This window comes from Streptomyces sp. NPDC049040 (genome assembly GCF_043197715.1).
In the GTDB taxonomy this organism is placed as follows: Bacteria; Actinomycetota; Actinomycetes; order Streptomycetales; family Streptomycetaceae; genus Actinacidiphila.
Genome location: NZ_JBICTO010000005.1, coordinates 164975 through 214372, shown reverse-complemented (window position 1 = coordinate 214372; position 49398 = coordinate 164975). Strand labels below are relative to the sequence as shown.

Annotated in this window: 45 protein-coding genes (1 of these 45 running past the window's edge); 23 read left to right on the top strand and 22 right to left on the bottom strand. The window is 72.5% G+C overall.

Annotated features, from left to right (window positions below):
- Positions 1-117 precede the first annotated feature (117 nt).
- Positions 118-1944 carry a thiamine pyrophosphate-requiring protein gene (locus ACGFMP_RS16525; protein WP_393673335.1) on the bottom strand — a complete coding sequence of 609 codons (1827 nt, stop codon included), beginning with the start codon at positions 1942-1944 and terminating at the stop codon, positions 118-120.
- A gap of 129 nt (positions 1945-2073) precedes the next feature.
- Positions 2074-2334, bottom strand: a complete 261-nt coding sequence (locus ACGFMP_RS16520; protein WP_393673063.1) for a hypothetical protein — start codon at positions 2332-2334, stop codon at positions 2074-2076.
- Between the two features lie 178 nt (positions 2335-2512).
- Between ACGFMP_RS16520 and ACGFMP_RS16515 the strand changes: the two genes are divergently transcribed.
- The 4 genes from ACGFMP_RS16515 to ligD (ACGFMP_RS16500) all read left to right on the top strand — a co-directional run bounded on the left by ACGFMP_RS16515 (position 2513) and on the right by ligD (ACGFMP_RS16500) (position 5267).
- Entirely contained in the window at positions 2513-2758 is a 246-nt protein-coding gene (locus ACGFMP_RS16515) for a DUF6479 family protein (RefSeq protein WP_393673062.1), read from the top strand.
- 74 nt (positions 2759-2832) lie between these two features.
- A complete protein-coding gene (locus tag ACGFMP_RS16510) occupies positions 2833-3399 on the top strand; it encodes a DJ-1/PfpI/YhbO family deglycase/protease (RefSeq protein ID WP_393673060.1) in 567 nt (188 codons plus the stop codon).
- Positions 3400-3551: 152 nt separating this feature from the next.
- Complete coding sequence (locus ACGFMP_RS16505) at positions 3552-4208, top strand: endonuclease (protein WP_393673059.1); 657 nt, start codon at positions 3552-3554, stop codon at positions 4206-4208.
- 138 nt (positions 4209-4346) lie between these two features.
- Positions 4347-5267, top strand: a complete 921-nt coding sequence (gene ligD / locus ACGFMP_RS16500) for a non-homologous end-joining DNA ligase (RefSeq protein WP_393673057.1) — start codon at positions 4347-4349, stop codon at positions 5265-5267.
- An 87-nt stretch (positions 5268-5354) separates the two neighbouring features.
- Here the strand turns inward: ligD (ACGFMP_RS16500) and ACGFMP_RS16495 are convergent, their stop codons facing one another.
- From ACGFMP_RS16495 to ACGFMP_RS16485, 3 genes are all read right to left on the bottom strand, one after another.
- Positions 5355-5927, bottom strand: coding sequence for a hemerythrin domain-containing protein (locus ACGFMP_RS16495; RefSeq protein ID WP_393673055.1), 573 nt, complete (start codon positions 5925-5927; stop codon positions 5355-5357).
- 206 nt (positions 5928-6133) lie between these two features.
- On the bottom strand, positions 6134-6778 hold the full coding sequence (locus ACGFMP_RS16490) for a dihydrofolate reductase family protein (RefSeq protein ID WP_393673054.1): 645 nt from the start codon (positions 6776-6778) through the stop codon (positions 6134-6136).
- A 182-nt stretch (positions 6779-6960) separates the two neighbouring features.
- Positions 6961-8487, bottom strand: coding sequence for a glutamate synthase subunit beta (locus ACGFMP_RS16485; RefSeq protein WP_393673052.1), 1527 nt, complete (start codon positions 8485-8487; stop codon positions 6961-6963).
- A 403-nt stretch (positions 8488-8890) separates the two neighbouring features.
- On the opposite strand from ACGFMP_RS16485, the gene ACGFMP_RS16480 reads away from it, so the two are divergent.
- The 4 genes from ACGFMP_RS16480 to ACGFMP_RS16465 all read left to right on the top strand — a co-directional run bounded on the left by ACGFMP_RS16480 (position 8891) and on the right by ACGFMP_RS16465 (position 12951).
- Positions 8891-9700, top strand: a complete 810-nt coding sequence (locus ACGFMP_RS16480) for an alpha/beta fold hydrolase (RefSeq protein ID WP_393673050.1) — start codon at positions 8891-8893, stop codon at positions 9698-9700.
- Positions 9697-10962: a PP2C family protein-serine/threonine phosphatase gene (locus ACGFMP_RS16475; RefSeq protein ID WP_393673048.1), complete on the top strand. Its 1266-nt coding sequence runs from the start codon at positions 9697-9699 to the stop codon at positions 10960-10962. The genes ACGFMP_RS16480 and ACGFMP_RS16475 overlap by 4 nt, the downstream gene beginning before the upstream one ends.
- A 145-nt stretch (positions 10963-11107) precedes the next feature.
- Complete coding sequence (locus ACGFMP_RS16470) at positions 11108-12262, top strand: glutathione-independent formaldehyde dehydrogenase (protein WP_393673047.1); 1155 nt, start codon at positions 11108-11110, stop codon at positions 12260-12262.
- Between the two features lie 125 nt (positions 12263-12387).
- Positions 12388-12951, top strand: coding sequence for a dihydrofolate reductase family protein (locus tag ACGFMP_RS16465; RefSeq protein WP_393673045.1), 564 nt, complete (start codon positions 12388-12390; stop codon positions 12949-12951).
- Positions 12952-12978: 27 nt separating this feature from the next.
- Here the strand turns inward: ACGFMP_RS16465 and ACGFMP_RS16460 are convergent, their stop codons facing one another.
- From ACGFMP_RS16460 to ACGFMP_RS16430, 7 genes are all read right to left on the bottom strand, one after another.
- Positions 12979-13755 carry a DUF427 domain-containing protein gene (locus tag ACGFMP_RS16460; RefSeq protein WP_393673044.1) on the bottom strand — a complete coding sequence of 259 codons (777 nt, stop codon included), beginning with the start codon at positions 13753-13755 and terminating at the stop codon, positions 12979-12981.
- A 191-nt stretch (positions 13756-13946) separates the two neighbouring features.
- Positions 13947-14318 carry a VOC family protein gene (locus ACGFMP_RS16455; protein ID WP_393673043.1) on the bottom strand — a complete coding sequence of 124 codons (372 nt, stop codon included), beginning with the start codon at positions 14316-14318 and terminating at the stop codon, positions 13947-13949.
- A 77-nt stretch (positions 14319-14395) separates the two neighbouring features.
- Positions 14396-15628, bottom strand: a complete 1233-nt coding sequence (locus ACGFMP_RS16450; protein ID WP_393673042.1) for an MFS transporter — start codon at positions 15626-15628, stop codon at positions 14396-14398.
- Between the two features lie 243 nt (positions 15629-15871).
- Complete coding sequence (locus ACGFMP_RS16445; RefSeq protein WP_393673041.1) at positions 15872-17434, bottom strand: hypothetical protein; 1563 nt, start codon at positions 17432-17434, stop codon at positions 15872-15874.
- Between the two features lie 191 nt (positions 17435-17625).
- Positions 17626-19914, bottom strand: coding sequence for an FtsX-like permease family protein (locus ACGFMP_RS16440; RefSeq protein ID WP_393673040.1), 2289 nt, complete (start codon positions 19912-19914; stop codon positions 17626-17628).
- On the bottom strand, positions 19911-20609 hold the full coding sequence (locus ACGFMP_RS16435) for an ABC transporter ATP-binding protein (protein WP_393673039.1): 699 nt from the start codon (positions 20607-20609) through the stop codon (positions 19911-19913). The genes ACGFMP_RS16440 and ACGFMP_RS16435 overlap by 4 nt, the downstream gene beginning before the upstream one ends.
- On the bottom strand, positions 20606-21130 hold the full coding sequence (locus tag ACGFMP_RS16430; RefSeq protein WP_393673038.1) for a PadR family transcriptional regulator: 525 nt from the start codon (positions 21128-21130) through the stop codon (positions 20606-20608). Before ACGFMP_RS16430 ends, ACGFMP_RS16435 begins: the two co-directional genes overlap by 4 nt.
- 245 nt (positions 21131-21375) lie before the next feature.
- Here ACGFMP_RS16430 and ACGFMP_RS16425 point away from each other — a divergent pair, with 245 nt between their 5' ends.
- The 4 genes from ACGFMP_RS16425 (at position 21376) to ACGFMP_RS16410 (ending at position 25209) form a co-directional block, all read left to right on the top strand.
- Positions 21376-23028, top strand: a complete 1653-nt coding sequence (locus ACGFMP_RS16425; RefSeq protein ID WP_393673334.1) for a molybdopterin-dependent oxidoreductase — start codon at positions 21376-21378, stop codon at positions 23026-23028.
- A gap of 117 nt (positions 23029-23145) precedes the next feature.
- The gene (locus ACGFMP_RS16420) at positions 23146-23802 is read left to right on the top strand and encodes a fasciclin domain-containing protein (RefSeq protein ID WP_393673037.1); all 657 of its coding nucleotides are present in this window, start codon (positions 23146-23148) and stop codon (positions 23800-23802) included.
- Positions 23803-23878: 76 nt separating this feature from the next.
- Entirely contained in the window at positions 23879-24466 is a 588-nt protein-coding gene (locus ACGFMP_RS16415; protein WP_393673036.1) for a sigma-70 family RNA polymerase sigma factor, read from the top strand.
- Positions 24463-25209: an anti-sigma factor domain-containing protein gene (locus ACGFMP_RS16410; RefSeq protein WP_393673035.1), complete on the top strand. Its 747-nt coding sequence runs from the start codon at positions 24463-24465 to the stop codon at positions 25207-25209. Before ACGFMP_RS16415 ends, ACGFMP_RS16410 begins: the two co-directional genes overlap by 4 nt.
- A 10-nt stretch (positions 25210-25219) precedes the next feature.
- Here ACGFMP_RS16410 and ACGFMP_RS16405 read toward each other — a convergent pair whose 3' ends face one another.
- On the bottom strand, positions 25220-26269 hold the full coding sequence (locus ACGFMP_RS16405) for a sodium:calcium antiporter (protein ID WP_393673034.1): 1050 nt from the start codon (positions 26267-26269) through the stop codon (positions 25220-25222).
- Between the two features lie 32 nt (positions 26270-26301).
- On the bottom strand, positions 26302-27378 hold the full coding sequence (gene corA, locus ACGFMP_RS16400) for a magnesium/cobalt transporter CorA (RefSeq protein ID WP_393673032.1): 1077 nt from the start codon (positions 27376-27378) through the stop codon (positions 26302-26304).
- Positions 27379-27626: 248 nt separating this feature from the next.
- On the opposite strand from corA, the gene ctaD reads away from it, so the two are divergent.
- The 4 genes from ctaD (at position 27627) to ACGFMP_RS16380 (ending at position 31998) form a co-directional block, all read left to right on the top strand.
- The gene (ctaD, locus tag ACGFMP_RS16395; protein WP_393673031.1) at positions 27627-29357 is read left to right on the top strand and encodes a cytochrome c oxidase subunit I; all 1731 of its coding nucleotides are present in this window, start codon (positions 27627-27629) and stop codon (positions 29355-29357) included.
- A 26-nt stretch (positions 29358-29383) separates the two neighbouring features.
- On the top strand, positions 29384-29725 hold the full coding sequence (locus ACGFMP_RS16390; protein WP_393673030.1) for a hypothetical protein: 342 nt from the start codon (positions 29384-29386) through the stop codon (positions 29723-29725).
- Positions 29726-29830: 105 nt separating this feature from the next.
- The gene (locus ACGFMP_RS16385) at positions 29831-30286 is read left to right on the top strand and encodes a DUF2795 domain-containing protein (RefSeq protein ID WP_393673029.1); all 456 of its coding nucleotides are present in this window, start codon (positions 29831-29833) and stop codon (positions 30284-30286) included.
- Positions 30287-30735: 449 nt separating this feature from the next.
- Complete coding sequence (locus tag ACGFMP_RS16380; RefSeq protein ID WP_393673028.1) at positions 30736-31998, top strand: PP2C family protein-serine/threonine phosphatase; 1263 nt, start codon at positions 30736-30738, stop codon at positions 31996-31998.
- Between the two features lie 342 nt (positions 31999-32340).
- Here ACGFMP_RS16380 and ACGFMP_RS16375 read toward each other — a convergent pair whose 3' ends face one another.
- Positions 32341-32709, bottom strand: coding sequence for a DUF3040 domain-containing protein (locus ACGFMP_RS16375; protein ID WP_393673026.1), 369 nt, complete (start codon positions 32707-32709; stop codon positions 32341-32343).
- A 377-nt stretch (positions 32710-33086) separates the two neighbouring features.
- Here ACGFMP_RS16375 and ACGFMP_RS16370 point away from each other — a divergent pair, with 377 nt between their 5' ends.
- Both ACGFMP_RS16370 and ligD (ACGFMP_RS16365) read left to right on the top strand, forming a co-directional pair.
- Positions 33087-33764 (top strand): DNA polymerase ligase N-terminal domain-containing protein, encoded by a 678-nt coding sequence (locus ACGFMP_RS16370; RefSeq protein WP_393673024.1) that lies wholly within the window; start codon positions 33087-33089, stop codon positions 33762-33764.
- A complete protein-coding gene (gene ligD / locus ACGFMP_RS16365) occupies positions 33761-34768 on the top strand; it encodes a non-homologous end-joining DNA ligase (RefSeq protein ID WP_393673022.1) in 1008 nt (335 codons plus the stop codon). The genes ACGFMP_RS16370 and ligD (ACGFMP_RS16365) overlap by 4 nt, the downstream gene beginning before the upstream one ends.
- 165 nt (positions 34769-34933) lie before the next feature.
- On the opposite strand, the gene ACGFMP_RS16360 is transcribed toward ligD (ACGFMP_RS16365), so the two are convergent.
- The 3 genes from ACGFMP_RS16360 to ACGFMP_RS16350 form a co-directional block, all read right to left on the bottom strand.
- On the bottom strand, positions 34934-36919 hold the full coding sequence (locus ACGFMP_RS16360; protein ID WP_393673021.1) for a TerD family protein: 1986 nt from the start codon (positions 36917-36919) through the stop codon (positions 34934-34936).
- A 101-nt stretch (positions 36920-37020) separates the two neighbouring features.
- Positions 37021-37842 (bottom strand): hypothetical protein, encoded by an 822-nt coding sequence (locus ACGFMP_RS16355; protein WP_393673020.1) that lies wholly within the window; start codon positions 37840-37842, stop codon positions 37021-37023.
- A 146-nt stretch (positions 37843-37988) separates the two neighbouring features.
- The gene (locus tag ACGFMP_RS16350; RefSeq protein ID WP_393673019.1) at positions 37989-38384 is read right to left on the bottom strand and encodes an Imm7 family immunity protein; all 396 of its coding nucleotides are present in this window, start codon (positions 38382-38384) and stop codon (positions 37989-37991) included.
- Positions 38385-38461: 77 nt separating this feature from the next.
- Here ACGFMP_RS16350 and ACGFMP_RS16345 point away from each other — a divergent pair, with 77 nt between their 5' ends.
- Positions 38462-38989, top strand: a complete 528-nt coding sequence (locus ACGFMP_RS16345; RefSeq protein ID WP_393673018.1) for a hypothetical protein — start codon at positions 38462-38464, stop codon at positions 38987-38989.
- A 17-nt stretch (positions 38990-39006) separates the two neighbouring features.
- Here the strand turns inward: ACGFMP_RS16345 and ACGFMP_RS16340 are convergent, their stop codons facing one another.
- Complete coding sequence (locus tag ACGFMP_RS16340; protein ID WP_393673017.1) at positions 39007-39330, bottom strand: hypothetical protein; 324 nt, start codon at positions 39328-39330, stop codon at positions 39007-39009.
- A 287-nt stretch (positions 39331-39617) separates the two neighbouring features.
- On the opposite strand from ACGFMP_RS16340, the gene ACGFMP_RS16335 reads away from it, so the two are divergent.
- Positions 39618-41780 carry a SpoIIE family protein phosphatase gene (locus tag ACGFMP_RS16335; RefSeq protein ID WP_393673016.1) on the top strand — a complete coding sequence of 721 codons (2163 nt, stop codon included), beginning with the start codon at positions 39618-39620 and terminating at the stop codon, positions 41778-41780.
- Positions 41781-41886: 106 nt separating this feature from the next.
- Entirely contained in the window at positions 41887-43092 is a 1206-nt protein-coding gene (locus tag ACGFMP_RS16330) for an ROK family protein (RefSeq protein ID WP_393673015.1), read from the top strand.
- A 93-nt stretch (positions 43093-43185) separates the two neighbouring features.
- Here ACGFMP_RS16330 and ACGFMP_RS16325 read toward each other — a convergent pair whose 3' ends face one another.
- Entirely contained in the window at positions 43186-45768 is a 2583-nt protein-coding gene (locus tag ACGFMP_RS16325) for a glycoside hydrolase family 3 C-terminal domain-containing protein (protein WP_393673014.1), read from the bottom strand.
- A gap of 446 nt (positions 45769-46214) precedes the next feature.
- Here ACGFMP_RS16325 and ACGFMP_RS16320 point away from each other — a divergent pair, with 446 nt between their 5' ends.
- Complete coding sequence (locus ACGFMP_RS16320; protein WP_393673013.1) at positions 46215-47177, top strand: nitronate monooxygenase; 963 nt, start codon at positions 46215-46217, stop codon at positions 47175-47177.
- A gap of 104 nt (positions 47178-47281) precedes the next feature.
- Here the strand turns inward: ACGFMP_RS16320 and ACGFMP_RS16315 are convergent, their stop codons facing one another.
- Positions 47282-48442, bottom strand: coding sequence for an SPFH domain-containing protein (locus ACGFMP_RS16315; protein WP_393673012.1), 1161 nt, complete (start codon positions 48440-48442; stop codon positions 47282-47284).
- Between the two features lie 27 nt (positions 48443-48469).
- On the bottom strand, positions 48470-48703 hold the full coding sequence (locus tag ACGFMP_RS16310) for a hypothetical protein (RefSeq protein ID WP_393673011.1): 234 nt from the start codon (positions 48701-48703) through the stop codon (positions 48470-48472).
- 326 nt (positions 48704-49029) lie between these two features.
- Here ACGFMP_RS16310 and nhaA point away from each other — a divergent pair, with 326 nt between their 5' ends.
- A protein-coding gene (gene nhaA, locus ACGFMP_RS16305) for a Na+/H+ antiporter NhaA (RefSeq protein ID WP_393673010.1) crosses the window boundary here: on the top strand, positions 49030-49398 show its beginning. Its footprint extends 1539 nt past the window's final position; 369 of the gene's 1908 nt are visible here — the first part of the coding sequence; the start codon lies at positions 49030-49032; its stop codon lies off the right edge, out of view.

Here is a 49398-nt window from a genome sequence, read left to right as displayed (position 1 = left end):
TCCAGGGCCGCCGGGGCCAGTCCCAAGCCCCCGGTCACCCCCCCGCGGGGCCGCGGGGGGCCCCCCGCCGGGGGGCCGGGGGGGGGGGGGGCGGCGGGGGCCCCCCCCCCCACCCGGTCACCGTCCGCCGTCGGGGTCCCCGGCGCCGGGGCGGTCGTCGCGGTGACGGTGGCCGGGGAGCATCTCCTGGACCTTGGCCTTGAACCCCTGGCGGATCATGCCGGCGCGGTCGCTGTCGCCCTTGACGATCGCGGACGCGGCGGCCTCGATCTGGTCCAGGTCGGCGTGCGGGGGGATCGGGGGGACGGCCGGGTCGGTGCGGAAGTCGATGACGAAGGGCCGGTCGGCGGCCAGCGCGCGCTGCCACGCGCTCTCGACGTCCGCCGGCTTCTCCACCCGCACGCCGTCGAGCCCGACACTGCGTGCGAAGTCGGCGTACGCCACGTCGGGGAGCGACTGCGAGGGAAGGAACTGCGGGGCGCCGGTCATCGCGCGCATCTCCCAGGTGACCTGGTTCAGGTCCAGATTGTTCAGCACCGCGACGATCAGCCGCGGGTCCTCCCACTGGTGGCGGTATTTCGCGGCGGTGACCAGCTCCGCCATGCCGTTCATCTGCATGGCGCCGTCGCCGACCAGGGCGATCGCCGGGCGGTCGGGGTGGGCGAACTTCGCGCCGATGGCGTACGGCACGCCGGGTCCCATGCTGGCCAGCGTCCCGGACAGCGAGCCGCGCATCGAGCCGCGCAGCCGCAGGTGCCGGGCGTACCAGTTGGCGGAGGAGCCGGAGTCGGCCGCGAGGATCGCGTTGTCGGGCAGCAGCGCGTCGAGCGCGTGGACGACGTACTCCGGGTTGATCGGGTCGGCGTCGACGGCCGCACGCCGCTGCATGACCTCCCACCAGCGGGCGGTGTCCTTCTCGATCTTCTCGCGCCAGGCGCCGTGCTTCTTCGCCGTCAGCCGGGGCATCAGCGCCCTGAGGGTCTGCCGGGCGTCCCCGACCAGGTTGACCTCGAAGGGGTAGCGCAGGCCCACCATGAAGGGGTCGATGTCGATCTGGACGGCGCGCGCCTGGTCGAGCTTCGGCAGGAACTGCGTGTAGGGGAAGCTGGACCCGATCACCAGCAGGGTGTCGCAGTCCTGCATCAGCTCGTAGGAGGGACGCGTGCCCAGCAGCCCGATGGAACCGGTGACGTAGGGCAGTTCGTCGGACAGGACGTCCTTGCCGAGCAGTGCCTTGGCCACGCCGGCACCGAGGAGGTCGGCGATCTGCTCGACCTCCTCGCGGGCGCCGCGGGCACCCTGGCCGACCAGGATCGCGACCTTCTCCCCCGCCTCGAGCACCGCTGCCGCGCGGGCGACCGCCTCGGGGGACGGGAGCGGGGCGTAGTCGGCGACGCCGAGGCTGGAGGGCACCATCTTGAAGGCGTGGCCGGGCGGCGTGTAGTCCAGTTCCTGCACATCGGCGGGGATGATGACGGCGGTCACCGTGCGCTTGGCGTAGGCGGTGCGGATCGCCCGGTCGATGACGTTCGGCAGCTGCTCGGGGACGGTGACCATCTCGCAGTAGTCGCCCGCGACGTCCTTGTAGAGGCTGAGCAGGTCCACTTCCTGCTGGTAGGAGCCGCCCATGGCACTGCGGTTGGTCTGCCCGACGATGGCGACGACGGGGACGTGGTCGAGCTTGGCGTCGTAGAGCCCGTTGAGCAGGTGGATCGCACCGGGTCCCGAAGTGGCCGCGCACACGCCGACCTTGCCGGAGAACTTCGCGTATCCGACGGCCTGGAACGCCGACATCTCCTCGTGCCGGGACTGGACGAACTGCGGTGTGTCGTCGGCCCGTCCCCACGCGGCGAGCAGGCCGTTGATGCCGTCGCCGGGGTAGGCGAAGACGTGCTCGACGCCCCATTCGCGCAGGCGTTGCAGGATGAAGTCGGAGACCTTGATCGACACGGAGTGTGTCCTTCCTCGGTGGGTGGGTGAGCGGGCCGGTCCGCCGCCTCGGGCCGTCGGCGCCGGAGCGCCGGGAAGACGCCGCCGCAGCACCCCCCTCGCCCGGCTGCGCCGCGGGAGTCGCTAGGAGACGGGGGTGCCGTAACCGCCGTCCGGATGCGGGTCGCGGCGGTCCTCTCGCAGGCCGCGCAGCCGCGCGGTGAACAGCCGGATGACCGGAGTCCGGTCGCGGTGTTCGCGCTCGTAGCGGAGCAGCAGGTCCAGTTGCTCGGCGCCCAGGCCCTCGGTCCGGCCCTCGATGCCAAGCTTCGGCAGATGTTTGTATCCGGGTATCGGCAGTTCCTGCGTCGAGGGATCCGGCAGCTTGCCCTCTGGGAATTCCATCGGGATCCTCCTCGGTTCTCCGATCGGCTTCCCGGGGCCCAGCAGGCGAAACGCGGCCCGAGATCCGTTAGGCACCGTGTGTTGCGGGTACGCGCCTGGTCAGCCGCCGCCGATCATCGGCGGCGGCGGTGCTTGACCGCACTCGTCCTCCACGGAAGTCCTCAACGGGAGGTGGACCATGTTCGAAGCAGCCCCGCACCCCACGTACCTGGCAAGTGCCGTCGGCACCGGCTGGGCGACGTTCATCGGAGTGGTCGTGGTGGCCCTGATCATCGCGGCCTTCTGGTGGGGTGCGCGCCGTGCCAGGCGCAGGCCCGTGCCGCCGCAGAGCCCGCAGGCGGGCGCCGACTCGTGGCACGAGCCCTCCCCCAGCGAGACCCATCACTCCGCGCACTCGGCCGACGCCGACGACAAGCGGGCGTGACCGCGGCCGCCACGCATGGCGGCACCGCTTCCGGGCATCCGCAAGGGCGACGGCACCTTGGAAAGGAGCAGGTCATGGGCAGGAACGATCTCCAGGGGCGCAGGATACTCACGGTGGTGAGCAACTACGGGGTGGAGCAGGACGAACTGGTCGTGCCCGTCGAGCACCTGCGGAAGAACGGCGCCGAGGTCGATGTGGCGGCGGTTTCCGACGAGGCGGTCAAGACGCTGGTCGGCGACAAGGAGCCCGGCAGGACGGTCTCCCCGACGTTCACGCTGGCGGAGGCCGACCCGGCCGGCTACGACCTGCTGCTGGTGCCGGGCGGCGCCCTGAACGCCGACAGCCTCCGGGTCGAGGAGAAGGCGGTCGAGACGATCCGCACCTTCGTCTCCTCGGGCCGTCCGGTGGCCGCGATCTGCCACGCACCGTGGACGCTGGTCGAGGCCGGGGCGGTGCAGGGGAAGACGCTGACGTCATACCCGTCGCTGCGCACGGACATCGGCAACGCCGGCGGCACCTGGGTCGACCGCTCGGTGGTCAGCGACGACACCGGCGGCTGGACGCTGGTCACCTCCCGCACGCCCGCGGACCTGGATGACTTCCTGCGCGAGGTCGAGAGGGCCCTGGTCACCTCGCCCTGACGCCGTCGGTGGGCGGTGGCGGTGCGGGACCGTGAGCGGTCCCCGTGAAGTGACCTCCGCGAAGTGGTCCCCGCACAGTGGCCTTCGGGACGATTGGGCGGAAAAGGTGCGGGTAGCCGCCGGTCGACGGACCCCACAGGAGGTGATGCCGGATGGCTGCCACCACCCGGCGGGACGTGATGCACGCGCTGCTCGACGGCTACGGCCGCACGTACGCGCAAGAGGCCGGCATCCGCCTGAGGAACGCCCCGCAGCCGCTCTACCGGCTGCTCGTACTGGCCGACCTGCTCAGTGCCCGGATCAGGACCGAGGCTGCGATCGGTGCGGCCAGGGAGCTGGCGGGCGCCGGGATGCGCGACCCGCGCCGGATGGCCGCGGCCACCTGGCAGCAGCGGGTCGACGCGCTCGGCCGCGGCGGCTACCGGCGCTACGACGAGCGCACCGCGGCCCAGCTCGGTGAGGGCGCGGAGCTGGTCACCGAACGCTACGGGGGCGACCTGCGGAAGATGCGGGACGAGGCCGGCGGGGACACCGACGCGATCCGGCAGTCGCTGCAGGAGTTCCCCGGCATCGGGCCCGCCGGGGCCGACATCTTCCTGCGCGAGGCCCAGGCCGTATGGCCGGAGGCGGCCCCCTACATCGACGGCAAGGCCCGCCAGGGCGCCGACGCCCTCGGCCTGCCGACGGCTCCCGCCGCGCTCGTGCGGCTTGCGGACGGGGCGGAACCGGCCGTGCTGGCCGCGGCACTGGTCCGCGTCGCCCTCGACAAGAAGGCCCCCGAGGCGGTCAGGGAGAACGCCCGCGCCTGACCTGAGGCGCGTACCCGCCCGCCGTGGCAGCGCCGCACGGCGGATACGGGACGGCGCATGATCCCGTGGCGAGCGGGCAGCCGTCGGGAATCGCGCGACACCGGGCGGTGAGCCGCCCACAACCCGTCGGGAGGTCTCATGCCGGCGTCCTCGAAGACGGTCCGGGCCGGCGGGCACCGCGTGCGCATCACCCACCCGGACAAGGTCCTGTTTCCCGCGGACGGCCTGACGAAGGCCGGCCTCGTGGCGTACTACCGCGGCGTCGCCCGCAGGATGCTCCCCCACCTGCGCGGACGGCCGCTGATGCTGGAGCGGCACCCCGGCGGCATCGACGCGCCGGGTTTCATGCAGAAGGACGTGCCCGACTCCTTCCCCGACTGGATACGGCGGGTGGAGCTGCCCAAGCAGGGCGGCAGCGTGACGTACGCGGTCTGCGACGACACCGCGACGCTCGCCTATCTGGTCGGCCAGAACTGCACCACCTTCCACCGCTTCCTGTCCACGGCCGACGACCCGGACCACCCGGACCGGCTGGTGTTCGACCTCGATCCGCCGGGCGACGACTTCGGCGCGGTCAGGCAGGCAGCGGTACGACTGCGCGAGGTGCTGCGGGAGATCGAGCTGCCCTCGACGCTCATGACCACGGGCTCACGCGGTATGCACGTCGCGATCCCGCTCGACGCCGGTGCGGGCGCCGACTTCGACCAGACACGCGCGTTCGCCCGTGATGTCGCGGAACTGCTCGCCGCCCGCCACCCCGACACCCTCACCGTCGAGGCCCGCAAGGCCGCGCGGGGCGACCGGCTCTATCTGGACATCCAGCGGAACGCCTACGCGCAGACCGTGGTCGCGCCCTACTGCGTGCGTCCGATTCCCGGCGCGCCGGTCGCCGCGCCGGTCTCCTGGGACGCAATCGACGACCCCCGGCTGACCGCGCGCCGCTGGACCGTGGCGACCGCCGCCGGGCTCCTCGCCGGCAACCCGTGGCGCGGGGCCCCGCGGGGCCGCTCCCTCGGGCCCGCGCGCCGCCGGCTGGACAGGCTGCGGCAGCGGGCCTGAACGGGATCGACGGGCGTCCGGGACCCGAGCGGCCCGCCCGTACCGCGAGGCACGGGCGGGCCGCCGGAGGATCGCCGACCGCGGTGTTCAGCGGCCGATCGCGTCCCGCGCCCTGTCCATCATGGCGGTGAACGGCCCCGTCATCACCAGCGCGGCACGCGAGCCGGCCGCGGTGGGGTGCGCGTGAGTGGGCGCCAGGTGCTCCGCCCGGCGCAGCCGCTTGCCCATGCTGTGGCGCTGCTCCTCGGAGCACTGCGCCACGATCGCGGGGAACTCCTCCCGCTCCTCGTGGTCGGCGTGGTCCCCGACCGCCTGCTCGAACCGCGCGAGCGCCTCGTCGAACCCGGGGCTCGAGACGTCCATGCCCTCCAGCGTCTTCAGGACGCGGTTGGCCTCCTTCTCCTCGGCGTTGCGCGCCCTGGCCTCGCCCTCGCCCGCGGTCTTCTCGGCCACCGGCCGTAGGATCAGTTCCTCGGCGGCCTCGTGCACCGCGAGCAGGCCGCGCAGTTCGTCGAAGGCCCGCTGCCTGTCCTGTCCGGTGGCGGCAGCGACCTCGGCGAACAGCTCCCTGATCCGGGCGTGCTGTCGCAGCAGGATCGCCACCACGTCGCCGTTCGGCAGGCGCGCCGCAGCATGCCTCTCGTCATCGGGCCTGTGCATCACCGACTCCTTCCTCCTCGGCACCTGTTCGCCTCCCGCCTCACCCGGGATCCCCGGCGGAAACCCCACACGCCCTGGATGGCCCACATGCCTCCACCGTCACCAGCGCCACTTGGTGCGCTTCCGGCACTTCCGGCCGCGGGGCACGGCGCCGGGCGTCCGCCCCTGCCGGTCGCCGTCGGTGTCCCCGGCGGCGCCGCGCCGCTTCAGCCGCCGTGCCCGAGGCCGCGGTCGGGCGCGCTCATGTCCCCCGTCCCCGGCGTGCCGTCGGCGAGTGCGTACCTGAGGTAGACGGTGCCGTTCCCACCGGCCGCGGGCGGCTCCAGGAGCGTGAGGTTCGTGGGCACCTCACCGCCGTCGAAGACCTTCTTCCCGACGCCGAGCACGATCGGGTGCACCCAGAGGTCGAGGCGGTCGAAGAGCTGCTCGCGCAGGAGGGTCTGCACCAGGTCCAGGCTGCCGACGACCTTCACGTGCTCGTGCCGGTCGCGGATCTCGCGCACCGCGGCGGCCAGGTCGGGGCCGAGCTGCCGGGACCCGGCCCACGAGAGGTCGGGCCTGCCGCGGGACGCGACGTACTTCGGGACGGCGTTGAAGAGCGTGGCGATCCCGCTGTCCTGGCCGCCCTCCTGGTGCGGCCAGTAGGAGGCGAAGATGTCGTAGGTCCGCCTGCCGAGCAGGAGGGCGTCCGTGCCCTCGTACGCGGCATTGATCTGCACCCCTGTGGTCTCGGTCAGCAACGGCGCCTGCCAGCCGCCGAACGGGAATCCCGCCGGGTCCTCGTCGGGGCCGCCGGGCGACTGCCCGACGAGGTCGAGGGTTGCGAACAGTTCGATGTGGATGAGGCCCATGTCGTACTCCCGGCGGATTGTGCTGTCTCGGTCGGAAGGCAGACCGCGGGAAGCACGCAGACTCATCGCTGCGGCGGCACCCGGCCTCGACCGTTGGTGCCGGCCCCAAGGTTTCGCCGGGCACAACACCGGTGCGACCTCGGGACGGCCGGTGCGGCCGTCGGGTGGCCGGACGGGCGGGGTCAGACGGTGAAGGGGCGGTCGGTCGGGGTGACGGGGGCGTGGAGGGCCGTGGAGCCCGTCAGGTAGCGGTCGGCGGCCGCCGCCGCGGAGCGCCCCTCCGCGATGGCCCACACCACGAGGGACTGGCCGCGCCCGGCGTCGCCGGCCACGAAGATCCCGCCTCCCCGGTCGGTCCTGTCCGTTCTGTCCGTCCCGTCAGGGACCTTCCGATGGGGGGTCAGCGCCGCGAAACGCGTGTCGCGGGCGAAATTCCCGCGGGCGTCCAGCGTCAGGCCCAGCTGGTCCACCAGGCCGGTGCCCCGTTCCGGGCCGGAGAACCCCAGGGCGATCAGCACCAGTTCCGCCGGGATCACCCGCTCGGTACCCGGCCGGGGGCTCCTCTCCCCCGCTTCCACCTCCATCAGGTGCAGGGCGCGCACCCACCCCGACCCGCTCCCCTCGAAGCGGAGCGTGGCGGCGGAGAAGACCCTCGGATCCGTGCCGCCCCGGCCTCTGGCCTCCTCGTGGGCGTGCGAGATCCGGTAGACCTTGGGATACGTCGGCCACGGCTCGGCCTCCGAGCGGACCTCGGCCGGCTCCGGGTTGATGTCCAGCTGCACCACCGAGGCCGCGCCCTGGCGCAGCGCCGTGCCCAGGCAGTCGGAACCTGTGTCCCCTCCCCCGACGATCACCACGTGCTTGCCCCTGGCGGTGACCGGTGACGTGGGGTAGTCGCCTTCCACGACCCGGTTGGCGTGGATCAGGTAGTCCATCGCCTGGTGGATGCCGGCCAGGTCGCGGCCGGGGACCGGCAGTTCCCGCTGCTCACCGGCGCCGACCGCCAGGACGACCGCGTCGTGCCGCGTCGCGAGCTCGGCGGCGTCGAGATCGCCGCCGATGTCAGCGCCGGTGCGGAAAGTGGTGCCCTCCGCCTCCATCTGCTCGATCCGGCGGTCCAGCTGCCACTTGGCCATCTTGAAGGCGGGGATGCCGTAGCGGAGCAGCCCTCCGACGCGGTCGGCGCGCTCGTACACGGCGACCGTGTGGCCGCTGCGGGTGAGTTGCTGCGCCGCGGCCAGACCCGCGGGCCCGGAGCCGATGACGCCGACGCTCTTCTCGCTGAGCCGGTCGGGAGGCTGCGGTTCCGCGTACCCCCGCTCCCACAGCTCGTCGGCGATCGCCTGCTCGACGTTCTTGATGGTCACCGGTTCGGAGTTGATGGACAGCACGCAGGCGTCCTCGCAGGGCGCCGGGCACAGCCGCCCGGTGAACTCGGGGAAGTTGTTCGTCGCGTGCAGCCGCTCGGCGGCGGCCCGCCAGTCACCGTGGGCGGCGTACACGTTCCACTCCGGGATGAGGTTCCCCAGCGGGCAGCCGTTGTGGCAGAACGGTATGCCGCAGTCCATGCAGCGCGCGGCCTGCTCGGAGACAAGCGGCAGCAGCGCCTGCCCCGTGTACACCTCGTTCCAGTCCTCCAGCCGTTCCTCGACCGGACGCGGGGGAACGGGCTGGCGCGGGTACTTCATGAAGCCGTAAATGTCGGTCATACGCCCGCCTCCATCGCGGAGCGGTACGGCGTTCCCACCAGCCTACGACTGTTTTGTGCCGATATATCACCGCCCGGATGAGGGGTGGGCCAGGGCCCGGTCCTGCGGGGGCGGCGACCCCGGGGCGGGTGGAGCCGACGTCGACATCGCAGGCGAGGGCTACCCTGGGGGTACAGACGGGAACGGTGACCGGCGGGGACTCGCCCGGCATCGCCGGCCCGGCAAGCGGCACGGGCGTCGGGACCGGGAACGCACCCGCACCCCGTGTCCGGCGGCTGGCCGGGACGGACGGCCGCACCGGCGGCCCATGGTCGTGCGACGTTCTTCGCCGGGCGCGCCCACCTCTTCATCTGTCTCTCAGAGGCGCCCCGCGCCGGACGATCATTCTGCGAGGATGTGCCCCATGGACGTGCGCAGCAGGAATCACGTGACGGTGACCGGCCGGGACGGCGGCCCCGTGGTCATGCTGGCGCACGGGTTCGGGTGCGACCAGAACATGTGGCGGCTGGTGGTCCCGATCCTGGAACGGGACTTCACCGTGGTGCTCTTCGACCACGTGGGGGCGGGCCGCTCCGACCTGTCCGCCTGGAGCAGCGAGCGCTACTCCACGATGGACGGCTACGTCGACGACGTGCTTGAGGTGTGCCACGAGGTGGCACTCGGCCCGGTGACCTTCGTGGGGCACTCGGTGAGCGCGACTATGGGCGCCCTGGCCGCCGCGCGGGAGCCGGAGGCCTTCTCCGGCCTGGTCATGCTGGCCCCGTCGCCGTGCTTCGTCGACCACCCGGAGACCGGCTACCGGGGAGGTTTCAGCGCCGAGGACATCGACGAACTGCTGGAGTCGCTGGATGCGAACTACCTCGGCTGGTCGGGCGCCATGGCACCGGTGATCATGGGCAACCCGGACCGCCCGGAGCTGGGAGAGGAGCTGACCGACAGCTTCTGCCGCACCGACCCGGTGATCGCCCGGGCGTTCGCCCGGGTGACCTTCCTGTCCGACAACCGCGAGGACCTCGCCAAGGTCGCCGTCCCGACCCTGGTCGCACAGTGCTCGATCGACGCCATAGCGCCCCTGGAGGTCGGAGCCTTCGTGCAGTCCCGGATCCCCGGCAGCAGGCTGGTCACGCTCGACGCCACCGGGCACTGCCCGCAGCTCGCCGCACCGGAGGAGACGGCCGCCGCGATCACCGGCTTCGTCAAGGCGACGGGATGACGCGGGAGAGCCGCGGCGGACAGGGCCAGGACCGCGGCCGTCCACCCGGTGGCGGCGATGCCGCCTTCCACGCCCTGCTCGAGGACAGCGCGGAGGACCTCTACGAGCACGCGCCGTGCGGCTTCCTTTCCACACTGCTCGACGGCCGGATCGTGAAGGTCAACGAGACGCTGCTGGACTGGCTCGGCTACGCGCGCGCCGACCTGGTGGGCCGCAGGACCTTCTCCGGGCTGCTGACCGTCGGAGGCCGCCTCTACCACGAGACCCACTTCGCGCCGCTGCTGCGCATGCAGGGCGAGATCCGCGAGATCGCCCTGGAGCTGAGGACCGCGACCGGCGACCGGCTTCCGGTGCTGGTGACGTCCACCGTCAAGGCCGGCGCCGACGGGGAGCCGCTGCTCATCCGCACCACCGTCTTCGACGCCCGCAACCGCCGCGCCTACGAGACCGAGCTGCTGCGAGCCCGCCACGAGTCGGAACACGAGCGCGAGCGCCTCAGGGCCCTGAACATCACGCTCCAGGAGACGCTGCTGCCGCCCGCCCTCACGGACGTGCCGGGTCTGGACGTCGCCGCGCACTACCACGTCGCGTCGACCGACGAGGTCGGCGGCGACTTCTACGACCTGTTCCCCCTGGCCTCGGGCGCCTGGGGGTTCTTCCTGGGCGACGTGTGCGGCAAGGGCGCGGCAGCGGCCGCCATCACCTCGCTGGCCCGCTACACGCTGCGTGCCGCCGCCGTCTACGACCCCGACCCCCGGTCCGTGCTGGCCAACCTCAACACGGTCCTCGGCCATGAGTACCGGGGCAGCGACCCGCGCTTCTGCACCGTGATCTTCGGCCTGCTCACCCCCGACGAGGGGGGCGGCTTCGACGTGACGCTGGCCAGCGGCGGCCACCCGCCTGCCCTGCTCATGGACGCCGGCGGCGGCGCCCGCCTGCTGCCGACCCCCGGCGGCCAGCTCATCGGCGTCCTGCCCCACGCCGACATCGTCACCGTCCGGGTGCGCCTGAATCCCGGTGACACCATGCTGCTGCACACCGACGGCCTCACCGAGGCCCACTCGGCCGACGCCGACGGCCGCTACGGCGACGAGGCACTGCTGGGGTTCGCCGGCGCCCTGGCGCCGACCACGGCACACGAGACGGTGGCCGCCATCCGTGACCTGCTCGACACCCTCGGCACCGGGGTGGACGACGACGCGGCCGTGCTGGCCCTCAGCGTGCCCCGCGTTGAATCCTCCGGCGTACGGGCGGAAGCTTGAGGGGTGGCCAGACGACGAGGCTCGTCCCGTGTGCCACCGCGCCACCACCACCGCGGGTGTGCGCCTGACTCCGTGGGCGCGGGACGATCCGAGTGCCGTCGGCGCCACTGACCCGGAGCAATCCCGTGCCACGGAGGTGGCGAAGATGAAGGCAATCGTCTACGAGAAGCCCTTCGAAGTTAAGGTCGGGGATGTCGCCGACCCCCGGATCGAGCACCCGAACGACGTCGTCGTACGCGTGACGTCCTCGGCGATCTGCGGTTCCGACCTGCACATGTACGAGGGCCGTACCGCGGCCGAGTCGGGCATCGTGTTCGGCCATGAGAACCTCGGCATCATCGAGGAGGTCGGCGACGGTGTGGCGTCGCTCGAACCCGGTGACAGGGTGGTGATGCCCTTCAACGTGGCGTGCGGTTTCTGCAAGAACTGCCTGGCCGGCTTCACCGGCTTCTGCCTGACGGTGAACCCCGGCTTCGCCGGCGGCGCCTACGGCTATGTCGCCATGGGCCCGTACCCCGGTGGCCAGGCCGAACGCCTCCGGGTGCCGTACGCCGACTTCAACTGCCTGAAGCTCCCTGAGGGAACCGAGCACGAGACGGACTTCGTGCTGCTCGCGGACATCTTCCCGACCGGTTACCACGGGTGCGAACTGGCACAGGTCTCGCCGGGCGAGAGCGTCGCGGTCTACGGCGCGGGTCCGGTCGGGCTGATGGCCGCCTACTCCGCGCTGCTGCGCGGTGCGGCGAAGGTGTTCGTCGTGGACCGGGTGCCTGAGCGGCTCGCCAAGGCCGAGGAGATCGGCGCCGTGCCGATCGACTTCAGCAAGGCGGAGCCCGCCGACCAGATCCGTGAGCAGACCGGCGGCGAGGGCGCCGACAAGGGCGTCGACGCGGTCGGTTACCAGGCCCAGGCGCACCACGCGGGGCGCGAGGACCACGAGGAGCCGGCGACCGTGCTCAACGCCCTGGTCGAGACGGTCCGGCCGACCGGCATGCTCGGCATCCCCGGCCTCTACGTGCCCTCCGACCCGGGCGGCCCGGACGAGCACGCCAAGAAGGGCCAGCTCCTCGTCTCCATCGGCAAGATGTTCGAGAAGGGGCAGCGGATGGGGACCGGGCAGTGCAACGTCAAGCGGTACAACCGCCAGTTGCGCGACCTGATCATCGCCGGACGGGCCAAGCCGAGCTTCGTCGTCTCGCACGAGATCCCGCTGGAGCAGGCGCCCGTGGCGTACGAGAAGTTCGACAAGCGGATCGAGGGCTACACCAAGGTGGTGCTCCACCCCGCACTCGCCGCCTGATCACGTCCGCCCGCGCCCCGGCGCCCGCGCGGCGGCGCCGGGGCGCGCGCGGCACCGATGACTTTCCGCCTGCCGGGCAGTCGTGAGGGGTGGTTTCCCCGTCGTCGCGGTCGCAGGAGGCAGGCATGCGCAAACTCGTGGTCACCCAGAACGTCACCGTCGACGGTTCGATCGAGATGCTCACGGACTGGTTCTCCCCGCAGAACCAGGGCGACACCGACAGGGACGACGTCGTGGAGGAGATCAGGCGGCAGGACGGCGAGTCGGACGCCCTGCTCCTCGGCCGCCGGACCTTCGAGGACTTCCGCGGCTACTGGCCGCTGCAGACCTCCGACACCAGCGGCATCACGGACTACCTCAACCGCGTGCGCAAATACGTCGTCTCCGGCACCCTCACCGAGCCGGGGTGGGAGAACTCCACCGTGCTCACCGGCGACCCGGTCGAGGAGGTGGCCGCGCTCAAGGCGCGGGACGCCGGCAAGGAGATCGTCCTCACCGGCAGTATCAGCCTGGCCCACGCGGTGATCGCCGCCGGCCTCGTCGACGAATACCGCCTCTTCGTCCACCCCGCGGTGCAGGGCGGCGGGCGGGGCCTGTTCCCCGAAGGCCACGTGATCCCGCGGCTGCGGCTGCTGGCATCGAGGACCTTCCGCAGCGGCATCACCCTGCAGCGGTACGCCCCGGCCTGACCCCTCCGCCGCAAGGGCCCGGCCGGACTACCTGGCCGGCGCGGCGGGTCTGGGCAGCCGCGTCCCGTCGACGGTCAGGTCGACGTGCTCGTTGTAGAAGGCGACCAGCCCGGCGATGCGGCTGGCGTGGACCGTCGGGAAGTCGTACGCCCAGGCGATGCCCTCGGGGGCGGCGGTGTCGCCGGCGAAGGACCAGTAGCCGCTCGTCGTCCCCTTGTACGGGCACTGGGTCACCGTGTCGGAGGGGCGCAGCCGGGTCCAGTCGATGTGGGCGCGGTCGAGGTAGTAGCGGGTCGGCAGGCCGGTCTCGAAAAGCTTGACGCAGTGCGGCGCCTCGGCCAGGACGACCCCGTCCAGCTCCACGCGCACGCTGCTGGACGAGGGCAGCGCGTCCACCCTGGAGTACGGGCTCCTGGGGTGGACGAAGACCGGCTCGTCCTCCTCGAACCAGGAGTCCAGCGCCTCCCATTCGAAGCGCACAGTGCCGTACAGCCGCTCCGGAGCGCCGGTGTCCCAGACCCAGGCCGCACCCTCCCGTACCTCGGATCCGACCCGGAGGGTCTGGCGCCGGGCGGGTCCGGGGCCGCGCTTTTCCGTGTGCCCTTCGTCGGCGAGTGAGCCGTCGACCAGGTCCTCGATCGGGATGCAGAACTGGGGATAGGCCCGCCACTCCCACACGTACAGCGCGCGCCGGGTGTCGAAGACGACATGGCCGCCGACCATCCCGCGCAGCCGGCGCGGCACGGGCTCGACGTGGCCGACCGGCACGATGAGGCTCGGGTGCAGCACGCTTTCTTCCGCCATTGCCTGAACCTCGGTCCGCTCGTCTTCCAGATCCGCCCCCGGCGTCGGATCGCTCCGGAGCCGGCACCCTTTCGTCCGGAATATTACCGAATGCGGTGCTTGTCGGCCGCTTGGGACCTGTCGGGCCGGGAACGGGGGCTCGGGCAGCGCGGTCGAGGGTCCCCGTACCCCAGCGCGGTGAACCGCGCGGTCTATGCGATGAGGGTCGTCTTCGGGCGGACGACGCAGAATTCGTTCCCCTCCGGATCGGCCAGCACGGTCCACGACTCGTCGCCGCTCTGCCCGACGTCGACCCGGCGGGCGCCGAGCGCGAGGACGCGCTCGATCTCCGCCTCCCGGTCCTCGGCGGCGGACGTCAGGTCGAGGTGCAGGCGATTCTTGACGACCTTGCGATCGGTGATCGGCATGAAGCAGATACCCACGGGTGCGGTCTCGTCCGGCCCGATCACGACCTCTCGCTCCCGCTCCGACAGGATCCGCCAGCCCAGCACCTCGGACCAGAACCGGGCCAGGGCGGGGAGGTCGTGGGCGTCGATCACGATGTGGTGCAGCGAGACGGGCATGCCGACCAGTGTGCCCGGTGCACGGCCGGGCAGCACCCAAACGGCCTTGTGGCAGGGCGGGTTCCCCGACCTCGGCCTCATCCCGCCGCCGGATCGGCAGGCGTCAGCCCCCGCTTCGGCGCGCGCAGCAGGCGCAGGCCCGCCAGGCTCTGGAGTGTCATCGTGCCCGCGGCCACCGCGGCGAGCGCGAAGCCGCCGCGTGCCCCCACCGCGTCGATCGCCCAGCCGGCGGCCGCCGCGGCGGCGGCCGTGCCCGCCGCGCTCGCGGAGCCGAGCCAGGAGAACGCCTGCGTCAGCACGGCCGGGTGGACGGTCGACTCGGTGAGCACCGAGAAGAGCACCAGGAGCGGTTGGATCGTGGCGCCGGTGAGCACCATGACCAGTCCCAGCCCGAAGGCGGAGCCGGCCGGGAGCAGCAGCAGGGTGCCGAGCGTCAGCACGCTGCTCGCCACCAGCAACTGCACCGGAAGCGCGACCCGTCGGCGGCGCAGTCCGTACAGCCATCCGGCCAGTACACCGCTGCAACTGGAGACCGCGAAGATCGGGGCTGCGGCTCCCGGCGCGCCGTGCTCCACCACGAAGGCGGTCACCGACACCTGCATGGCACCGAAGAAGACCCCGATACCGAGATTGAGGCCCATCAGCACCAGGACCGGCGCGCGCAGCAACGACCGGTCCTCACCTGCGGGTACGGCGCTGGCGGCCGCCGGCGGGGGCGCGCTGCCGCGCTGCGCGGCGAGGGCCAGGCCGCCGCCCACCGACAGGGCGGCCGCCAGCACCGTCCCCGCCGCGGGGCGCCCGGCCGCCGCGAGCACGCTGACCAGCACCGGGCCCACGAGGTAGCCCACCGCGTTGCTGATGGACTCCAGTGCGAAGGCGGTGGGCAGCTCGGCCGCCCGGCCGGTGCGGAGGAGTGCCGCCCAGCGGGCGGCGGACATCGCGGCCAGTTGCGGGACGGTGGCCCCGGTCAAGGCGCCGCCGAGGGCCAGGAGGGCGTCGGAGGCGTCCACGGTGACCAGGGCCACGAGGACGGCGACCGCTGCGGCGTGGGCGAGCAGCGCGGGCGGCAGGACCCGGGTCTGCCCGAAACGGTCGACCAAGCGGGCCAGTTGCGGCGCCACGAGGGCGTCGGTCACCGCGAAGGAGCCGCTGACCAGACCGGCCGTGGCGAAGCTGCCGGTGTGGCCGTGTACGAGCCAGACGATGCTGAGGCTGGTCATCGCGACGCCGACGCGTCCGAGCGACGCGGGCAGGAAGAAGGCCGCGGCGCCCGGGGCGCGCAGCAGGGAGCGGTAGTTCGCCGAGGGCACGGCGAGTCCATTTCGCTGCCCGGCGGGACGGCCCGGGGTCGCCGGTGCCCTGGTGTACCGACCCGTGGTGGCCGCCTGGAACCGTCCAGTGGTGGCGCGGGGAGGGGGCACGCCCCCGCACCGACTCCTTCACCGGGCAGAATTCTCGTGAGTCATGAGCGGTGGTGAATTGTGGGGAGCCGCCTCTCGCCGGCCCCGGGCTCGGAACCTACCAGCAACGAATCGCGTGGGCCACCACGGCGCCTACCGGTCGGATCTTGACCGGGAGGTCGCTGAGGTCCCGGTCGCGGTGCCGGCCGCCTGGGTTCCGGCCGGATACCGGGCGGCGAAGTAGGCACGGTATCCGGCGGAGCCGGCGGGCGCCGCGAGCGCGGCCGAGCGCCAGTGCCGTGCGAAGGCGGGCGGCTGGGCACCGGGCGCGACGATCACCGCCACGGGCCGTTCGCGGGCGGCCGCCAGCAGCCCGTCCGCCGTGATGCTCAGGTCCGCACCCGCCGTCTGGCGTGACGCGCAGCCGGCGTAGAAGGCCAGCGGGATGGCCGAGTCCCCGGAGAGTACGCAGGGCGGCCGGACACCGTTCGCCCGAAGGCCGGCTGCCATGGCGTCGTACCGCTGGCGTGCCTGCCGGTTGTTGTCGACGGCGGCGAGCAGGACTCCGCCCTGGACCGCCAGGTGGCCGCACAGGGCGAGGGCGACGAGGGCGCCCCGTACCGGCCGCACCCGGCCGGCCCTGCCGCGGACCATCCACCGCAGGCACTCAGCGACCGGGATCGCCAGCAGTGCGTAGCTGGGCAGCAGGAATCGCGGTGCGGCGTACCCCACGGTGAACAGGTACGGCACGGCGAGGGATCCGGCGGTCAGCAGCGGCAGCCAGACGGTCGCCCGCCGGCCCTGCCGGGCGGCGGCGGCGCCACCCGCCGCCAGCAGCGGCAGCGCGAACCACCAGACCGCGTCCGCCCGGTGCCGCCAGGGGACGTCGCAGGGGCGGCACAGCGTGCGGCCGTCCAGCGCCCGGACCTGGTCGTCGACCGCGAAGTGCAGGCCGAGCCCGCCCTCGATCGCGCTGGCCCGGTGGAGCCTGGCGACCGGGCCGCCGTAGCGCACATACGCCTCGATCACCCATTCCGCGCAGCCCGCAAGCAGCGCGGCCGCCAGCACGGCCAGCAGTACCGGCCTGCGCCACCGGCGGACCGTCAGGGCGGCACCGGCCAGCGGCAGCACGAGCCACACCGCGTCCGGCGGGCGCATCAGGCCGACCAGGACCACCCCGCACGCCAGCCCGACGAGGGCGGCCCGATCCGTGACGTCACGCCCCGCGCGCAGCAGGCAGCCGACGGCGGCCAGCGCCCCGTACGCGGTCCAGAGGTTGGGCATCACCTGCGACCCGTACAGCAGGGTGATCCACAGCCCGGCGAACAGGCCGCCGGCGAGCGCGAGGACGCGGCCGGACAGCAGCTGCCGCCATACCCGCAGCGCCACGAAGAGCCCGGCGCCCGACAGCACGGCGAGATAGACCCGCAGGCCCGTGGTCGAGGAGGTCAGAGCCGCGACGGGCGCGGCCAGCAGGGAGACGCCACGGGCCCTGGGTGCGCTGAAGAAGGCGGCGGGGACGTGGGCTGCGACCTGACTGGTGTAGACGGTCTCGTCCCAGCCCAGGCCGGATCCGGGTACGACGAGGGCCAGTTGGACGAGGACGAAGGCGGCGCAGACCGCCGCGAGCCGGCCGAGGGCCGCCGGCCGGGAGGGAATCGCGGTGCCGGGTCCCGGCGGCAGCGGGCGGATCCGTACCCGGAGCATGTCTGACATCGGTGACCTCGCAGCGTCGGTGCGGCGGCGGGTGCCGGCCTGCCATTGCCGACTCTCGCCGTACGGGCTGCTCACGGCCACTCGCCGCGCCAGCGGCCACCCTCCGACATACATCCGGCCCATCACCGCGAGCGTCGGCGGCGGGACTGCTCCGGAGCACGCCAGGGAGCAGTCCCGCCGCCGCGCCGCGGCTACTCGTTGCGCGCCGTCTCGGGGCCTGTCATCCGTCTCAGCAGCGGCATGGTGGACGCGATGACCCCCAGCGAGAGCACCAGCCCGGTGGCCACGAGGGCGTAGTACTGGATCCCCGGCGGGCGGATCGAGTACGCGAACTGCGCCCGCACGAAGAGCTGGGCTGCCAGGAAGCCCGTCCCGACCGCCACCACCGCCACCGCCAGGAGCGGGACGGCGCTTTCCAGCAGCAGCACGCGCCGCAGCACCCGGAGCTGCACGCCGGTCAGGCGCAGCAGGCTGAAGGGGCGCTTGCGGTCGCGCAGCCCGCCGGCCACGCTCACGGCGAGGCTGCAACCTGCGATGGGGAAGCTCACCAGCACGACGACATAGGCCAGTTGACGGTAGCCGGCGAGCTCCGAGCCGCGGTCGGCGTGGTCCTCGTGGACGGTATACGGGAGGTCAGGGCCCGGATACGTCCTCGCGAGGATGGTGCGCGCGCGTTCGATCGCCGAGGTCGAGCCGTCGGTGGCCACGACGATCTCCAGGACGGGAAGGCGGGCGAGCTGCTCCGCGGAGACAGCGGCGGCAGGCCATGCGGCGGGCCAGTCCTCCCAGTCGTAGGTTCCGAAGCTGCCGAAGTTCCTGGCGACCGAGGCCGCTTGTGCCCCGGAGGCGCAGGCGGTGAAGGCCGGCATCTTCGCGAGCTCCGCGCACGAGGCCAGGCCGGCGGGCGGCGGTGGCGCGGAATCCCGTTCCGGCCAGGTCGGGTCCCTGGTGCCGAGGGGGTTCGTGTGGATCGTCAGTACGCCTCCGACGCCGGGCACGGACCTCAGATCGCCGAGCGCGTCCTGCGGCAGCGGGGGCACGCCGTCGCCGGCTCCCGAGGCATCGGCCGCCCAGCGCTCGTAGTCGCCGACCAGCGCGCCGGCGATGGCGGAACTGCCCATGGGAATGCCGCGCTCGGCGGTCAGCGAGCCGATGATCCCGACGGCCGTGCTGGTCACGCACAGGGCGAGTACGAGTCCGCTGATCGCACGGAAGCCCGCCTTCGGGTCGTCGGCGAGCCGCCGGGCGGCGACGAGAAGGGCAGGCCGCCTGGTGCGCCCGGCCATGACCCGGGCCGCGGCCATCGTCAGCCAGGGGCCGGCGATGACCAGTCCGATCAGCACCAGCAGGATTCCCGGGACGAAGACCAGGATCTGGCCGTTGCTGCCCTCGGGCACCCGGCCGATCGTGAGGGAGAGTTCGGCGATGCCGGTGGCCAGCGGGATCACCCGGTAGGCCCGTGGCGGGCGCGGCGTGACCCGCCGGGTGACCCCGAGCGGGGAGACCTGGACCCGGCGCAGGGCGACCCGGGCCGAGATCGCGGCGCCCACGGGGACGGCGATGGCGACCAGGAGCGTGTCGCGGAGCGTGAGGCGCATGTCGCTCGCGAAGTAGGGCGTCCGGCTGAGGTCGACCGCTGCCAGCCGGGTGCGGAGCAGGAAGAACAGGCCGAAGCCCGCGGCCACGCCGATGACGGCCGCGACGGTCGATTCGACCGTCGCGATCATCGCGGTCTGCCGCGGCGTGGCCCCCAGCAGCCGCATCGCGGCGAAGCGCTGCTCGCGCCGGGCCGCCGCCAGCCGGGTGGCTGTACCGATGAGGACGAGCACGGGGAAGATCAGGGCGGTGCCCGCGACGGAGAGGATGAGTTTGACTCCGCTGCTGTCGATACCCGTCCTGACCGTGCAGTTGGTGCCGTTGCAGCTGCTGGGGGTGACGGTGGTGATCGAGGTGACCTCGGCGGCGTCGCGCTGCCCTGCGAGTTCCTCGGGACGGTGGCCGATGACGATGACGAGCGAATCGGGGCCTGGGAGCGCCGCTTTGCCGACCGTGCCGACCTGGTGGCCCGGGTAGCGGTCGGCGAGTTCGGCGGCCGGGGTGGCGCGCAGGAGCTTGCCGAGGGCGGGTGAGGCGTAGAACTCTCCGGGGCCGGGGAGCCGCGGTATGCCCGGCGGGACCGGGGAGTTCGGGCCCGTGGCGGCGACGTCGACGCGCCCAATGGTCCTGCCGTCGAAGCGGTCGGCCCTGAGCAGCCACCACAGCGGGTCCGCGTCGCCCGCCTTCGCGGCCGCCGCGGTGGACGTGCCGGTCCCGGTGTTGAGCCAGGCGTTGCGGCTGTTCTGGGTGGCGGTGGCGTTGATGGCCGCCAGGATGGCGAGCAGCAGGCCGACGCCGAGGGCGACCGCGGCCGCGATGACGGCGAGGCGGGAGGCAGCCTCCCTGCCGCCGTTCAGGGTCAGGCGCAGCCCGAGGCGTATCACGCGACGGGCCGTTCGAGATACAGCGGAGTCGCCTTGCCGTCGCGGACGACGACCTCGCGGTGCGCGTAGGCGGCCACCCGCGGCTCGTGCGTGACGAGGACGACGGTGGTGCCCTCCTCGCGCACGGAGGTGGCCAGCAGGTCGAGCACGTGCTCGCCGGTGAGGGAGTCCAGCGACCCGGTCGGCTCGTCGGCGAACAGCACCTCCGGCCGCGAGACCAGGGCCCTGGCCAGGGCGACACGCTGGGCCTGCCCGCCGGAGAGCTCGCCGGACCTGCGCCCTTCGAGGCCGTCGAGCCCGAGCCGCCCGAACCACGACCTGGCCTCGGCCAGCGCGCCGGCCCTGCGCGACTTGGCGAGCAGCAGCGGAAGGGCGACGTTCTCCTCGGCGGTCAGCTCGGGGACGAGCTGGCCGAACTGGAAGACGAAGCCGAAGCGGTCCCGGCGCAGCGCGCTGCGCTCGGCCTCAGAACGGGTGTCGATGCGGCGGCCGTCGAACCGGATCTCGCCGGAGTCGGGTACCAGGATCCCGGCCAGGCAGTGCAGCAGCGTCGACTTGCCTGAGCCGCTCGGGCCGGTGACGGCGAGGATCTCGCCGCGGACGGCGGAGATGTCCGCGCCCCGCAGCGCGGGCGTCTGCCCGAAGGACAGGACGACGTCCCGCGCTTCGACGAGGAAGTCCCCTTCCTGGCTCATGCGCGCACCTCCGAGGTCAGGGCGGCGAGTCGCGCCACGGTCAGGTCGATCCATCGCAGATCCGCCTCGAGGTGGAAAACGCCGTGGTCGGCGAGCAGCGCGTCGATGGTGCTGCCTGTCCTGCGCAGTTCGGTCAGCTCGCGCATCCGCGCCATGTGGGAGGCGCGCTGGATGTCGAGGTAGGGGCGGGGGTCGCGCTCCAGCAGCAGCGCGAGCACCACCTTGGTGAACAGCACGGTCTGCAGGTGCGGTTCGCCCGCGACCGGCTCGGTCAGCCACGTCTCGACCTGCGTGACCCCGAGTTCGGTGATGACGTAGCGCTTGCGGTCCGGCCCTGAGCCGGGCTCCGTCTCGCCGACCTCGATCTTTCCGTCGCGGGCGAGGCGGCTGAGGGTCGAGTAGACCTGCCCGGCCGGCAGCGGCTTGCCCCGGCCGAAATAGGTGTCGTAGTCGCGTTTGAGGTCGTAGCCGTGGCTCGACTCCCGTTCGAGGAGCCCCAGGAGCGCCAGAGGAACTGTCATACCTGAGTATCTACACTCAGTATCTACTCCGCGTCAACGGACGGCGCGGACCGGAGACACCCCGGCCCCAGACCCCCGGCCCGCCGCCGCCCGCGGCACCGCAAGACCGTTGATGGGCGCGTCAACTGCCGCGGCAGGGGTCCCTCGTTCGGGGAACGACCAATCCGCGGCGGCAGCGGCGCCGAAGACCGGGTGTGGACGATGAACCGCGCAACGACGGCCAGGGCGACCGCCCGGCGTCCGGCCTGACGGCCTGGCGCCGCGGTCCCCGGTGGCTTCGGGTGGTGCTGGGCGGCCTGGCCGGGCTGGTGTCCGCCGCCGCGGCGCTGGGAGCAGCCGAGCTGGTGTCGGCGGCGGTCCGGCCGCAGTCCAGCCCGGTCGTCGCGGTGGGCGGCGCCGTCATCGACCGCACCCCCGCGCCGGTGAAGGACTACGCGGTGCGGCACTTCGGGACGAACGACAAGCCGGTGCTCGAACTCGGCATCGTCGCGGTCCTGGCCTTGTTCGCCGTCCTGCTCGGCGTGATCGCCCAGCGGTTCCGGCGGACCGGGTGCGCCGGGGCGGCCGTCTTCGGCCTCATCGGGGTGCTGGCGGCGTGGAGCCGGCCGGACCGCCACCGCGCTGACGTGGTGCCGTCGCTGATGGGCGCACTGGTGGCGGCGGGGGTGCTGTGGCTGCTGTCCGCACGGCTGACCCCGGCGGCCGCACCCTCAGAGGAGCCGGACCCGCTGCCGGCACCCGGTGGCACGGTGACCGGCCCGGATCTCCTGGCGGGACCGGGCCCTCGCCCCGCCTTCGACCGCCCCGCCTTCGACCGCCGCGGCTTCGTGCTGGCCGCGACGGCCGCAGCCGCGGCCTCCGCGGGCGCGGGTGTGCTGGGCCGGACCCTCAACGGGCGGCGCGGGGCGGCGGCCGCGGCCTCCCGCGAGACGATCGTGCTGCCGCGCCCCGCCTCCCCCGCGGCGGCGGTGCCCCGCGGAGCGGCCCTGCGCGTCGGTGGCCTGAGCGCCTTCACCACACCCGCCGACAGCTTCTACCGGGTGGACACCGCGCTGGTCGTGCCGAAGATCGACGCCACCACCTGGCGGCTGCGGCTGCACGGCCTGGGCGTGGCGCGCGAGGTGGAGTTCGGCTACGACGACCTGCTGCGCCGCGGCCTGATCGAGCGGGACATCACGCTGACCTGCGTGTCCAACCAGGTCGGCGGACCGTACGTCGGAAACGCCCGGTGGATCGGCGTCCCGCTGGCCGCCCTGCTGGCCGAGGCCGGGGTGCGACCGCCCTCCAAGGGCGGTCCCGCCGATCAGCTGGTGGCACGTTCCGTGGACGGAATGAGCATCGGTTCACCCGTGGAGACCGTCTTCGACGGCCGCGACGCGATGCTCGCCCTCGGCATGAACGGGCAGCCGCTGCCCTTCGCCCACGGCTTCCCTGTGCGGGTGGTGATCCCGGGGCTGTACGGCTACGTGTCCGCCTGCAAATGGCTGCACGAGCTGGAGCTGACCACCTTCGACAGCTACGACGCCTACTGGGTGCGGCGCGGCTGGTCGCGGCAGGCGCCCATCAAGACCGAGTCGCGCATCGACACGCCCAAACCGTTCGCGAGGCCGAAGGCCGGCCGGGTACCGGTGGCCGGCGTGGCCTGGGCGCAGCACCGCGGTGTCGACCGGGTCGAGGTGCGGGTGGACGGCGGTCGCTGGCACACCGCGACGCTGGCCGCGGAGGACACCACCGACACCTGGCGCCAGTGGCTGTGGGAGTGGGACGCCTCCCCCGGCGGTCACACCCTCGAGGTCCGCGCCACCGACCGCGACGGCAGCACCCAGACCGAGCGGCGCACCGGAACCGTCCCGGACGGCGCGACCGGCTGGCACTCGGTGGTGGTCACCGTGGCCTGAGCCCGCCGGGCCATACCCGTCACCCGAGGCCCGCCTTCCCCCTGTTGCCTTTCGCCTTTGCTTTCGCCCTTCTCTCCCCGACACCTTCGATCGACATCACCCACAGGAGTGCAGACCATGAACATCCGTGCCCGCCGTCTGGCTACCGCCGTCGTCGCCGCAGCCGTCCTGCCGCTCGCGATCACCGCGTGCTCGAGTGACAAGAAGTCCTCCGCCGACTCCTCGGCGCCGGGCGCCCCGGCCTCCGCCACGCCGACCGCCAGCTCCATGCCCACCACCGCGGCCGGCGCGATGGACAAGCCCTTCGGTCCCGGCTGCGCCGCAGTCCCCGCCGACGGCGCCGGCAGCTTCGACGGCATGTCCAAGGACCCGGTGGCCACCGCCGCGTCCAACAACCCCGCGCTGAGCACCCTGGTGGCGGCGGTCCAGAAGGCCGGCCTGGTCGATACGCTGAACAACGCGCAGAACATCACCGTCTTCGCGCCGACCAACGACGCCTTCGCCAAGATCCCCAAGGCCACGCTCGACAAGCTGCTCGCCGACAAGGCCATGCTCACCAAGGTCCTCACCTACCACGTGGTCGGCCAGCCGGTGAAGGCGCCTGACGCGCTCGGCCACGGCACGTACACGACCCTGGAGAAGGGGACGTTGACCACCGCGGGCTCCGGCGAGTCGTACAAGGTGAACGGCACGGCCAACGTGGTCTGCGGCAACGTGAGCACCGCCAACGCCACCGTGCAGATCATCGACAGCGTGCTGATGCCGCCGCAGTAGATTTCACCAGGCGACCAATCCATGTGCGGCACGGCTCCGAAGGACGGGCAGGCGCCGTGTCAGCCAGGAGGTTCCCATGCACGCCGCAGTAAAACAGGGGCCGCCCCCCGAACCCTCGGCAGGGCGGCTCGAAGCCCTGCTCGACCGGGTCTCGCGGGGCGACCAGGAGGCCTTCTCGACCCTCTACACCGCCGTCGCCGGCTCCGTACTGGGGCTGGCGCGGCGGGTGGTGCGGGATCCCGCGCAGTCCGAGGAGGTCGCCCAAGAGGTGCTGGTCGAGGTGTGGCGGTGTGCCGCCCGGTTCGACGCGCGGCAGGGCAGCGCCATGGCGTGGATCATGACGCTGGCCCATCGCCGCGCGGTGGACCGGGTGCGCTCGGCCCAGGCTTCCGCCGACCGGGAGTTCAGGGCCGGGGTGCGCGATCACAGCCCGGCCTTCGACGAGGTCACCGAGCAGGTGGAGCGGCGGCTGGAGCGCGAGCAGGTACGGCGCTGCCTCCAGGGGCTGACCGAGTTGCAGCACGAGTCGGTGACGCTCGCCTACTACCGCGGCTACACCTACCAGCAGACCGCCGAAGTGCTCGGCGTGGCGCTGGGCACGGTCAAGACACGGCTGCGGGACGGGCTGATCCGCCTCCGCGACTGCCTGGGGGTGAGCTCATGACCAGCGACCTGCACACGCTGACCGGCGCCTTCGCCGTCGGCGCGCTGACGGGGCCGGAGGCGGTCGCCTTCCGCCGGCACATGGCGGACTGCGACGCGTGCGCCCAGGAGGTCCGCGAGCTCGCCGAGACCGCGGCCCGCCTGGCGATGGCGGTGGCCGAGGTCCCGCCGGCCGGCCTGCGGACCCGGGTGATGGCGGCCCTGCCCGAGGTCCGGCAGCTGCCCCCTGACGTCCCCGTCATCCCGTTGCGTCCGGTGGCCCGACGGGGCTGGCGGCAGCGCCTGCCGCAGGTGGCCGTGGCCGCGTGTCTCGCGGTCGCCGCGGTCGCCGCCGGGATCGCGGTCGACGCCCGGCACGAGGCGGACGTCCAGCACGGGCGCACCGTGCGCGCCGAGCGGCAGGCGGCGGCACTGAGCGCGCTGACCTCCGCGCCCGACGCGGCGCTTCGCACCGGGGCGCTGAAGGACGGCGGCACCGCGACCGTGGTGTCGTCCAGGAGCCTGGGCCAGGCGGCCGTCATCTTCCACGACCTGCCGGCCCTTCCCGGTTCCCGGGTCTACGAGGTCTGGTACAGCCGGGGAGACACGATGGTGCCGGCGGGCCTGCTGGAACCCGGCCGCCGTACCGGATCCGCCCTGCTCACCCGTACTCCGGCCGGTGCCGAGGGTGTCGGCATCACCGTCGAGCCCCGTGGCGGGTCGTCCTCACCCACCGGCGCACCGCTGGTCCTGCTGGCCGTGTGACGGAGCTTCCTCACGACAGGATCGGGATCAGGCCGAGGGCGAAGACCAGGTAGAAGCCGCCGGCCAGCGCCAGCCTGCCGGGGGTGAGCCGGTGCGCGCGCATCGTCAGCAGGAGGTAGACGATCGCCGCCATGGTGATGGCGCCCGACCAGATGAGGGCGGCGTCGAACTTCCACGTGGTGAAGATCAGGCCGAGCCCGCTGGGGACGGTGGCCTGGATCATCATGGCGCCTGAGATGTTCGCCAGCGCCAGCCTGGTCTTGCCCTGCCGGACCCAGATCACCGCGTTCATGACCTCGGGCAGTTCGGTGGCGACCGGGGAGAGCAGCAACGCCGTCACTGTGGTGGACAGGCCCAGCATCGGGCCGATGGCGTCCAGCTGCCTCACGAACAGCTGCGACGCGAAGAAGATCACCGCCAGGGTCAGCAGGGTCTGGCCGACGACCGCGGGTGTCGAGGGGGACGCGGCCTTCGGCTGGAACCTCAGCGGTTCCAGCTCGTCGTCCTCTCCTTGCCCCCCGTCGTCGCCGCTGCGGATCTCACGCCAGAAGTACACCGCGTAGGTGGCGAAGAACAACGCGCCGAGAGCCGGCTTGAACGCGAAGGCGACCAGTCCGAGCGCCACCTTCACGGCGAAGATCGGCAGGAACCACTTCTGGTCCTTGGCCAGCCGCTTCATGTCCCTCTCGTCACCCACCGCCCGCGCCCGGGGACGCCCCCGCGCCGCACCGGCCCGCTGCGGTGCGGCGCTGCCCTCCCGGCGGCGCTTGAGCATCAGCGTCATGCCGGTCACGCCGTAGGCGATGGTGGAGAGGGCCAGCGGGCCGCCCATGGCCGCGCCGATCCCGATGTCCCTGGCGTTCTCGTCCGCGCCGGTGGTGACCGCGACCAGGGTCACCACCGACTCGGGCAGGGCGGTTCCGAAGGCTGCCAGGATGGTGCCCACCGCCGTCTTCCCGACGTTCAGCCGCAGGCCCAGCCATTCCACGGCGTTGACGAACCACTCGCAGGAGAGGTAGATCGCCACCGCGCAGACGACGAGCAGTACGTAGTGGATCACGAGTGGCGGCCCCTGCCTTCCCGCACCCCGGGTCAGAGCCAGCCGTTGCGGCGGAAGGCGCGGTAGACGGTGTAGGAGATGGCGGCGGTCACGGCGAGCATGAGGGGGTAGCCGAAGATCCAGTGGAGTTCGGGCATGTGGTCGAAGTTCATGCCGTAGATGGCCGCGATCAGGGTGGGGATGGCCAGGATGGCCGCGGTGGCGCTGATACGGCGCATGTCGGTGTTCTGCTGCACGCCGACCCTGGCGAGGTTGGCGGCGAGCAGGCCGTCGGTGAGTTCGGCGGCCGCGGTGAGGCGCTCGCGGACCTGGGTGAGGTGGTCGGCGACGTCCCGGAGGTATTTGCCCACTGGCTCGGGGACGGCGGGCAGCGGCTCGTCGGCGAGCCGCATGAGCGGCCGGGTGAGCGGGAGTACGGCGCGCCTGAATTCGAGGAGTTCGCGTTTGAGCTGGTAGATGCGTTCGGCGTCGTCGGTGCGGCGGGCGGCGAACATGTCGGACTCCAGCTGCTCGACGTCGAGTTCGACGGCGTCGGCGACGTCGAGGTAGTCGTCGACGACCTGGTCGGCGATGGCGTGCAGGACGGCTGCAGGACCCTGGGCGAGCATGTCGGGCCGCTCCTCGAGGCTGCGGCGCACCCCGCCGAGGGCGGGGGCGCTGCCGTGGCGGACGACGACGATGAAGTCCACCCCGAGGAAGATCATGATCTCCCCGGTGTCGACGACCTCGCTGGTGGCGGTCAGCTCCTCGTGCTCGACGGACACGATCGTCTTCAGGACCAGGAAGAGCGTGTCCTCGTACTGCTCCAGCTTGGGGCGCTGGTGGGCGTGCACGGCGTCCTCGACCGCCAGCGGGTGCAGGCCGAAGGTGTCGGCGATGTCCTCGAGGTCCCGCGGGCCGGGTTCGTGCAGGCCGATCCAGACGAAGCCGCCCTCCTGCGCGCGGGCGGCACGCAGCGCTTCGTGCGCGGACAGCGTGGCCCGGCGCACACCGCCCACGTAGACGGCGCAGTCGACCACCACGTCGCCGGTGTCAGGCTCCGTGGCCGCCGGCCGACCGGCCCGCCGGGCCCGCCCACCGTCGTCCGGAGGCCGCTGTCGCCCCGTCATCGTGCTTCTCCGTACGTCCGCTGCCGCGCTGGCGGGTGCCGTCTCGTCCCACGAGTATCCAGCCGTGCGGCCCGCCGCCGGCTCCGGCTCGCGGGTGGGGGCGACGCAGAGTGTACGGCCGCGGGGGGCTTTGGTTACTCTCCGTCCCTCCATCGGCTGAAACAGCGGCGTGCCTGGTGCGCGGGCGGGGCGGAGTGCCGGGAGTCTGCTCCCATGCTGAAAACCTTTGTGACCGGGCGGAGCGGAACGTGACGACGAGCGACACGGCGGGGCCCGCCGACCTCGACGACTCCTACGCCGACGAAATCCCGGCCAAACGCAGGCGCCCGGGCAGCATCATCGTGAACTGGGCGGCCAGCACCGATCACAAGACGATCGGCACCCTGTACCTGTCCACGTCGTTCGCCTTCTTCATCATCGCCGGGATCATGGCGCTGCTGATGCGGGCCGAGCTCGCCCGTCCCGGCACCCAGTTCCTGTCGAACGAGCAGTACAACCAGGCGTTCACGATGCACGGCACGGCGATGCTGCTGATGTTCGCGACACCGCTGTTCGCCGGCTTCACCAACTGGATCATGCCGCTGCAGATCGGCGCCCCCGACGTGGCCTTCCCGCGGCTGAACATGCTCGCCTACTGGTTCTACCTGTTCGGCTCGCTGATCGCGGTCGGCGGCTTCGTCACCCCGCAGGGTGCGGCCGACTTCGGCTGGTTCGCGTACTCGCCGCTGTCCAGCGAGGTGAACTCGCCCAGCGTGGGCGGCGACATGTGGGTGATGGGGCTTGCGCTGTCCGGCTTCGGCACCATCCTCGGCGCGGTCAACTTCACCACCACGATCATCTGCATGCGTGCACCGGGTATGACGATGTTCCGCATGCCGATCTTCGTGTGGAACGTGCTGCTGACGTCCGTCCTGGTCCTCTTCGCGTTCCCCGTGCTGGCAGGCGCGCTTCTGGCGCTCGAGGCCGACCGGAAATTCGGCGCGCACATCTTCGATTCCGCCAATGGCGGCGCATTGCTCTGGCAGCACCTCTTCTGGTTCTTCGGCCATCCGGAGGTGTACATCATCGCGCTGCCGTTCTTCGGCATCGTGACGGAGATCCTGCCGGTGTTCAGCCGGAAACCGGTGTTCGGGTACATCGGCCTGGTGGCGGCGACCATCTCCATCGCCGCCCTGTCCGTGACGGTGTGGGCGCACCACATGTACGTCACCGGCGGTGTGCTGCTGCCGTTCTTCTCGTTCATGACCTTCCTGATCGCGGTGCCCACAGGGGTGAAGTTCTTCAACTGGATCGGCACCATGTGGAAGGGGTCGCTGAGCTTCGAGACCCCGATGCTCTGGTCGATCGGATTCCTGGTGACCTTCCTTTTCGGCGGGCTCACGGGTGTGATCCTGGCGGCGCCGCCGCTGGACTTCCACGTCTCGGACTCCTACTTCGTGGTCGCCCACTTCCACTACGTGGTCTTCGGCACCGTCGTGTTCGCGATGTTCGCCGGCTTCCACTTCTGGTGGCCGAAGATGACCGGCAAGATGCTCGACGAACGCCTCGGGAAGATCACCTTCTGGTCCCTCTTCCTCGGCTTCCACGGCACCTTCCTCGTCCAGCACTGGCTGGGCGCGGAGGGCATGCCCCGCCGGTACGCCGACTACCTGGCCGCCGACGGCTTCACCACGCTGAACACGGTCTCCACGATCAGCTCGTTCCTGCTCGGCCTGTCGATGCTGCCGTTCTTCTACAACGTGTGGAGGACCGCGAAGTACGGCAAGAAGGTCGAGGTCGACGACCCGTGGGGCTACGGCCGCTCCCTGGAGTGGGCCACCTCGTGCCCGCCGCCGCGGCACAACTTCGCCTCGCTGCCGCGGATCCGCTCCGAATCCCCGGCCTTCGACCTGCACCACCCGGAGATCTCCGCCGTCGACGACGCGACGAACCGTCCGGACAGGTCGATCACCATCGCTCCCGGCGACAAGCAGAAGTAGGTGTCCTGCCGACCCGAGGACGACCGATGAGGGCACACGACGACCGCGAGCGCGGGCTTGAGCAGATGGCCGAGTACCTGCTGTGGAACGCCGAGCTCGAAGCGGCCCGGCGGCAGGCGACCGCCTTCGCGGCGAACCTGCCGTGGCTGACGACCTCGCAGCGCGAGGACGTCGAGCGCGTCTACGTGGCGGACCGGGTGGCCGCCTCGCGCGCCATGCTCCAGCGGAACGTCGACCGGGCCGTCGAACTGCGCGGCGAATACAGCGCGCGGTACGAGGAACTCAAGCGGCACTGTGTGGCGGCGGTAGTCGGATGCGTCGCCGTCGTCGTCAGCTCGGATGCCGCCTTCGTCCTCCTCACCCGCTGACGCGGCCACTCCCCCGGTGTCCCCGCCCGCGCTTGACCCCCAGGTCGGCGCGGGCGCGGACACCGTATCGGTTTTCACCCGAATTGCGCGGGTACGCGCATTTCCATGGATGTCCGCGACGGGCAGCCGAGCAGCAGGAAGGCCGAGCGCATGGCGGATCAAGGCACCAACAAGACGGGCTTCGTCCGCGACGACGAGCTCAAGCGGGAGATGCAGGGGGAGCTCAAGGGAAACCGCGGTCTGATGCCGGACGGGTCCTACGACGCGGAGTCGCCCGGCGCCGACCAGCCCCTCGCGGAGGCGCTCCCCGCCGACCAGGGGGGTGGCACGCCCCCCGGCATGACACCGCGGGACGTCTTGGTCCGCAGCGAACTCGCCCGCCACCTGGAGCGCGATGTCTTCCCCGCGCGCCGCGAGGGGCTGCTGGAGGCGTTGCAGCGCCACCGCGCGCCGGACACCGTCGTGGACCTGGTGCAGGCCCTGCCCTCCAATGGGGAGTACGCGAATGTGCAGGCGGTCATGCGGGGGCTGGGCTACGGAGTCGAGGACCGCCGCGTCTGAGGCGGACCTGCGGCGCCATCCCCGTTTCCGTACCCGGGGTCGCTCGTTGGTCGGGCATGGATGCGTGCCCCGATGAAGCGGCGGAGCCGGCACCCCAGGAGGGTGAGGCGGTTCCTGCGAGCGTGTATGCCTTGTTCGGGCACCCGGTGGTCCGGGGCTGGAACGTCGCGACCGGACTACGGCGCGAGGAGGGCCCGGAACCTTCGGAGCCACCGCGGCAGGACTGAGCCGGGCGGCAAACCGTTCCTGCTGCCCGGCCGGCCGGAGGGCCGGCCCGAGCGGCAAGGCGCGAGGGAGACCGGGCTTGGAGTCGGCCGCGGTACCACCCGCGGAGGGTGGCCGGATCGCCGTATTTCAGGTGCTTCGACCGCTTCTGCCACGGGTAGGTGTGCGTTGCGGGGGTCAAGCACCCGAAAGCGCCGCCGGACAGGCGAGAGCAGAGGCGGGACATGGACGACGACATGGGCCGTGCCTTGCAGGACGCGCTGGACCGCCTGGCCCTGCTGTCCGCAGCCACGGCCGCGCTCGCCAGCACCCTGGACGCGAACACCGGGATGCGCCGGGTCAGCCGCACCCTCGTACCGCAGCTGGGCGACTGGTGCTCCGTCCACACCGTGGCGGACCGCGGGATCCGCGAGGTGGCCGTGGTGCACCGTGACCCGGCCCTGAACGTGGACGACGGGACGACCGGTGCGCTGCCGTCGGCGTGGCCCGTCGGGCGTGGGCCGCTGGCACGGGCGCTGCGCGGCGAGGGTCCGCTGCTGCTGCCGCACCCGGAGTTCCCCTCCCCCGTCGCGGGCGAGCCGGCTCCGTACACGCGGTTCGACACCGAGACGCTGCTGGTGGCACCCCTGGAGTCCCGTGGCGAGGTGCTGGGGGCACTGAGCCTCGGACGGGCGGCCGGGCGAGCGCCCTTCAGCGCGGACCACCTGCCCTTGGTGCAGGACCTCGCCCACCGCCTCGGCCTCAGCCTTGACAACTCCCGGCTGCACCGGGAGACCCAGCGCATCGCCGAACGCCTGCAGCGCTCGCTCCTGCCCGCACTGCCCGACATCGGGCCGATCGGGCTCGCAGCGGGCTACGAGCCCTCGCAGACCACCGCCGAGGTGGGCGGTGACTGGTACGACTGCTTCGTCCTCCCCCAGGGCGACATCGCGCTGATCATCGGCGACGTCACGGGCCACGACCTTCAGGCCGCCGTCACGATGAGCCAGCTGCGCAACATGCTGCGCGGGGTCGCCTGCGACCGGCAGGAGCCCGCGGGCAAGATCCTCGCCCGGCTCGACCGCGCCAACCACACCCTCCACCCCGCATCCACGGCCACCTGCATCTACGCCCTGCTCAAGGGTGTGCAGGGCGGCCCCTGGACGCTGGAGTGGTCCCGGGCGGGCCACCTGCCGCCGCTGCTGGTGACGGCAGACGGCGAGAGCCACTATCTCGACGCTGCCGGCGGCCTGCCACTCGGTGTCAGTGCGGACGTCATCCGGCCCGAGGCCCAGACCCCGCTGCCTCCCGGCTCCACCCTGCTGCTGTACACCGACGGTCTCGTCGAGCGGCGCGGCGAGGTCCTGGACCGCGGGATGACACGGCTGCGGCGCGAGATGGCCTCGCTGGCGGCCGAGCCGGTGGAAGCCGTCGTGGCGCACCTCCTGCACGGCATGGGTGCGGACGCCGACGACGACATCGCCATGCTGGCCCTGCGGGTGCCCTGAGGAAGCGCTCGGGGCTCCTGACTCGCCGGCCCCCGTCTCGCCGCCGAACTGGTCCGTGCTTCGTGGCAGGCTCCGGCTCGCGTCCGGGACGCGGGCTGCCTTTCCGACTCTCCGGCCGGACGCCCGGGCGTCTCCGACCGGCAGATCGCGGCCGTCGCGGCCCTCGGGCCTGCTGGGACCGGGTTGCCGCAGGTGCGCACCCCTACAGGGCCTGCGCGTGACTACGGCGGGCCGGGCCCCAACCGGTCGGCGGTTGCGCGGCGCCCGGGTGGACCCGCGCCGACATCGCGCGCGTCCCTCCCGTGCCGGCTCGTCGCTGCGATGCGGAAGCGGTCCGGCGTGTCAGCCGCCGCGTATGGGCCCCTGCGGTATGCCTTCGCGCTGCCGGCGGCGCTGGCGGCGGTAGACCGCCCAGAACCCCACTCCCGCCAGCGCCGCCACGGTCGCGGCGGCCAGCAGCCCCGCCGCCGAGAGGGCGAGCGCCGCGCAGAGCAGCGTCAGCGCCAGGGCTATCGACCAGACGGTGAACCGCCCGGCGCGCCTGCCGCCCGACCACTCGGGCGGCGGCCCCTCGGCACGCGGTGGAGGCTGCATCGGCTCCGGATAGGTACGGCCGAAGCTCGCCAGCCGTTTGGACAATCGGGGATCCTCCTCGGACAGGGACCGCTCCATGTCCGCGATCACTCGTCGCTCGTGCAGGGAGAGGACCATTGCGCGCCTCCTTGCCCCGAAAGCCTGACCGTCACGGGCGCTCACTCGCCGTACCGATGGCTCGGACCGGGTATGTCCGCCGACTACCCGGTGCTGAACCGGGCATTCCTGCTGAAGTCCCCCATTTCCGGCAAGCTGCCCGCCCGTGCCCTCATATGCCCCTGGATCAGCGGGTTGCGGGCGTCCCGGCATGGGCCGGTATACCAAGATTTGACCTGTCCGGCGGAGGCGGTCTCCCGGGACCGCCCCATTTGCGTCCCCGTGCAGTCCTGGGCGGGCACGGCACCGGGCGCCGTCGCGGATACGCGCGGGCCTGCTGGGTAGCCGGGAGGGCAGAGGGGGGACGAGCAGGGCCCCAGCGTGAGGAGGTCGTCCCTTTGGCCGCCAAGGACACCCTGTCGGAATACCACCGTCGGCGGGACTTCTCGCAGACGCGCGAGCCCGAGGGCCGCGCCGAGCGGGCGGAAGCCGATCGGCAGCCCTCTTTCGTGGTGCAGATCCACGACGCGACGACCACGCACTTCGACTTCCGGCTGGAGGCCGAGGGGGTGCTGAAGTCCTGGGCGGTGCCCAAGGGGCCGCCGGGCGATCCGCACGCCAAGCGGCTGGCGATGCCGACCGAGGACCACCCGCTGGACTACCGCGACTTCGAGGGCACGATCGCCGCGGGTGAGTACGGCGCCGGGGCCGTCATCGTCTGGGACGAGGGCACCTACCTGAACCTCACCGCCGACCGCCGCGGCCGGCCGATCCCGGTAGCCGAGGCGGTCCGCAGGGGCCATGTGTCCTTCCGCCTCGACGGGCACAAGCTGCACGGCGGGTACTCGCTCACCCGCTTCCGCGGCTCCGACACGGGCGACCGCGAGGCGTGGCTGCTGGTGCGACACGCCGGCGCGCACACCGCGGCCCCCGACGCACCGGATCCGCGGCGTGCCAGGTCCGCCCGCAGCGGCCACACCCTCGGCCAGGTCAGGGCGGCGGCCGAGGCGACATCGGACCCGGCGCCTGAAGCGGAGCCGAAACGCTCCGCGCCGCACGGCGGGCGCCGCGTATGAGGACCGACCTGCTGGAGCGGCTGTCCGAGCGGCAACGCGCCCTGCTGCGTCCTGCGGGGCCCGATCCCGGCGAGCCCATGCTCGCGCAGCTCAGCGACCGCAGGGACTTCGGCGACGACTGGATCTTCGAGCGGAAGCTGGACGGCATCCGGCTGCTGGCGTCCCTCGAGGACGACCGGGTGGAGCTGTGGTCCCGCACCGGCCTGCGGCAGAACGCCACCTACCCCGAGGTGATCGACGCGCTCGCCGCACAACCGTGCCGGGATTTCGTGGTGGACGGCGAGGTCGTCGCGCTGCACCGCGGGCGTACCGACTTCGCCCTGCTCCAGCAGCGCAGCGGCCTCACCGCCCCTGTCGCCGTGCGGGCCAGCAAGGTCACCGTGACGTACTACGTCTTCGACGTGCTCAGGCTGGGCGGCCTGGACACCACCGGGCTGCCGCAGCGGGTGCGCAAGGCACTGCTGCGGGACGCTCTGGATTTCCACGCCCCGCTGCGCTTCACCCCCCATCGCAACCACGGCGGCCGGCAGCTGCTCGACCAGGCGTGCGGCTGGGGCTGGGAGGGGCTGATCGCCAAGCGGGCGGAGGCCCCGTACACCCACCGGCGCTCCGCGAACTGGCTCAAGCTCAAGTGCGGCGCAGGACAGGAGCTGGTCGTCGGAGGCTTCACCGAGCCGGCCGGGAGCCGGGTCGGCTTCGGCGCCCTGCTGGTCGGCTATAACCTCGACGGCCGGCTGCGTTACGCCGGCAAGGTCGGCACGGGCTACGACACGGCCACGCTGCGGACCCTGCGCGGCCGCCTCGACGCGCTGGAGGTGGACCGCTCGCCCTTCCAGGACCCGGTAAGGGAGCGGTCCGCGCACTGGGTGAGGCCGGAACTCGTCGCGGAGGTCGGCTTCACGGAGTGGACACGCGACGGCCGGCTGCGCCACCCCCGCTACCTCGGCCTGCGCGAGGACAAGGCCGCCGCGGACGTGACCCGGGAGGCGCCGCCGAGGCGATGACGGCTGCCGGGGCCGTCGTTCCGGCACGGGCACGGAGGCCGCTCCGAGGTGAGCGCGGCCTCGCCGGACGGCCGGTTCCGACGCGGCGGGCGGAGAACAGCCACCGTCCAGGAAACCGGCCCGCGCGTCCCGACCCCCGCTCGGGGAAGGAGCCGGCACCCGGGATCAGCCCCTCGGTTCGAGGGTCCACCGGCCGCGTCCTCTGAACTGGAAGATCCCGCTCGGAAGCCGCTGCAGGCCCGCGGAGGTGCTGATCCGGCGCACCGGTTCGAGGTGTTCGTCCAATTCCCACAGCACCGGCAGGTCGAGCATGCCCCGCGGCGCGTACGTGACCATCACCTCGGTGTCGGGCCCGGTGTTCCGGACGACTCCGTATCCGTGGCCCTCCGCACGCTTCCCGAGCACCGGCGCGCTGGCGAGGTCGGCCGGCTCGATCCGCCACCCGGTGCTGTCGGTCGCGAAGACCTGGACGTAGCAGTAGCCCGCCCCTGACACCCACAGCGGGCCGGTCACCGGGCGCCGTTTACCGGTGGTGTCGGCGGACACGGCCGACCGGCCGCCGGCCTGGAACGCGCGGGTGAGCAGACTGCCGTCGTCGTCCGTGGTGCGCTGCAGACCGAGCAGCGCGGGCGGGCCGTCGTACCGGAGGACGGTGCTGCCCGCGCCTTCCGCGGGGCCGGTGAGCGCGGGCGCCTGCTCGATCGGCAGCAGCCGCAGTTTCCATACGCCCGCGTTCTCCAGCCGCAGCCGCGCCTCGCCCTCGCCGTGGCGGAAGAGCAGCGCACGCCCGCGTTCGCCGTGATGAGTGCCGTCGAGGTACGGCTCCTCGTCGTCGTACTCGTCGACAAGCGTCACCCGGTGTCCGAAGATCCCGTCCTCCCCGGTGATCTCGTACTCCAGCAGCGCGGGGCGTCCCGGGGAGGGATTGACCAGGGTGACCGTCTTCGCCCCGCGCCCCGTCCAGACCCCGGCGGCCTGCGCGGCAGCCTGGTCGTGCACGGGCAGCGGCCGGGCGGACAGCTGCCAGGCGCCCTCGGCCTCCAGCACGAGCAGCAGCGGGCCGTCGGGCAGCGGCGCGGTCTGGCGGAGCCTGCCGGTGTCGTTCACCAGCAGGTCGTAGGCGTTCGGGTCGTCGAGCAGCGCCGCTTCGTGGGAGGTCATCCCGAAGTAGCCGCTGCCGTCGTCGTCGCCCGCGTACTCCACGTCGAGGTCGGCCGCGGTGCCCAGGTACGCGACGACCTCGGGGCCGTGTCCGCGCAGCGGGGCGGTGCCGAGCGTGCGGGCCACCGACAGCGGCTGCACCAGCACCGTCCAGTCGTTGTCGCCCGCTATGCGCAGCCGCAGCGGGCGGCCTTCCGGGACCCGGACCAGGGCGCGGCCGCGGAAGTCGCGCTTGGTGGTGTTGAAGAGGAGTCCGTCCTCCTTGTTGCGCCCGTCGAGGGTGTGGGCGGAGAAGTATCCGTCGCCCTCGTGCCAGGCCTCGACGATCGCCGGCCCCGGTGGGAGCGGTACCTCCGCGGAGACCACGCCGTTGCCGCGACCGCGCTGGACGTAGGGCTGGAACTCGGCCCCGAGCGAGGAGGGGACGGCGTCCTGCGCGGCCACCGGCGCACCCGCTGCCGCCGGTTCCTCCACCGTGATCCCGAAGTCCGTTGCCAGCCCCGCGAGTCCGGAGGCGTACCCCTGCCCGATCGCCCGGAATTTCCACTGCCCGTTGCGCCGGTAGAACTCTCCGAGGACGAACGCGGTCTCGCTCGACGCGTCGGTCACCGCGTAGTGCGCCACGACGGTGCCGTCCGCCGTCAGCGCTTGCACGTACAGCCCGGGTACGTGCCCGAACACTCCGCCGTCGCAGGAGGCCGCGATCAGCACCCGCTGGATCCCGGGCTCGACACGTGGCAGGTCCACTTCCAGCCAGTCGGCGAGTACCCCGCCGCCCTCGGCGGTGCCGGAGTGCCGTATCGCCCCGGAGGGGTGCACCGACTGGTTGTAGAACACCAGGTCGGCGTCGCCGCGGACCTTGCCGACCGCGTCGAGCAGCAGCGCCGACGCGTCCACGGCCGGGGCCCCGGTGACCTGCCGACGGCAGACGGCGATCCGCAACGCGGCGTCGGGGACAGGCGCGTTGGCGCCCTTGCTGAGGAGTGTCATGGCGATCATGGTGACATGTGGAGATGTTGTCGAGCCGGTGGGTTGATCATGTGGAGGCAGGGGTTCCAGCCTGCGCGGAGACCCCCGCCGCGGCCATTGGGTCAGGAGCGGCCGAAAAGGCGGCGCCTGGCCCGCGGTTGGGGCGCGGCACCGTTCGCAAAGGCGGCCACCGACGGGTCGTCGTACTCGCGGGAGACCACGCTGACCAGGCCCGACTCCACGTCCTGGCGCACCGTGTCCAGGCCCTGGCGGTCCAGTCGGGCGATGGTGTCGGCATGAGTGGTGGTGTTCAGGGCGAGCATCGCGACCTTCGGATGGCTCGGGCCGAGCTTCACCTCCTCGCCGAGCAGGACCTGCATCAGGCGGTCGGCGGAGGCCGAGGGCAGCTCCTCGTCCACGGCCACATGGAGGATCAGGCCTTCCTCGCCGCCGACCTGCCAGCGGACCCACGCCACCCAGACCGATCGGACGGCGGGGAATTCGCGGACCCGCCGGACCACCGCGTCGCGCAGGGCGACAGCCACCGGGTCCGTGGACCATTCGAGCGTCATCTGCGCCCCGGGCCCGTGGGATGCCCAGTCCCGCAGCACCTGCTCGGGAAAGGTCGCCTGCCCGTTCCCCGAGCGGACCACGAGCACGGCGACGCCGGTCTTCTCCAGGATGTCCCTCAGCCGCGCCGCGTCGCAGTGCACCATCCCATCGGCGGCCGGGAGCAGTCGCGCGCCGAGCGCCGGGTCGCTGAAGCCGAGCAGCGTCGGCGACCGCTTGTCGTCGGGGACGAACACCACCGCTCCGGTGCCGGTGACGGGAACGGACACCCCGCCCTCGAACAGCGCGGCGAGCACCGCCTCCGGCGCGGGCTCGTGCCCGTCGGCGCGGCGGTCGAGGAGGTCGGCAAGACCGGCGTTCGAGGTCTCGATCACGCGTGCAGGGTAGTGCCAGGACAGCTTCAGGCCCGGCTCATCGGCATCCGGCCGCATCCGGCCGCTCCTTGACCGGCTTCGTGTCCCCGGCCGATCGCGGTCACCCGTCCGGCCAACCCGTCGGTCCGGACCTCACGGGACAGCCCTCAGTCGGTGAAGGGGCCTTCCAGCGTCGGGACGCACGGGGACAGCAGCGCCTCCACGTGGTGGGTGATCGCGCCCCTGGCGAGTCGGGTCACGCGTACCTCGTTCTCATGGCCCGGGTCCTCGTCGTCGCGGACGTGCAGGAGTCCGTAGGAGGCGGGGGCGACCGCCGCGACGTGCTCGAACAGGCCGGCGATCCCCGGTGACGAGCGGTGGTTGGAGTGGCCGCCGAGATGGACGAAGGCCTCGCCGTTCATCCATCGCAGGTCCAGGAGGTAAGGGTCGGCCATCCCTGCGATGCGAAGGCGAAGCTCGTCGACGATCTGCCGCAGCCGGACGTCGTCGTCCTCGCCGACCGCGGATTCCCTGACGGTGATCCAGCCGTGATACTCGAACACGTCCCGATCCTAAGGGCACGCCCGCCGGGGGTTGCGGGACAGCTCTTGGGGCTGTCCCGCACGTGGAGGAGGTTGCGTTGGCCGTCCCGTGGGACTTGGTGGTGTCGAGCGCGGGCGGGGTCGCGGCCACGGTCGTCGGCGTTTTCGCCGGTGGTGTCATCGGGCGGCGCGGCCAGAGCGAGCAGTGGATCAGGGACAACCGGACGGCGGCGTATGCCGCTTTCCTGGGAGCCTTCGCCACGCTGGAGATGGAAATCCGTGACGCGTTCGTCGAGGACCGCCCGCTCGCGGCGGACTGGGTGCCGTGGCACTCGGCGTTGACCATGATCAGCCTGGTCGCCCCGCAGGACGTGGCGGCGGCCGCATCGGAGTTGACCGGTGCGGTGGGTCATTTCGCGGAGCTGGTCGACCGGTCGCCGAAGACCCGCGAGGACCTGCGGGCGATCCACGCGGCCCTGGTCGAGGGCCAGATGCGCTTCGTCAACGCGGCCCGGACCTCACTGGACGGATCCCAGTCGCCGCTCGACTGGCAGCTCGGCGGCCCCCCGGCCTGGCACGAGATCGAGCCGTTCGCCCCCGCGCCGTCGGCAGAGGGGTCCGCGTAGGCCGTGCCCGCCCGGCCCTAGAACCAGTTCGCCCATCCGAAGGTGAACACATAGGAGCGGCGCCAGGCATCCGCACCGCGGATGCCGCGGAAGGCCATGACCGCCCGCACCACGCCGAAAAGTGCCGCGAAGGCCGCGGCGAGGAGTGCCCCTGCGACGGGACCCGCGGTGCCGCCCAGGATGGCGGCGGCGACGACCACGACGCCGAGGCCCAGGTGCGCGGCCGGCAGGTCGGCCCGCATTGCCTCCCGCAGGCCTTTGCGCGCCGCCGCCAAGTCGGAGTCGTATCGTGCCCGCGCCGCTTCCGGTTCCGCCGCGGGGCCCTCTGGCCACTTGTCCACTGTCGTCCCCCTCGGGTCGCGACCACAGACTAGCCGCGCGACGGGCTCCCGGTCGGGAAACACGGGACAGGCCGCGGGAGGGCACGGCGGGGTGCGCGGAGGAGGCCGTGAGGGCGGCCGGCGGCATCGGCGGGCTCCGGACCGGCGAACCCATGGTGCAAGGTTGCCCCTCGTCTGGCACCTCTGTCGTGCCGCATGCAATCACCCGGCATGGGTAGGGCTAACCGGTACAAACCGACCGAGTGGGGGTGTACGGCGGGGTTCCCGCGACGGAAGGCAGTGGGTCCATGTCAGCTCAGGACGGGGTCCGGCGGGACGGGGACACGGCCAGCGTCCTCGACGTGGAGGTGGAGCGCGTCGCCCGCAAGGTCGGCGCGCAGATCGTCGCGGGGTATCTGGACGTCCCGTCCGAGCAGCTCATCCGGCTGACGGTCGTACGGGGGGTCCCGGAGGAGATCGCCCTGCCCTGGTCCCGGGTGCCGCGTGCGGCGTACGTCCCGGTGGCCGAGGCCGTACGCGGCCGGCAGCCGGTGTGGCTCGGCGACCAGCAGGAGCTGGCGAGCCGCTTTCCTCGTACCGCGCTGTCGTTTCCGTATCCGGTCGCCATGTACGTGGCACCGCTGCTCGACGCAGACGAGTGCTGGGGTGCCGTGCTGCTGCTGTGGCCCGAGACCCACCCCCCGGAGCTCTCCGCCGAAGAGCGGCGCGAGGTGGACGCCTCCTGCCGGCGCGCGGCCCAGGGGCTGCGCCGTGCCGCCGAGGCGGGCAGGCCGGTGATGCCACGGGAGGTGCCGCTGTCGCTGGAGCCGCCCGAGGCGAAGGGGGACCCCCTGGCCCGGCTCGTCGACCGCCTCCCCGGCGGCGTGTGCGAGATGGACCTGGAGGGCCGCCTCACGTACATCAGCAGCCACGCGTCCGAACTCCTCGGCCGGCGCCCGGACGAACTGCTGCACCGCAATCTCTTCGAGGCCGTCCCCTGGCTGCACGACCCCTCCTTCGAGAACGCCTATCTCGCGGCGCTCTTCAGCCGGCTCCCCACCGCTTTCAGGGCCCGCTGCCCCGATGGGCCGGCCCTGTCGTTCACCCTGTACACGGACGACTGGGGTATCACCGCCACCGTGGAGCCCGCGGGACTCCCCGCCGAGGAGAGGATCTCCACCCTCACGGCCGCGGACGCCCCGGCCCGCGCCGGCACCCTCTTCCATCTGCTGCACATGGCTTCCGCGCTGGCCGAGAGCAAGACCGTCCAGGAGGTCACGGACTCCCTGTCCGACCAGACGATGCCCGTCCTCGGCGCCCAGGGCTTCGCCTTGATCAGCGAGGAGGAGGGCCGCATGGTCGTCCTCAGCTCGCGCGGCTTCCCCGACCGTATGCGCGAGTACTTCGACGGCCTCCCGATGACCTCGAGGACCGAGGGCGTGCGGGTCATGGAGACCGGCACGCCCTCCTTCCACCCCCACAGCGTCACCCTGGTGGAGACGTATCCGGACATCGAGCCGTACGGCGACATGGCCGCCTACGTGTATCTGCCGCTGACGATCAGCGGCCGCACGATCGGCTGCCTCGTCCTGGGATACGAGCGGCCCCGCCCCTTCCTCCCCGACGAGCGCGCCGAACTCGTGTCCCTGGCCGGGCTGATAGCGCAGGCACTGGAGCGGGCACGGCTGTACGACCTCAACGCGGGAGCGGCCCGCGGCCTCCAGGCGGGGCTGCTGCCGAACGAGCTGCCGCGGCTGGCCGGCCTGAGCACCGCCGCCCGCTACCGCCCGGCCACGAGCGGTCTCGACGTCGGCGGCGACTTCTACGACCTGATCCGCCTCGACCACGAGAGGGCCGCGGCGGTCGTCGGTGACGTCCAGGGCCACAGCGTGCGCGCGGCCGCCCTGATGGGGCAGGTCAGGACCGCCGTGCACAGCCACGCGCAGGTCGGGGCCACTGCCGCCGAGGTCCTCTCCCGTACCAATCGCCTGCTCGCAGACCTGGACACCGACCTGTTCGCCAGCTGCGTCTACGCCTGCATCGACCTGCCGCGCAGGCGGGCCCTGCTCGCCAGCGCAGGCCACCCGCCGCCGATCCTGCGCCGGCCGGGCGGCGGCAGCGAAGTCCTCGACCTGCCGCCCGGCCTGCTCCTGGGCGTGGATCCCGACATCGACTTCCACACCACGGAGGTCGACCTGCCGCCGGGCAGCCTCCTCGCCCTGTACACCGACGGGCTGGTGGAAAGGCCCGGCATCGACCTCGGCGATGCCATCGGCGACCTGGCAGGCGCCATCGACGACGCGCCGGAGGAGTCGCTGGGCGCACTGTGCGACCGGCTCATCTCCAGAGCCCAGCGGACGGCGCGGGAGGAGAAGAGCGATGACATCGCGCTGCTCCTGCTGCAGACGAGCGACACCGCGGCGGCCTCGCGGCCGGCGCACCCGCGAGGAGGAGCCCGACCGGGCGGGTGACGAGCGCCTTGCCGCCCGCGGCGTCGCGATCCACCGGAAGGCCCCGCGGCGCAGGACACCGCGGCCCGATCCGCCGGCATCCGCCCGAGGCCTTAGTCTTCCGGGGATGGATCCCGCCCCGACTCCCGTTGCGCTGCGCCCCGTTGAACGGCATGTCGTCTCGGTGCTCCGCGACCGTGACGGCGCCACCCGCCGGGAGCTGGCCGGCCTCACACGGCTGCCGCTGACGACCGTCACCGCCACCGTCGCCTCGCTCGTCGCCCGTGGGGTCCTCGCGGAGGGGTTCGCGGAGCCGGTCGCGGGCGGCCCGCGCGGGGCGGGGCGGCCGGCCTCGACGATACGCATCGACCTCGCCGGCAGGACCGTCGCCGCCGTCCAACTCGGCCGCACCCGGCAGTCGGTCACCCTGGTACGCCTCGACGGCCGCGTCCTGGAGAGTGCGGAGATCCACCTCGACCTGACCCAGCCGTTCGAGGCCACCGTGCAGGAACTGGCCGAGGCCGCGCGCTGCCTCTCGGACAGGGCGCCAGACGCCGTTGTCCTGTCGGTCGCGATGCCCTTCAGGCAGGGTGCGGGAGCGCCGCCCATCCCCATGTACCCGCCGGGAGAGGCTCCGTTCACCCGGCGGCGGTACCCGCGCCCCGACTGGCTGCTCAGCGACCCCTCTGACGTCCTCACCCGGGCGCTCGGCACCCCGGTGCTGATCGAGAACGACATCAATCTGGCCGCGCTCGGCGAGGCCGGCCACGGCGCCGCCCGCGGCGCCCACACCGCGGTCTACCTCAGCGTCGTCCCCGGGTTCGGCGCGGGCATCGTCATCGGCGGCCGGCTGCTGCGCGGGGCAGGCGGCGTCGCCGGTGAACTCGCCCACATCAGCGTCCGCGAGGACGGCGACCTGTGCCTGTGCGGCAACCGCGGCTGCTTCACCACCGCCCGGCGCAACGGCCCGAGCCTGGTCGATGACATCGCCACCGCCGTCGGCCGCACGGTGACCCTGGAGGAGGTCATCTCCCTGGCCGCAGGCGGCGATGTGATGGTGCGGCGCTGGCTGACGGATCTGGGGCGCACCATGGGGCGGCCGCTCGTCGGCTTCGTGACCATGCTCAATCCCGACCTGCTGGTGGTCGACAGCGCCCTGGGGCCCGCGGCGGAAGCCGTGGCGGCCGGTCTGCGGGAGACGATCGAGCACCGTACGTCGCCCATGACCCACCACGGCCTCGAGGTCAGACCCGGTGTGCTGACCACCACGGCGGTGGCCGCGGGCTCGGCCGTCCTGGCGGCCGAGAGCCACATCGGACGGCTGCTCGGCTGAGCGTGCCCGGACCCTGTTCGGGCGCAGGGCAGGACGGCCACCGGGCGGGACGGGGGCAACCAGTGGCCGGTCGCCCCCGTCCGGCGGATCGGGCTACTTCACGGTCACCTCGGTCCGCAGTGGCAACCGGGCGGCGGAGGTGCCGACGAGGATGCCGTAGGAGCCGGGCAGGACGGTCCATCCGGTGCTCGCGTTGACCCAGGTCGCGAAGGCGTCGGCGGGCAGGTCGAGTCGGACGGTCGTGGACTTGCCGGGGTCGAGGGTGACCTTGGCGAAGGCCTTGAGCTGCTTGGCGGGTTCCAGGGCCGCGGCAGGGGACTTCACGTAGAGCTGCACCACCTCCGAGCCGCTGCGCGACCCGGTGTTGCGGATCCTGACGGTGGCACTGACGGTGCCGTCGGAGGCCCGGCCGGTACGCAGGTCGGTCAACTCGAAGCTGGTGTACGACAGTCCGAAGCCGAAGGGGAAGAGCGGCTTCTCCCCCGAGCTGTCGTACCACCGGTAGCCGATGGCCAGGTCCTCGTCGTAGTAGACCTGCACCCCGTCGCCGGGGAATTCCACGGTGGTCTTCGCCGGGCCCTGTTCGTCGGCCGCGGGGAAGGTCTCGGTGAGCCGGCCGCCCGGCTCGGCGTCGCCGAAGAGCATCGCGGCCAGCGCGTTGCCCTGCTCCTGGCCGGAGTACCAGTTGGCGATGACCGACTTCACCTGCGGGAGCCACGGCATGAGGACCGCGCCCGAGGTGTTGAGGACGACGACCGTCCTGGGGTTGGCCCTGGCGACGGCCGAGATGAGCTGGTCCTGGTCGGCGGGCAGCGACAGGGTCGAGCGGTCCATGCCCTCGCTGGTGACGTCGGCGACGACGACCACCGCGACCTCGGCGCTCTTCGCCGCGTCCGCGGCGGCCGCGATCAGCGCGTCGTAGTTCGCCTGGAGGCCCAGGTGCAGGCTGGTCCTGGGGGCGCGGCCGCCGGGGACCGGCGCGGCGGAGACGTAGTCGACGACGATGTCGTGCGGGCCGGCGGCCAGGGTGACCAGGCCGTTCTGCACGCTCTCCGCCCCGGGCCTGAAGGCGAGGACGGCGGCGCCGTCGATGGTGACGGTGGCCGTGCCGCCGGCGCTCAGCGAGAAGCGGTACCCGCCGGAGGTGGCGGCGGTGAAGGTGCCGGTCCAGCGGGCCGACCAGCCGTTCGCGGCGTTCGCCACCGCGGCCGGCGCGGCGCTCAGGTCCAGGTTCGGTACGGTCTCGGTGCCCAGCGGGGTGCCGGTGAAGTCGGTCGTGCCGTAGTAGGTGGCGGTGAGCCCGCTGCCGAAGACCGAGGCGGGGGCGACGGGCGGCGCGGCGATACCCAGGGTGCCGGGCGTGTACGTGACGGTGGCGCTGCCGGCGCGGGCCTTGATGCCGGCCAGCGCCGAGACGACGGTGCCGTTCGCGTTGACGCTGCCGGAACCGCCGCCGTGGGTCTGGGGGTGGGCGTCGGCGGCGTCACCGATCACCGCGATCGACGCGGGCCTGCCGAGCGGCAGGAGATTCCCGCGGTTCTGCAGCAGCACGCTGCCGCTGACGGATATCCGCCGTGCCAGTGCGAGGTGCTCGGGTGTGCTGACCACCTTCGACACCACCGTCGCGGGGTCCACCAGCCGGTGGTCGAAGAGCCCGACCCGGAACATCGCGGTGAGCACGTGCGTGACCATCGCGTCCAGGGTGCCGGTGCTCACCGAGCCGTTCTGCACGGCGGTCTTGAGCGCGTCGCCGAGGTAGGTGCCGCCGGGCATCTCTATGTCGGAGCCGGCCTTCGCGGTCTGCACCGTGCTGTGGGTGCCGCCCCAGTCCGACATCACGATGCCGTCGAAGCCCCAGGTGCCGCGCAGGGTGTCCTGCACGATGGCACGGTTCTCCGAGGTCCAGGTGCCGTTGAGCTTGTTGTACGAGGTCATCACGGCCCCGGTGCCGCCCTGTTGCACGGCGGCTTTGAAACCGGGGAAGTACAGCTCCTCCAGGGCCCGTCGGGAGATGATCGCGTCGATCGAGTTGCGCAGCGTCTCCTGGTTGTTGGCGACGAAGTGCTTCACGGTGGCGATGACGTGGTTCGACTGGATGCCCTGGATGACGGCCGCCGCCAGCTGCCCGTTCAGGTGGGGGTCCTCGGTGTACGTCTCGAAGGACCGCCCCCAGTGCGGCAGGCGCAGGATGTTGATGCAGGGGGCGAGCGCGAAGTTGTGCCCCTTGGCCGCGTGCTCGTTGCCGTAGGCCTTGCCGTAGTCGTCGGCAAGCGAGACGTCCCAGGAGGCCGCCAGGGCCTTCGAGTCCGGCCACTGGGTGACCCCGACGGAGCCGTTGCCCACACCGCTGGGGCCGTCGCCGAGCCGCAGCGCCGGGATGTCCAGCCGGGTGTTCGCCGGGATCATGCCGGTGTACCCCTGGCCCGCGGGCACGCCGTGGCAGTACGCGATCTTCTCGTCGAGCGTCATCTGCGCGACCAGGGCTCTGGCCTTCTTCAGCGCTGCCGACGCGCCCGGCTGGGCGACCGGTCCCGAGTCGACCGGGCCGGACACCACCGCACCGCCCGCCGTGGGAGCCGCGGCGTTCGCAGCCGTCGCCGGAGTGACGGCGGCGACTCCCGCGGCGGCCGCGCCGCCACCGGTCAGCTTGAGTACGGATCTACGGGAAACCGACATATCCAACCCCTTTGGAGAGTGAGGATCCTGCCGAACGGGCCGCGGTATCGAGCTGATTTCGCGGCCTCGCCCTCATTCATTGAATTCATTCCTTGAACGCAAGCGAAGAGAACGACGCCGATCTAACCCCTCGGAAGCGAGAGCGTCAATAGTCACGGCACGGCCTCTCGCGGAGGCTTCGCAACGCTCTCATGTGGTCGGATCCGCGATTTGAAGCCTCCGGCGGCGGATACAAACAGGGCATTCGACGAGCCATCGGTATTTAACCTGTGACGTTTTAATAGGGAGGTGACCGGCGCCTGGCGCGACTCAGTGAAGACGATGCGCCACAACGGCTTCACCTCCGGAACCGCAGCGGCGAGAATTCCACCGCACGCACCACCGTTCCCTTCCGGTCGCGGCGGGCGACGTTTCGCGGCGGCGCGGTGCGGGGGAGGATGGCGGCCATGACGCTGTCGACGCGGTTCACGGAGCTGTCCGGCGCGCGGCACCCGATCGTGCTGGCACCGATGGGCGGCTCGGCCGGGGGCGCGCTGGCCGCGGCCGTCTCCCGCGGCGGCGGCCTCGGGATGCTGGGCGCAGGGGACGGGGACCCGACGTGGCTGGCCCGGGAGGTGCCGCTCGTCGCCGAGGGCTCCGGCAGGCCCTGGGGCATGGGCTTCCTGACCTGGCAGCTGAAGGCCGGGGTGATCGAGCAGGCGCTGGAGTACCGGCCCACGGCGGTGATGCTGTCCTTCGGCGACCCGAGCCCCTTCGCCGAGCGCGTCCGCTCCGCCGGCGCCCTGCTGATCCTCCAGGTGACCGGCCTGGAGGAGGCCGGGCGGGCCCTCGACCTGGGAGCCGACGTCCTCGTGGCACAGGGCACCGAGAGCGGCGGCCACGGGGCACGGCACGGGCGCTCCACGCTGCCGTTCGTGCCCGCGGTGGTGGATGTGGCGGGGCCGGTGCCGGTCCTGGCGGCCGGCGGGATCGCCGACGGCCGCGGCGTGGCTGCGGCCCTGGCCCTGGGCGCCGCGGGGGCGCTCGTCGGCACGCGCTTCCAGGCGACGACCGAGGCACTGGTGGACCCCTCGACCGCGAGGGCGATCGTCGAGGGACGCGCCGAGGACACCGAGCGCAGCAGGGTGCTCGACATCGCCCGAGGCTCACGGTGGCCCTCGGACTACACCGCTCGCACCCTGGGCCACCCCTACCTCGACCGCTGGCGGGGCCGGGAGGCCGAGCTGGCCGCGGACCCCGGGGCCCTGGAGGAATACCGGCAGGACGTGGCGCGGGAAAGGATCCCGGCGCTGCCGGTGTGGGCGGGCGAGGCCGTCGACCTCATCCACGACCTGCCGTCCGCTGCCGACCTCGTGGCCGGCCTCGCGGCGCAGGCGGAAGCGGCGCTCGACCGGGCCGGCAGGCACTGACGCCGGAAAGGCGCCGAGGCAGGCCCGCCGGCTCGCCGGACATGCGGGCGCCGCCGCGGCCCGCGGGTCGTGGCGGCGCCCTGCCGCGTGTGTCGCGCGGCGGGTCAGTCGATGTCGACCTGGCCGTCGGACTTGCGGCGCCCGTGCACCTCGACGGCGCCGCTCGGCGAACCGGTGGGACTGCCGTCGGGGCCCAGGTTCTTGCGGACCGAGTCCAGGATGGTCAGGCCCTGGCTGACCAGGCCCGCGGCGATCTCGCTGAGGCCGTCTGCGCCGTTCAGGACGTTGACGTTCGCGCCGGACAGGCCGTTGGCGGCCTCCTTCACGATCTGCGGAAGCTGATCGATGATCATCCGGTCGAGGGCGACCCGGTCGTGCGAGGCCGCCGCCGCGGCCTGGATCCGCATCCGCTCGGCGTCGGCGACGGCGAGCACCCGGATCCGCTCGGCCTCCGCCTCGGCGGGCTTGACGACCTCGGCGACCAGCTGCTGCTGGCGCAGCTCTGCGGCCCGCAGCGCGAGCTCGGTCTGAGCGGCCAGCACCTCCTGCTGGGCGTGCGCCTGCGCGAGCGGGCCGGCCTGGGCCGCCTGGGCCTGGGCGCGGTCGATCTGGGCGGAGTACTCGGCCTGGACGACCGCGGTCTGCCGCGCGTACTCGGCCTGGTTGCGGGCCGCGACCTGCTGGGCCTCCACCGACGCCTGGGTGGCCTGGGCCTGGGCGATCTGCGCCTGCCGCTGGATGGCGGCCTTGTGCGGCGCGGACATCGCGTCGATGTAACCGGTGTCGCCGTCGTCGATGGACTGGATCTGCAGGGAGTCGACGGTCAGGCCGATCTTGGCCATCTCGGTCTTCGAGGTCTCCAGTACCTCGGTGGCGAGCTTCTGCCGCTCGGTGACGATCTCCTCGACGGTCATGGAGCCGATGATGGACCGCAGATGGCCGGCGAAGATCCGGCCGGTGAGGATCGACATCTGGTCCTGGTCGGACAGGAAGCGCTGGCCCGCGTTGACGATGCTCTCGTGGTCGTTGCCGACCTTGAAGGCGATGACGGCCTTCACCGTCAGTGCGATGCCCTGCCGGGTCACGCAGGTCTCGGCCACCTCGGACTCGCACATCGCCAGGGTCAGGAACCGGGTCTTGCGGAAGACCGGCAGCACGAACTTGCCGTGCCCTGTGACCACACGGAAGGGCGCACCGCCCAGTCCACGGCGACCGCCCGAGATCAGCATCGCCTCATCGGGTGCGGGTACGCGATAACCGAACATCCTTGACATCTCCTTCGTCTGCGCGGCTCATCCGGTCGGGGCGTCCAGCGGGTCGGCCCACTCGATCACATCGACCTGGCGCATGCCGCGGGAATCCACCACGAGCACCGTGGTGCCCTTGGGCAGCGGATCGTCGGACCAGGCGAGGAAGGCCTCGGTGCCGCCCCTGATCCGCACCAGGACCTCGCCTGGCCCCGCCGCGCCGCGGCTGCCGATCAGCAGTTCCCCCGTGCAGCCGATCACGGCATCGTCCCGCGCCACCACCGGCCGCCCCCTCGTCGTCGTCCAATCTCCGGCCCTGCCCATCCTCCCACCCGGGGACGGCCCGCGGAGGCCTGCCGTCGCCACCAGGTACGTACTGCGTACGGCTGATGTTCAGCGGAAGTCGCCCGGGGCCGCCGCAGGTCGGCCGGGCGGTGGCGGCGGCCCGCGGCGGCGGCCGGAATGTCCCGGGCCGCCCGCCGGTTGCGCCGTCGGGGCGTACCGGCCCGCGGGCGCGACCTGCCGTGTCCACGTACCGGTTCAGTGCGCCCCGCGCGCCCGGCTCGTGCCAGGGTGTGGCTCACACACGAACTGCGGGAGGCTGGATGTTCCGGGGCTTCAGCACGCCCTTGACGGGTCGGACCGAACGGGACCGTTCCGGGGTCTCGTCGCCGTGGGCGTACATCCGTACCGAGACCGGCAGTGCCGCGGTGCTGCTGGCCGCGACGGTGGCGGCCCTGGCATGGGTGAACATCGCACCGGGCAGCTACGCAACGGTCTGGGACACCCGGCTGTCGGTCGAGCTCGGTGCGCACGGAATCGACATGGACCTGCGCGAGTGGGTGAACAGCGGGCTGATGACGCTGTTCTTCCTGGTCGTCGGGCTCGAGGCGCGCCGCGAGTTCGACATGGGGGAGCTGCGCGACCGGCGGCGGATCCCGCTGCCGCTGCTGGCCGGGCTCAGCGGCATGGCG

Bases quoted from the DNA above. Each gene is read 5' to 3' on its own strand.
- ACGFMP_RS16520 (WP_393673063.1), bottom strand. From the start codon at position 2,334: ATGGAATTCCCAGAGGGCAAGCTGCCGGATCCCTCGACGCAGGAACTG.
- ACGFMP_RS16515 (WP_393673062.1), top strand. From the start codon at position 2,513: ATGTTCGAAGCAGCCCCGCACCCCACGTACCTGGCAAGTGCCGTCGGC.
- ACGFMP_RS16510 (WP_393673060.1), top strand. From the start codon at position 2,833: ATGGGCAGGAACGATCTCCAGGGGCGCAGGATACTCACGGTGGTGAGC.
- ACGFMP_RS16505 (WP_393673059.1), top strand. From the start codon at position 3,552: ATGGCTGCCACCACCCGGCGGGACGTGATGCACGCGCTGCTCGACGGC.
- ligD (WP_393673057.1), top strand. From the start codon at position 4,347: ATGCCGGCGTCCTCGAAGACGGTCCGGGCCGGCGGGCACCGCGTGCGC.
- ACGFMP_RS16495 (WP_393673055.1), bottom strand. From the start codon at position 5,927: ATGCACAGGCCCGATGACGAGAGGCATGCTGCGGCGCGCCTGCCGAAC.
- ACGFMP_RS16490 (WP_393673054.1), bottom strand. From the start codon at position 6,778: ATGGGCCTCATCCACATCGAACTGTTCGCAACCCTCGACCTCGTCGGG.
- ACGFMP_RS16485 (WP_393673052.1), bottom strand. From the start codon at position 8,487: ATGACCGACATTTACGGCTTCATGAAGTACCCGCGCCAGCCCGTTCCC.
- ACGFMP_RS16480 (WP_393673050.1), top strand. From the start codon at position 8,891: ATGGACGTGCGCAGCAGGAATCACGTGACGGTGACCGGCCGGGACGGC.
- ACGFMP_RS16475 (WP_393673048.1), top strand. From the start codon at position 9,697: ATGACGCGGGAGAGCCGCGGCGGACAGGGCCAGGACCGCGGCCGTCCA.
- ACGFMP_RS16470 (WP_393673047.1), top strand. From the start codon at position 11,108: ATGAAGGCAATCGTCTACGAGAAGCCCTTCGAAGTTAAGGTCGGGGAT.
- ACGFMP_RS16465 (WP_393673045.1), top strand. From the start codon at position 12,388: ATGCGCAAACTCGTGGTCACCCAGAACGTCACCGTCGACGGTTCGATC.
- ACGFMP_RS16460 (WP_393673044.1), bottom strand. From the start codon at position 13,755: ATGGCGGAAGAAAGCGTGCTGCACCCGAGCCTCATCGTGCCGGTCGGC.
- ACGFMP_RS16455 (WP_393673043.1), bottom strand. From the start codon at position 14,318: ATGCCCGTCTCGCTGCACCACATCGTGATCGACGCCCACGACCTCCCC.
- ACGFMP_RS16445 (WP_393673041.1), bottom strand. From the start codon at position 17,434: ATGTCAGACATGCTCCGGGTACGGATCCGCCCGCTGCCGCCGGGACCC.
- ACGFMP_RS16435 (WP_393673039.1), bottom strand. From the start codon at position 20,609: ATGAGCCAGGAAGGGGACTTCCTCGTCGAAGCGCGGGACGTCGTCCTG.
- ACGFMP_RS16430 (WP_393673038.1), bottom strand. From the start codon at position 21,130: ATGACAGTTCCTCTGGCGCTCCTGGGGCTCCTCGAACGGGAGTCGAGC.
- ACGFMP_RS16420 (WP_393673037.1), top strand. From the start codon at position 23,146: ATGAACATCCGTGCCCGCCGTCTGGCTACCGCCGTCGTCGCCGCAGCC.
- ACGFMP_RS16415 (WP_393673036.1), top strand. From the start codon at position 23,879: ATGCACGCCGCAGTAAAACAGGGGCCGCCCCCCGAACCCTCGGCAGGG.
- ACGFMP_RS16410 (WP_393673035.1), top strand. From the start codon at position 24,463: ATGACCAGCGACCTGCACACGCTGACCGGCGCCTTCGCCGTCGGCGCG.
- corA (WP_393673032.1), bottom strand. From the start codon at position 27,378: ATGACGGGGCGACAGCGGCCTCCGGACGACGGTGGGCGGGCCCGGCGG.
- ACGFMP_RS16390 (WP_393673030.1), top strand. From the start codon at position 29,384: ATGAGGGCACACGACGACCGCGAGCGCGGGCTTGAGCAGATGGCCGAG.
- ACGFMP_RS16385 (WP_393673029.1), top strand. From the start codon at position 29,831: ATGGATGTCCGCGACGGGCAGCCGAGCAGCAGGAAGGCCGAGCGCATG.
- ACGFMP_RS16380 (WP_393673028.1), top strand. From the start codon at position 30,736: ATGGACGACGACATGGGCCGTGCCTTGCAGGACGCGCTGGACCGCCTG.
- ACGFMP_RS16375 (WP_393673026.1), bottom strand. From the start codon at position 32,709: ATGGTCCTCTCCCTGCACGAGCGACGAGTGATCGCGGACATGGAGCGG.
- ligD (WP_393673022.1), top strand. From the start codon at position 33,761: ATGAGGACCGACCTGCTGGAGCGGCTGTCCGAGCGGCAACGCGCCCTG.
- ACGFMP_RS16360 (WP_393673021.1), bottom strand. From the start codon at position 36,919: ATGACACTCCTCAGCAAGGGCGCCAACGCGCCTGTCCCCGACGCCGCG.
- ACGFMP_RS16335 (WP_393673016.1), top strand. From the start codon at position 39,618: ATGTCAGCTCAGGACGGGGTCCGGCGGGACGGGGACACGGCCAGCGTC.
- ACGFMP_RS16330 (WP_393673015.1), top strand. From the start codon at position 41,887: ATGGATCCCGCCCCGACTCCCGTTGCGCTGCGCCCCGTTGAACGGCAT.
- ACGFMP_RS16325 (WP_393673014.1), bottom strand. From the start codon at position 45,768: ATGTCGGTTTCCCGTAGATCCGTACTCAAGCTGACCGGTGGCGGCGCG.
- ACGFMP_RS16320 (WP_393673013.1), top strand. From the start codon at position 46,215: ATGACGCTGTCGACGCGGTTCACGGAGCTGTCCGGCGCGCGGCACCCG.
- ACGFMP_RS16315 (WP_393673012.1), bottom strand. From the start codon at position 48,442: ATGTTCGGTTATCGCGTACCCGCACCCGATGAGGCGATGCTGATCTCG.